Raw genomic sequence first — 57671 nt, 5'->3', positions numbered from 1 at the left:
ACGCAGATACCGGACGCCGCAGGTGAACTCCCCGCCCTTGGCGTACGGCCTGCCCGTCGGACCGCATTCCTCCTTGACCTCGGCGCGGTCCTCTTTCGTCCCCGGGTCGATCTCTATGTTCTTCAGGTCGGCGGTCACGGTCGCGCTCATGACGCCGGGCAGCGTCGCGGTCACCGACCGGGTGGTCTCGCCGACACCGTCCAGCCAGACCCAGGTCGGCAGGTTGACGTAGCTCCTGGCGTCGGGGTTGAGCATGACCTTCGGCTCGGGCACGGTGAGCGCGGCGCGGGCGATGTCGATGAGTTCCTGGAGGGTGATCCCGCCGGGCGGGGTCGTGTTGGGCGGCACGAACACGTAGCTGTCCGTCGCCAGCTGGCAGCTCAGACCATTGGGATCGGATGAGTTGTGGGCGATCGTCCACCAGCGCCCCTCCTCGCCGAGTTTCTCCTGGAACTTCTTGAGGTTCTCCGCGCGGGTCTTCGGGTCATACAGGTCGACGCGCGTCACCCACCGCTGGAAGTCCAGCATTTCCTCGGCGTTCTGGGCCGGTTCGTACCAGCAGGGACGCTTGAGGCGGTAGCCGTCGCTCTTACCCCCGCGACCGTTCCCGCTGAGGACGATCCGGGAGTTCTTCAGGGTGACCCCGACGCTGTTCTTCTCCTGGCTGGTCCGGACTTCGACGTCCCCGCCACCGCCGCCCGGATCCGCCGAGGAGAACAGCATCAGCCCCGCAACAACCACATTCATGATCATCGAAGACATCCCTTCGCGGCCTCACTGGGAAGTTCGGCGTGCCGGAGCACCTTGATCCGCCAGACCCCGTCGTCGCCCCGCCGTAGCCCGGCGACCTGGAGGAAGGGCTTTCTGGTCCAGCCGGGCTGCCTGCGGACCGCCTTCCCGGTCTCCGAGTCCAGCAGCCGCATCCCCGTCTCGTCGATGCATCCGTTGAGCTGTGCCCCGCGCCCGGTGACCGAGACGACGTTCAACGCGTACAGCCGGGAGGTCCCGCGCACCGACCGGCGCTGCTCCAGGAACTCCCTGACCCACCGGTAGGCGTCCGAACTCGCGACGTCCTGGACCGTCTTCAGATAGGCGGTGTCCTGGCCCCCGGTGACGACCGCCTTGAACGACCCGGCGCGGTAGTCGCGGAGGGCATCGATCATCCCGGTGGTGTCCTGGTCGGCCACGGCGGGCCACTCGACCACCACCCGGACGCCGGGCGCGACCTCGACCGTCTCCACCCTCGGGCCTTCCGGCTCCGCCGGAGCGATCGCGGCCCGCCTCGACGCGCTCGGATCGCCGGCCGGGAGGTCGGAGGGGACGAACGGCCGGGGCGCCGGCGCGGAGCAGCCCACCGGCACCAGCAGGGTCAGCGCGATCGCCACACGCCCGCCCGCCGTACGGAACCACCGGTATGCACGGACCTGCACGGCTTCATGCCTCCCTCTCTCCCGCCACGGCACCGGCCACGGGCGCCGGACCTCCGGCCCGGTCATGCCGACGGCGCCGAACGCATCCGCCACGAGGGCAGCAGCTCGTCGATGAGCGCCTCCGTCTCCGGCGCCATCCCGCCGCCGTCGGGGTGGGAGCCGGCCCGCCGGTTCAGGGCGTCGGCCACGGCTCGCAGGCGGCCCGGGTCCCCGGTCAGATGGGTGGCCCGCAGCAGGTCCCGCCAGAGCGCCTCGTCGTCGGCGGCCAGCAGCAGCCCGGCCCGCGCCGCCGCGACGGCCTGGGCGGCCTCGCCGTTCGCCAGCCGCATCTCGCAGAGCCGGTGGGCGGCGTCCGCGACACCGGCGGTCACGTCGTACTCCAGGTCGTCGGCGGCCAGCCAGGAGTACCGGCCGCGCGGACGTCCGTTCAACAGCGGGCCGCGCACCAGGTTCAGGGCCCTCTCCAGGAGTACGGTGCGCACGGCGGGGTCCGCGTGCGACCGGCGGACGAACTCGCGGAAGAGCATCCAGTCGGTCCGCACCTCGGGCCCGAGACGGAGCCGCCCCGACTCGTCGGCGTAGAGGTTGGGCCGCCCGGCGCTGTCGACGCCCAGCCAGTCGACGACCCGGGCGATCGTGGCGTCCCGGACCACCGACTGCACGCCCCTCGGCCAGAGGATTCCGCCGAGCACGACCGGGTGGACGCCTCCCGGGTGGGTCGCCAGGTAGACGACGAGCTCGACGGCGAGCACGGCCCGGCCCTCCTCCATCGGCGGCGGGCCGGTGATCTCGACCGGGCCGAGGACCCGCACCTCGATCGAGGGCGTCTGCGGGACCGGCTCCCGCTCGTCGGGCAGAAGCTCCCCGTCGAGCCGCCCGGCCGTGTGGAACAGGTCGATCAGGGCCCGGTAGTGGCGGCGGGGCAGGAGCTGCGCGGCCACCTCGAACCCGAGCGCGTCCACCGTGGCCCGGCCGTCCTCGGTGATCTCCCAGTTCCAGGTGGCGTGCGGGACGTCACCCGCCACGACGTAGCCGGCGGCCGTACGGACGCCCTTCCTGGCGAGCACCGCCAGACGGCGGCCCTCCTCCGCGCTCGGGACCACCGCGGACAGCACGTAGTGCGGCGGCCAGATCGGGTCGGCGGCGCGGCCGTGGATCCGGCCGGTGAGCACCTCGCCGCCGGCGCCGCGCTCCTCGGCCGTGGCCTCCAGCTCGGGCAGGATCTCGGCGAGGCCGCCCACGCAGCGGATGCGGTCGGGGGCGATCACGGCGAGCTCCTCCCCGAAACCGACGAGCGTGACGAGCATCCGGTCCGACCAGCGGTTGGTGGCCAGCTCCACCGCGAGCGCGGCGAGGGCGGCGGTGCTCTGGGGGCCCTTGAGGCTGATCAGCCCGTGGGCCGCCTCCAGGTCGACGAGCACCCGGCCCTCACCGTTGGACCCCAGCGAGACCAGGCCCGGGTACGGCGCGGGCGCGCCGGCGAGCGCCTGCTCGTCGAGCATCCGGCCCTCGTGGGCCGGCAGCCGCCACACCTGGCCGCCGTCGTGGGCGGCCCAGGGCGCGGGGGCGTCGAGGTCGGGCGGGTGGATCCACAGGTCGAGGGTGTGCGGGGACAGGTGCGCGGCGTAGATCGTGGGCGGGACGCGGTCCCGGGCCGCGAGGGACCTGCCCAGGAGCCGCAGCCCGATGTCCAGCATCCGGCTTCCCGGCGCGTCGGCGCCCAGCCGGAGCGCGAGCTCGGCCTGGGCCGCGTCGCCCCTCGGCCGGGCGATCCGGTGCCCGAACGCCCGGTACCACAGCTGCCGCCTGCGCCGGCGGCCGAGCGCCGCCAGCAGCCCGGCCGCCGCCAGCGAGGCCACCGCCAGGTAGTCGAGCATCTCCAGCCCGGAGTCCTGCCCGGCCTGGCCGGCCCTGCCGCCGGGGTCGGCGGCCACGGACGGGTCGCGCCCGGTGCCGCCCTCCGAGGTCTGCCGCCCGGTGCGGCCGGAGTCGTCGGCCGCGCGGGGCTCCCGCGCGGTGGCGGTCTCCTGCGGGGACCGCCGGGAGGTGTCCGAGGGGGCCCTGCGCGTCTCGGCGGGGCCGGTCCTCCCGTCGCCGGGGACGACGGAGGTGTCCGAGGGCCGGGAGACCTCCGGGCGGGACTCCACCGGGAGATCCGCGCGGCCCGGGGTGAAGGTCCGGGTGCGGCCGTCGAGCTCCGCCGGCCTGTCGGGGTGCTCCTTGAGGGTCGCGTCGCGGGGCTGGGCGGCCGGGACGAGGTGGATGTTCCTGGCGTCGGCCGGCATGTCCAGCACCCAGCCGGGCCTGATCAGGTCGGCCATGTGGAGACGGCTGCCGTCGGGCTGCTCCTTGTGCTGGTTGAGCCGGTAGATCTCCGGATAGCGCCGCCCGTCGCCGAGGCACTTCTCCGCGATCTCCCACAGGCTCTCGTGGTGCCGCCCGTGCGGCGGCTGCACCACGTAGACCTTCTTGGCCTTCTCCACCGGCACCAGTGGCGCCCGCTCCTCGGCGACCGGCGCGGACAGCGCGACGGAGGCGACGGCGGGACCGGCGGCCGGCGTGCCCCCCGCCTTCGCGATCGGCACGACCACCGCCGACATGGTGAACAGCACCAGCACGGCCGAGACCAGCCGGTTGGCCAGGACCTGGGTGCCCCCGGAGAGCGGGACCCTGGCCGGCATGCCGACCCGCCGCAGCCCGGCGTAGACCTCGACGATCACGCAGACGGTCAGCTGCAGCCACGCCAGCCAGACCAGCAGCACGAGGATCGCCACGATCGTGCCCGTGCCGACCGGGCTGGTCAGCAGATCGATGTCGAGCAGCTCGGGCGGGAGCGGCGGCCCGGCCAGCCTGAGCAGGGCGTAGGGGACCCCGCCGAGGAGCGCGGCCAGCACGACCAGCGCGCCGAGTCCGGCGAACAGGTCACCCGCGGTGCGCCTGGGCCTGATGCGCATGGGCTGTCGCGTGGGCATGCGTCTCCCTCCTCGTTCAGATTCGTCGTCCGTCACCCGCTCAGCCAGTGGTTCGCGGCAATTGGTCTAGGACATTCGGCGCGGCCCCTCCCGCCTGCCGGGACCGCCCGGCCGTACCGGGCCATCAGACGTCCTCCCCCGTGTCAGGACCGGCGGTGGCCTCGGCCTCCATCTCGGAGCCGGGGAAGCCGAAGGCGGCCAGGAAGAAGGCCTCCCACGACACCGAGACCCGCACGGTGACCTCGGCCTGTCCGCCGCCGGCCGTGCACTCGGCGAGCTGGACGTCGTCGGTGGCGTGGGCGGAGACGACCTCCTCGGCCTTGGCGCAGATCGTGCCCTCCTCCATCAGGCGGGCCTGGCCGGTGGAGCGGAGGTGTTCGACGTCGATCTGGTCGGCGGCCGCCCGGGCCGCCTGCTCGGCGATGTCGGCGGCCCGCAGGCGGGAGTTGATGGCGGCCCCGCCGTCGACCAGGAGCCCGGCCAGCAGGAAGACCGCCACCGAGAAGATCACCGTGAAGACCGACATCGACCCCCGCTCCCGGGCCGCGGAGCCACGGCGGACCCGCGAGGTCGCCTCCCCGCCGGAAGGGCTCATTCGACCCTCCGGAACTGCTCCAGCGGGACCACCGAGTCGCCCTTCATCTCCTTGGCGGCGCCGAAACCGAGGAAGTCCAGGTCCAGCGAGCAGGTCACCTCGACCCTGACCAGCGCGCCCTCCTTCCATTCGGTGCCGGCCAGGCTCACCTCGGGCTCGCACTCACCCGACAGCGACTCCTTGGCGGCCTTGTCGGCGGCGTCCTCGGCGTCGGACAGGGTGCGCTCGACCGAGGCCGCCCTGGCCGCGTCCCTGGCCGCGCCGTTGACCTCGCCCTGGGCCTCCACCACCCTTCCCGCGCCGACCAGGAAGAGCATGAACAGCAGGAAGACCGGGGCCAGCAGCACCGTCTCGGCCGTCAGCGACCCGCGCTCGCCGCCGCTCCTCCCACCGCCGCGCCCGGGTGCACCGCCATGCCGCGCGCACCCGCCACCGGGCTCGCGCTCGCCGCCGCACCGCGCGCACCCGCGACCGCGTCGACGGTCATGCCGAAGTTCGCGTCCGCGTCCCGGGCGGGACGGGGCCGGGAAGATCACGGGCATCCCTCACTCCCGTCGTCGGGGCGGAAGCACTCGACAGGGCCGCCGAAGCGCGAGGTGATGGTGAACGTCATGGACGGCAGCAGCGGGACGACCTGGACCGCCGTGGCGGTGATCTCGACGCCTCGCTGGTCGCCCTCCTGCCATGCCGTGACGGTGGCGCCGTCGAGAAGCTTCGGGCCGACGGCCTTGAGCACCTCGTCGGCCCGCTCCTTGGCGTCGCTCTCCCACGAGTCGGTGTCGACCCGGGCGAGGCGGGCCCCTTCCCGGGCGGCGGCGTCGGCCACCTGGCGACCGTGGAACCACAGGGCGAACTGCACGACGAGCAGGATGACGGCCAGCACCACCGGCATGATCATCGCGAGTTCGATGACGGCGGCGCCCCGCTCCCGGTCACGGCTCCCCGCCACCCTGGTCCCCTCCGCCGCCCCCGCCCCCGCCGCCGCTGTTGCCGAACTGGGTGGAGATGTCGTCCTGCTTCTGCGTGACCAGGGTCTGGATGAGCGTGGCGAGCCCCAGGGCGACCCCGGCGATGATGGCGGTGATGATGACCCACTCGACGGCCGAGGCCCCCCGGGTCGGGGCGTTGCGCGCCCTGTCGATCCGCACGCTCAGGAAGGCGGTCGTGTAGACGATCCACGGATGGTTCAGCATGGTCAGGACCCCAACATCTTCATAGCGGCCGGAAAACTCAGGAAGATCACGAAGCCCGCGCAGAGCAGGAGCTGGGCGACGAGCATCGACTGGGACCGCTCACCCGCCTGCCCCTCCACCTCGGCGAGCTCACGACGCCGCAGGGTCGCGGCGCGGGCGGTCAGGGACGCGCGGACCTTGGCGCCGTCGTCGGCGACCAGCCCGAGCGCGGCGGACAGGTCGCGCAGCTCGTCGACGTTGATCTCGTCGCCGAGCTGCCCGAGGGCCTGCCAGGGGGTGATGCCGACGATCCTGGCGTTGCCGAGCGCCTCGCGGATCCGGTTCATCGCCCAGTTGGCCCCCTCGTCGTCGGCGCCCGGACTGCCCACCGAGACCGCCATCATCAGCGCCTCGGGCACGCCGCGCCCGCCCGCCAGGTTCATCGCGACCAGGTCCAGGAAGGCCCCGACGACGTGCCGGAAGTCACGGCGCATCCGGGCCGCGTCCCGTTTGATCTGCAGGTCGGGCAGGATGAAGAAGACTCCGGCGGCGGCGAGGGCGACCCACAGCGGGATGGTGGGCGAGACGCCCCACCCCATCACCACCAGCCAGCCGAGCAGCAGCGGGAACGCCAGCAGCCCGGACACCGCCAGCAGCATCTTGGTGGCCAGGAACCCCTCGAACGACTTGCCGAGCAGCGCCAGGTCCGCCTTGGCCGAGCGGGCCTCCCACCCACGGGCCGCGTAGAAGCGCGCCAGCCGTACGCCCAGGTTCCGCCGGAAGGCGCTGACCTCCTCGTCCGGCAGGACGAGCTGCATGCGCGGGACGGTCGTGCCCTCCCGGGCGGCGTCCAGCGCCAGCAGCCGCGTCACCAGACCCGGCCGGGCGGGGAACAGCGCCCGTATGAGCAGGAAGAGGCCCAGTCCGAGCACCGATCCCACGAGCAGCGGCTCAGTCATCGCGCACCTCTCCTCCCGAGGGCAGCCCGAGCAGACGGGCGGGCTTGTCGAAGTGGGCCAGGCGGCGCATCCAGGCGAAGCCGGCGCCGAAGAACCCGGCGACCACCACGAGCACGGCCTGGCCGAGGGTGTTGTCGTACTCCTCGACGTAGGAGGGGTTGAACACCACCAGCGCGACGGCGAAGGCGACGGCCGTACCGACCACGATCTGCACGCTGCGCCGGGTGGAGCGGCGCTCGGCCTCGACCCGGCGGCGCATGTCGAGCTCCTCCCGGGCCGAGACGGCGAGCGCGCCGAGCACGTCGCGCAGGCCGGGGCCGCGCAGCTTGGAGTTGAGGATCAGCGCGGCCACGACCAGGTCGGCCGAGGGGTCGTCGAGCTCGTCGGCGAACAGCCGGAGCGCGTCGGGCAGCGGCATCCGGGTGTGCAGGCGGTCCACCAGGGCGCGCAGGTGCGGGCGGAGCATGGGGGCCGCGGCCCGGATCGAGGAGGGGATGGCCTGCTCCAGGCCGGCGGCTCCGGCGATGGTGTCGCGGAGCGACTCGGTCCAGGCGGCCAGCCCCTCCAGCCTCCGCATCGCGGTGCGCTCCTCGGCCGCGCCGCCGGACAGCCCCCGCCAGCCCAGCGCGAGGAGCACCGCTCCCACGGCCATGACCGGCCAGCCGGTCACCACGAGCACGAGCACGCCGGCGATGGCGCCCACGGCGGAGCGGGTGGACAGGGCCCTGATGAGCTCGCGCCTGCCGGCCTTCTTCCCCGGCGTGGACGGCCGCGGGCGCGTGCCGTACAGGGCGAGGCCGAACAGGAACAGCCCCGCGCCGACCGCCGCCCCGGCCAGCAGCGCCAGCGGGTCGAGCAGCCCGGGGGGCACCGGGATCACTGCCGGCCTCCCCGGTGGCGGGCGGGCTGCCCCGCCGGGACGGAGATCATGCCCAGCCTCCCGGGTCGTAGCCGTAGTGGGCGAGCTCCTCCAGGCAGGACAGGGGGGCGTGCGGCAGCACCCGGCCGTCGGGGGACAGGGCGAACACCTCCGAGGACAGCACCCTGCCGTCCACCCCGGCCACCTCGCGCACGCTCGACACGAAGCGGCGCAGCCTCCCACCGGAGGCGTAGTCGTTGCGCTTCTCGATGAAGACCACGAAGTCGATCGCGCCCGCGATGAGCATGTGGGTCGCCTCGATCGGCAGGCGTTCGGCGGCCTGGAGCGCGTAGGTGGCGATGCGGTTGAAGACCTCCATCGAGGAGTTGGCGTGGATGGTGGACAGCGAGCCGTCGTTGCCCTGGGTCATCGCATTGAGCATCGTGACGATCTCGTCGCCGAGCACCTCTCCGACGATCACCCGGGACGGGTTCATCCGCAGCGAGCGGCGGACCAGCTCCGCCATGGTGATCTCACCCTGGCCCTCGGAGTTGGGCAGCCGCTGCTCGAAGGCCACCACGTTGGGGTGGAGCTCGGAGAACTGGTCGAGGCCGAGCTCCAGCGCGCGTTCCACGGTGATCAGCCGCTCGGCCGCCGGGATCTCGTTGGCCAGCGCGCGCAGCAGGGTCGTCTTCCCGGCGTTGGTGGAGCCGGAGATCATGATGTTCTTCCTGGCCGCCACGGCGGCCGAGAGGAAACGGCCCAGTTCCGGGGTGAGCGTGCCGTTTCCCACGAGGTCGCTCAGGAAGACCTTGCCCAGCCGGGAGCGGCGGATGGAGATCGACGGGCGGACCGTCACGTCCATCACCGCCGAGAGCCGGGAGCCGTCCGGCAGGCGCAGGTCGAGCTGGGGGTTGGCGGTGTCGAACGCCCTGCTGGACAGGCCGCTGTAGGCGGCGAGGATCTGGATCAGCTCGACCAGCTCGTCGTCCGACTCGGCCACCGGCTCGCGCATGATCTCCTGGCCGTCGGCGTAGCCGACGAAGACCCGGTCGCAGCCGTTGATGTCGATGTTCTCGACCTCGGGGTCGTCCAGCAGCGGCTGCAGGCGGCCGACGCCGAACAGCGCGGCGTGGATCCCGGCGGCGAGCGCCTCCTCCTCCTCGGCCGTGGGCGGGGTCCTGCCGACACCGATCTCGCCGCGCGCGAACTCCTCCAGGACCTGGGCGATCAGCGCGCGGGCGAACTGGCGCTCGTCCTCGCCGGTCATCGGCACCAGGCCGCTGGCCTGGTCCAGGCGGCGCTGGTGGGCCAGCCGGTCGCCGACCTCCTGCCGGAAACGCTTCACCAGCGTGTGGTCGACGGTCATGCGGCCGGCTCCGGGGCACGGACCTGGGAGGCCAGGCGCCCGGCGAGCTCCCGGGCGGTGCGGATCAGCAGGGAGCGGTCCAGGCGCCCGCCCCACTGGCCGCGCAGCAGCTCCGCGCCCTTGGGGTCGTGGGCGAGCCCGCTGACGAAGGCGACCTCCCTGCCGGTGGCGGTGACGATCCGGCGGACCTCGTCGATCGTCGTGCGGTATTGCCGGGGGTCGGCGATCACCACCACTCCGATCTGCGGGTCACGGGGCATCACCTGGAGGCGTTCGCGCAGGTGGGCGACGTGGTCCAGGCTCGCCCTGGTGAACAGCACCACCATCGCGGCCTCGGCCGCCAGCTCGGCCGTCTCGGGGTGGCCGCCGAGGCGCCCGCAGTCGGCCAGCACGTCGGCGTGGGGCATCGCGGCCAGCGCCCGGCCGAGCGGGCCCCAGAGCCAGGTCAGCCCGGCGGCCTGCTCGCCGTGGGTCAGCCCGGCCAGGACGTCCAGGCCGCCGACGATCTTCTGGGTGTGCTCGTGGATCTGGTCGGGCTGCAGGCCGCGGCGGGCCATGGCGCCCAGGGTGAGCAGGCCCCGGCCGGGGTTGAGCACGCCGCCGTCGGCGGCGGGGAGGCGGTAGGCGAGGTCCCCTCCGGCGGGGTCGCACTCGGCGAGCAGCACCGGGCGCGGCCAGACCGCGCCGAGGGCGGTGGCCGCCGTGGTCACGCCCGGTGCTCCCTTGTCCGCGGCCAGCACGATGAGGGCCACGTCAGCGCGCTCCCGGCAGCTCGGCCAGGGCGATCTCGCCGTTGGAGGCGTAGGCGGCGATCGTCGGGGACACCGTGGCGTCCACGATGATCGTCACCTGGCCGGACACGCCGTTCCTGCCGGCGGCGCCGACGCTGTGGACGAGCGCCGCCTGCGCGAGGACGCGGCTCTGGGTGCCGGCTCCCTCGCCGCGGCCCGACACATGGATGACCTGGACCCGGTCGCCCTGCAGCAGGGTCGAGGGGAGCTGGCCAGGTTTGAGGGCCAGGCCCACCTGCGCCTTGCCCGGTCCCAGCTCCGCGCTCGACGAGACGACCATCTTCCCGGTCAGCAGGGTGCCGGGCAGCAGGGTGACGCGGGCGTAGTTCTCGGAGACGCGGACCCGGTCGGCGTAGGCCACGTAGTCGATGCCGGTGTCGGCGATCTGGACCTCCCGCATCGCGGTCTGGGGGATGCGCTGGCCGGTGCCGACCTGCTGGACGATCTGGATCGCGGTGACCCGGTCTCCGCTGCGCAGGACCAGCAGGGTGGTGGCGAGCGCGCCGCCCAGGATGAGCAGCAGGGCGAGGGCCGCGAGCGCGGGTCTGCGCTCGCGCGGGGGAACGGGGAGCTTGCGCGACGCCGGTCCGGAAAGGGCGCCCGCCGGGCTCTGCCGCTCGGCGTTCACCCCGGGACGGTTCGTTGGCTTCTCACTGGTCCTCATGGGCAGGGGGACTCCCAGAGTGATCACAAATAGGGGGACTACTGGTCGAATTTACGCCATTATGCGCACCATGCCGATGAACTGCCGGACAAAAGCCAGGACCCATGCTCGTTTGATAGGAACGGGTCTGTCAACGCCGATCTGGAAGAAACTGACGGTTTGGCTAGGTGACAGATGACTTATCTGGGTGATAAGGATCTGGATTAACCCTCGCAACAACCACCCCAGTATTTACACCGGCATTCCGGCGAAAGCTCCGCCCCTTCACTCCGCGGCCGGATGACCGTGCGCTTCCCGTCACCCTGAACCCGTTCAAAATGTGCCATCCTTACGCCATGGCCAACTGGTTCAGGCGCGGCACACCGGGCTCGGGACGTATCCGGCTTCTCCGGGCGGCGATCGGGCGGCTGCGCCACCGCGGAGTCGAACGCGTCGCGGGCGCCCCGGCGACGGGAAGGGTCGTCGAAGGCCTGCACCGCGCGGCGACCGGGCTGGCCGAGGTCACCTCCGAGGTCAGCGCGTACGCCGGGCTGCTGGAGGAGAAGACCGGCGAGCTCCACGCCAGGACCCGGGCCCGGCGGGATCCCACAGGTTCCGGCTGAGTTTTCCACAGCTCCGTACGGAGAATCCCCAGCCTCTCCCCACTGCAAAATCCACAAAAGCCCATTAAGAACGGCATAGCCGGTCAACACCGCCCGACAGTTGTCCACAGGCCAGCACGTTTTCCACATACCGGGCCGTGCCCCACGGCATTGCCGCAAACAGCTCCTCCCGGGCCGTCGCCACTCTGTACCTTGGACCGGGGGCCGACCCGAGGAGAGCGGCGATGCGGATCATGCTCACCGTGCTCAGCGAGCACGCCGACCGCGATGTCGTGGTCGAGGGCGACGAGACGACCACGGTGGCCCGGCTCGCCGAGTCGCTGGCCGGGCAGGGCGGCGAGCGTCCGACCAACGTGGTGCGGCTGACACGCAGCAAGGCCCCCTACGGGCTGGACCACGACTCCCCCGGCGCCGAGCCCCCGACGCTCTGGCGGGACGGCCGGCCCCTCGACCCCGGCGCCCCCGCGCTCGGCCTGCTCCGCGACGGCGACCTCGTGACCCTCGACCGCGATCTGGCCGGGGCGACGGTGGCCGAGGAGCCCGGCGGCATCGTGGAGGTCCGGGTGATCGGCGGGCCCGCCGCCGGGTCCGTGCACCGTCTCGGCCTGGGCGTCCACATCGTCGGGTCCGCCCCCGCCTGCGCGGTGGCCGTCGCCGACCCCGGGCTGTCCGCCGAGGCCGCCGTGGTCAGGCTCACCCCCGACGCCATCACCGTGGAGCCCGGGGCCGGAGCCGTCGCGCTGCTGGACCACGAGCCCCTCGACGGCGCGGCGCCGTGGCCCGAGCACGCCCTGCTGATCTGCGGCTCGACCGTGCTGACCCTCAAGGCGGTGGAGCCTCCCGACGCGCACCTGGACGCCCAGCCCGACGGGGGCCTCGCCTACAACCGTCCGCCCCGGCTCCGTCCCCGGACCGGCGAGCGGCGGTTCGAGGTCCCGGCGGAGCCGAAACGCGCCGAGACCATGCGGCTGCAGCTGCTGACCGCCTTCCTGCCCGCCGGGCTGGGACTGGCCATGGCCTGGGCGTTCAAGACGTGGTATTTCCTGCTGTTCGCGCTGATGACCCCGCTGATCATGATCGGTCAGTGGTGGAGCGACCGGCGGCACGGCCGCAAGAAGTACCGCCAGCAGGTCAAGCAGTACAAGGAGCGGATGAAGGCCTTCGAGGCCGCCGTGGAGGAGGCCCGCGCCGCCGACGAGGCCGAGCGCCGGGCCGCCGCGCCCGACCCCGCCGAGGTGCTGCTCACCGCGACCGGCCCCCGGCGGCGGCTCTGGGAGCGCCGCGACCACGACCCCGACGCGCTCCGCCTCCGGGTCGGCCTCGCCGACCTCCCCGCCGCTCTGGAATTCGCCGCCGAGCGCTCCGCCCCGCTCGACTCCCCGCTGCCCGCCCCTCCCACCTGCCACGCGGTGCCGGTGGCGCTGGTCATGCGCCGCCTGGGCGTCGCCGGTCTGACCGGGCCGCGGCGGCCCGCGGCCGGGCTGGCCCGCTGGCTGGTCGGTCAGGCCGCCGCCCTGCACAGCCCGCGTGACCTGGCGATCGTGGTGCTCTCCGCGCACGGCGACGGGGGCGAGCGATGGAACTGGGTCCGCTGGCTGCCGCACTGCGCCCCGCACGGCGGCGAGGACTGCGTGGCGCTGGTCGGCGCCGACCCGGAGGCCGCGGCCCGCCGGGTGAGCGAGCTGACCACGCTGATCGACGAGCGTCTCGGCGAGGAGGAGAGCCCGTCGGTCAAGCTCGGCCGCGTCCCGGCCGGCTGGGGCGACCTCGGCGGCGGCCCGGGGACGCCGGAGGCCGCCCCGGTCTACGACGAGCGCCCCTACGACGTGCTGGTCGTCCTGGACGGCGCCCAGGTCCTGCGCGCGCTGCCCGGCATGCCGCAGGTGCTCCGCCAGGGCCCCCGGGCCGGTGTCTACACCCTGGCCATCGACGACGACCAGCGGCTGCTGCCCGAGGAGTGCGCCACCGTCGCCGCCGTGACGGCGGACGGCCTGGTACGGCTGCGCGGCGGCGGCCTGGACGACCTCGGCGACATCCTGGCCGACCAGGTCTCGGCCTCCTGGTGCGACCGGCTCGCCCGTTCCCTGGCCCCGATCCGCGACGTCAGCCGCGACGACGCGAGCCTGGCGCTGCCCGGCTCCGCGCGGCTGCTGGACCTGCTGGCACTGCCCTCGGTGTCGGGCACGGCTCTGGCCGGCCGCTGGGGCCGGAGCACCGAGGCCGTGATCGGGGTCGGCCCCGACGGGCCGTTCTCCGTCGACCTGCGCGTGGACGGCCCGCACGCGCTCATCGCGGGCACCACGGGCGCGGGCAAGTCCGAGCTGCTGCAGACCCTGATCTGCTCGCTCGCGGTGGCCAACCGGCCCGACGAGATGACGTTCGTGCTGATCGACTACAAGGGCGGGGCCGCCTTCAAGGAGTGCGTACGGCTCCCGCACACGGTCGGCATGGTCAGCGACCTGGACGGCCACCTGACCCAGCGGGCCCTGGCGTCCCTGGCCGCCGAGATCCGCCGCCGGGAACGGCTGCTGCTGGCCGCCGGGGCGAAGGACATCGAGGACTACCACGAGCTCCGCGACGCGCAGACGGCCCGCGCCTCCCGCGACCTGCTCGTCGCCGGCGGCAGGACGCCGGCCAGGCCGCTGCGCGGGCGCACCGGCCCGCCGGCCGCGCTGCCCCGGCTCGTGCTGGTCATCGACGAGTTCGCGGCCATGGTCAGCGAGCTGCCCGACTTCATGACCGGGCTGGTCGACATCGCCAGGCGGGGCCGGTCGCTCGGCATCCACCTCATCCTGGCCACCCAGCGGCCCGGCGGCGTGGTCACCGCCGACATCCAGGCGAACACCTCGCTGCGGATCGCGCTACGGGTCACGGAGGCCTCCGAGTCCGCCGACGTCATCGACCGGGCGGACGCCGCGCACATCCCCAAGTCCGTCCCGGGCCGCTGCTACGTCAAGTCGGGCGCGGGCGCGGCGACGGCCGTGCAGACGGCCAGGATCGGCGGCCGGAGCCCCGGCGGCTCCGCCGAGGTGAGGGCACGGGTGACGGAGGTCGGCTGGCAGGCCCTGGGGCAGCCCCTGTCCGCGCCCGAGGCGGCCGTCGAGGGCTCACCGGTCACCGACCTGTCCATACTCGCCGACGCCCTGGTCGACGCCGCCCGCGTCGCGGGAGTGCCGCAGCAGCCCAGCCCCTGGCTCGCACCGCTCGGCGACCTCGTGGTCGCCCCCGGGCTGTCCGACCTCCCCGGCGGCGCGGCGCCGTACCGGGCCGGGATCGAGGAGGTGCCGCCGCTGGTGTTCGGGGTGACGGACCTGCCGTGGGCGCAGGACCGACGGGCGCTGGCGCTGGACCTCGCGCACGGGGGGCACCTGCTGCTGGCGGGCGCCTCGCGGAGCGGGCGCTCCACCGCGCTGCGCACCCTGGCGGGGGCGATCGCGGCGGGGGCCTCCCCGCAGGACGTGCACGTGCACGCGATCGACTGCGGTTCGGGGGCGCTGCTGCCGCTGATGGCGATGCCGCACTGCGGGGCGGTGGTGACCCGCGACCAGCTCGACCGGGTGGAGCGGCTGCTCACCCGCCTGCGCGCGGAGGTCGGGCGGCGCCAGCAGCTTCTCGCCGAGGCCGGATACGCGTCGCTGGCCGAGCTGCGCGCCGTCGCCGGAACGGAGCGGCTGCCCTGGCTGGTGCTGATGCTCGACCGCTGGGAGGGGTTCGTCGCCGCGTTCGAGGGCTACGACTACGGGCGGCTGGTCGAGTCGGTGATGCAGCTGCTCCGGGAGGGCCCGGCGGTCGGGCTGCGCGTCGTGGTGACCGGCGACCGGTCGGCGCTGATCGGGCAGATCTCCACGGTCTTCGACGACCGGCTGATCCTGCGGCTGGCCGACCCGGCCGACTACGGCCTGGCCGGGCTGCCCGTCAAGGACCTGCCGGCCACGCTCGTCCCCGGCCGCGCCCTGGCCACCGGCGAGCACGGCATCGCGGAGAGCCAGATCGCCCTGCTCTGCGACGACCCCTCCGGACCGGCCCAGGTCGGCGCGTTGCAGGCGCTGGCCCGCGCGGTGCCCGCCCGCTTCGCCGGCACCGCGGCGCAGCCGGAGCCCGGCGGGTGGCGCTGGGACTGCGAGCCGCCCCTGCGGGTGGACGCGCTGCCCATGCGGATCACCGCGGCGCAGGTCCTGGATCTGGCGCCGTCCTTCGATCCCCCCTCACCCCTGTGGGCGCTGCTCGGCGCCGGAGGCGACTCGCTGGCCCCGCTCGGCGTCGACCTGCTCGCCCACGGGCCCGGCGCGGTCGTCGCGGGCCCGTCCAGGTCCGGCCGCTCCTCGGCCCTGCTGACCGCCGCCCGGTCCCTGCTGGCGCGGGGCACGCCGGTGGCCCTGGTCACCCCCCGGCGCAGCCCGCTCAGCACTCTGGTGGACGCTCCGGGGGTGCTGGGCGTGCTCGGCGCGGACGGCGATCTGACCGAGGCCGTGGCGGGGCAGGAGCGCTATGTGGTGATCGTCGACGACGCCGAGCTGATCTCCGCCGACAGCCCGCTCGGCGCCGCCCTGGAGCAGGTCCTGCGGACCGGCCGCGACGGCGAGCACGGCCTGATCGCCGGCGGCACCACCGGCGACCTGACGACCGCCTACCGCGGCTTCGTCGCCGAGGCCCGCAAGTCCCGCACGGGACTGCTGCTGTCGGTCCAGAGCCCCGCCGACGGCGACCTCTTCACCATCCGGCTCCCCCGCGGCGCGGTCGGCGGCCCGCCCGGCCGGGGCCTGCTGGTCACCCTGGGGTCGGTGACCCCCGTCCAGGCCGCCGTCACCTGAGGAATCTCCCCATGAAGAAACGCCCCGGCCCGTGGTGGGCGGGGGCGTTCCGGCGGTCCGGCTAACGCGTGGCGGACTCGATGTTGCCGCGGTAGGTGTTGATGACCCGGGAAGCCTCCGCGAGTTCCTCGGACATACGCTGGAAGGCCGCGCGGTAGTTCTGCCAGGCCTCGGTGAAACGCTGGGCTCCGGGGCCGGTCCAGGCGGTGCCGACCTTGCCGGCCTCCCGGTCGAGGGCTGCCATCGTGGCCCTCACCTGGTCCGCCTGCTGGGTGAACTGGGTGGCCATCTGCTGCATTTCCGCGGGATTGCCGCCGAGCAAGTTCTGGCTCATGCCAGTCTCCTTCGGGATCGGTGTCGGGGGGCTCACCAAACGAAATCACGATAGGCGAGTGGATCACAGTGATACCGGCATTATGCCGAGCGGCTATGGACCTTCCCGGGCACTCGGACGAGCTAACGTTCCTTTCCATCTTGATTTTTCGCCGGGTAAGGAGTTAAGGGCGATGCGTGAGATTGTGGTGACGGGCGGGGGCACCGGGATCGGGGCCGCCGTCGCGGCGGCGTTCGCCGCTCACGGGGACCGGGTTACCATCACCGGGCGGCGGGAGCAGGTGCTCAAGGAGACCGCCGACAGGCTGGGCGTGTCCCACGTGGCGTTCAACGCGGCCAACCCGGTCGCGGTGGGCGAGGCCCTGGAGCGGCTGCCGGACCGGGTGGACGTGCTGGTCAACAACGCGGGCGGCAACACCAACCTGGACCGCGCACCGGACGGCGACGACCTGATGGACGTGGCCGAGAGCTGGTGGGCCAACCTCAACGCCAACCTGATGTCGGCCGTGCTGGTCACGAGCGCGCTGACCCCCCGGCTGGCCGACGGCGGCCGGATCGTCACGATCGGCTCGATCGCGGCCCGGGGCACCGGCTCCGGCTCGTACGGCGCCGCCAAGGCCGCGGTGGAGGCGTGGACCGCCGACCTGGCCGCCGAGCTCGGCCCGCGCGGCGTCACCGCCAACGTGGTCTCCCCCGGACTGGTCGTGGACACCGAGTTCTTCCGCGGCCGCCTCACCGAGGAGGGGGTGCGGCGCCGGGTGGAGAGCACCAGGAACGGGCGTCCCGGCACGCCCGACGACGTCGCGGCCACGGTGAGGTTCCTCGCCTCCCCCGAGGCCCGGCACATCACCGGTCAGGTCGTCCATGTGAACGGCGGCGCGTACCTCGGCAGGTAGGACCCACCGGGGCCTTCCGATCAGGAGGCGCTTACACTCCCTTGAAGGCCCGCCAGCCCCCTGTTCGTATTTGTTCTGTACAGAAGGGAACGACGTCGGTGCAGAAGGTCTTGATCGCCAATCGTGGTGAGATCGCCGTGCGGATCGCCCGCGCATGCAAGGACGCCGGGCTGGCCAGCGTCGCCGTCTACGCCGACCAGGACCTCGACGCCCTGCACGTCCGCCTGGCCGACGAAGCCCACGCCCTGACCGGCACCACCCCCGCCGACACCTACCTCGCCATCGACAAACTCCTCACCATCGCCCACACCAGCGGCGCCGACGCCATCCACCCCGGCTACGGCTTCCTCGCCGAAAACGCCACCTTCGCCCAAGCCGTCATCGACGCCGGCCTCACCTGGATCGGCCCACCCCCAGCCGCGATCACCGCCCTCGGCGACAAAGTCGCCGCCCGCCACATCGCCCACCGCGTCGGCGCCCCCCTCGTCGCCGGAACCCCCGACCCCGTCACCAACGCCGACCAAGCCATCGCCTTCGCCCACCAACACGGCCTGCCCATCGCGATCAAAGCCGCCTACGGCGGCGGCGGCCGCGGCCTCAAAGTCGCCCGCACCATCGCCGACATCCCCCACGCCTACGACAGCGCCGTCCGCGAAGCCACCGCCGCCTTCGGCCGCGGCGAATGCTTCGTCGAACGCTACCTCGACCGCCCCCGCCACGTGGAAACCCAATGCCTGGCCGACACCCACGGCCACGTCGTCGTCGTCTCCACCCGCGACTGCTCCCTGCAACGCCGCCACCAAAAACTCGTCGAAGAAGCCCCCGCCCCCTTCCTGACCGCCGAGCAGGAAACGCTGCTGCGTAACAGCTCCAAAGCCATCCTGCGCGAAGCCGGCTACACCGGCGCCGGCACCTGCGAATTCCTCATCGGCCAAGACGGCACCGTCTCCTTCCTCGAAGTCAACACCCGCCTACAGGTCGAACACCCCGTCACCGAAGAAGTCACCGGCATCGACCTGGTCGCCGAGATGCTCCGCATCGCCGACGGCCACCCCCTCGGCTACGACGACCCCCCACTACGCGGCCACGCCATCGAATTCCGCATCAACGCCGAAGACGCCGGCCGCGACTTCCTGCCCGCCCCCGGCACCATCACCGCGATGCGCACCCCCGCCGGCCCCGGCATCCGCCTGGACGCCGGCTACGAAGCCGGCATGACCGTCCCCGGCGCCTTCGACTCCCTCATCGCCAAACTCATCGTCACCGGCGCCACCCGCCACCAAGCCCTGCGCCGCGCCCGCCGCGCCCTGGCCGAGTTCACCATCGACGGCATGCCCACCGTGCTGGACTTCCACCGCGCCATCGTCGAAGAGCAAGCCTTCACCGCCGAACCCTTCACCATCCACACCCGATGGATCGAAACCGAGTTCACCACCCCCATCGCCCCCTACGACGGCCCCACCGAAACCACCGAACCGACCGGCCGCGAACGCCTCACCGTCGAAGTCGGCGGCAAACGCCTGGAAGTGGTCCTGCCCGCCGGCTTCGCCACCCCCACCCCCACCACCGGCGGGCGGAGCCCACGCCGAACCGCACCGGGTAAGAAGACCGCCACCGGCGGCGACAGCCTGATCAGCCCGATGCAGGGCACGATCGTGAAAGTCGTGGCCGCCGACGGCGACACCGTCACCGCGGGCGATGTGATCGTGGTGCTGGAGGCGATGAAGATGGAACAACCCCTGACCGCCCACCAGAGCGGCACCGTGACGAACCTGACCGCCTCGGCCGGGCAGAGCGTCACCGCCGGCGCGCTCATCTGCGACATCAAAAACACCTGACCAGCCCGGAGGGAACCTCCCCACCCGGCAGCCCCGGGGCGGACAGCCATGCCCCGGGCAGGCCGGACTCGGCAGCCGCCCCCGAACCTCCCGGAGCCGACGGCCGCCCCCGGACAGGCCGGCGCCGGACCGCCCCGGCGCGACGCCACCGGCCTGCCCGCCCGCGCGGAGCCGGCCGGATGCCGGAACGGCACGATCGACCCGATGGCGATCTCGCTGCGACACCTCGCCCGGGAGGGGATACGGTCAAGAGGTAGGGAACTCTGACGTCCACTCATTCGTCTTTCAGGACGAAGGAGGCTTTCTGCCGTGATCACCACAAAATCCGCGCCAGGTCGTTTCGGTGCCGCGATCGTCGCGCTACTCGCCGGGCTGCTGGCCATCTTCATGATCGCGCCGGCGGCGAACGCCGCGGCGCCCGATCCCAGCACGATCTCCGCCGGATTGAAGGACGGAGATCACTTCTACGTCGACCCTGCGGCGGGGATGCCCGCCAACGCCGTCGACGCCATCCGCAGCGCCGTCGAGCAGACCTCCTCGGTCTACGTGGGCCTGCTGCCCGAGGGCTCGGTCACCAGCCAGTCGCAGGCGCGGACCCTGCTGACCTCGATCCGCAAGGACGTCGGCGGCAAGTCCACCGTCCTGCTGATGAGCGGCAAGACCCCGTTCGGCACCAGCACCATCAAGGGTGTCGACGTGGACGAGCTCCTGGGCCGCGCCAAGACCGCCACCAGCCCGACGGACAACGTGATCAACTTCGTCAAGCTGGCGGATGACGCGGCGACCGGTGCCGGTGTCGGCGCCAGCCCCAAGTCCAGCTCCTCCGGCGGTTCCAGCCTGGGCGTGCTGGTCGGCATCCTGGTGCTGGCCCTGGCCGGTGGCGCGGGCATCTTCTTCTACTCCCGCAAGAAGAAGCAGCAACGCGAGGCCCGCGAGGCCGCCGAGCTGGCCGCGGTCAAGCAGACCGTGGACGAGGACGTCACCAAGTTCGGCGAGGAGATCACCGACCTCGACACCGACGTCAAGCTGCTCGGCGACGGCGCCGACCACCAGCAGGACTGGCAGCGCGCCCTCGACTCCTACGAGCGGGCCAAGCTGGAGCTCGCGGCGGTCAGCCGTCCCGACGAGCTCCGCGGCGTGACCACCGCGCTGGAGGAGGGCCGCTACGCCCTCGCCTGCGTGAAGGCGCGTGTGAACAACCAGCCGGTCCCCGAGCGGCGCTCGCCCTGCTTCTTCAACCCGCAGCACGGCCCTTCGTTCCGTGACGTCCGCTGGGCGCCGCCCGGTGGCGCGGTGCGCGAGGTGCCCGCCTGCGCGGCCGACGCCGAGGCGATCGAGCGCGGCTTCGAGCCGCAGACCCGTGAGGTCATGGTCAACGGCCAGCGCCGCCCCTACTACGACGCGGGCCCGGCCTACCAGCCCTACGCCTACGGCTACTACGGGGGCTTCGGCGACGTCATGACCGGAATGCTCGTCGGCACGATGCTCGGCAGCATGATGGGCGGCGGCTTCGGCATGGGCGGCTACGGCGCCGGCTACGCGGACGGCGCGGCCGAGAGCGGTGGTGACTTCGGCGGCGGCGGCGACTTCGGCGGCGGAGGCTGGGGTGACTTCGGTGGCGGAGGCGACTTCGGCGGTGGTGACTTCGGCGGCGGCGACTGGTAGTCACCGCTGACAGCCGAGACGGGCGCGTTCCCCCAGGAGGGGAGCGCGCCCGTCGTCATGTGAGGCCCCACCCGGGTGCCTTCCCGTACGGCCGGGCGGAGGCCAGGCACGGCGCGGGGGCCGGGTCCCCGGTCGGGCGGCGTCTCGGCACAGCCGGGAGACCGGACTCCGCCCGGGTACCTTCCCGTACGGCCGGGCGGAGGCCCGGCGCGGGGGCCGGTTCCCCGGTCAGGTGCTGTCGCGGACGGTCAGCCGGGGCTCCAGCAGGGTGCCGTCCGGTACGGCGCGGCCCGCGAGCTTGTCCATGAGCAGCCGCACCGCCTGGCGGCCGACCTCCTCGGCCGGGATCAGCACCGAGGTGAGCGGCGGGCTGGAGCGTTCCGCGATGTCGTCGGGGCAGATCGCCACCACCGCGACCTCGCCGGGCACCCGCCTGCCGTACTGGCGCAGCGCCCCGAGCACGTGGTTGACCGCGGCCTCGTTGTGCACGACCAGCCCGGACAGGCCGGGCCGCGTCTCCAGCAGTTCCCCCACCGCGGCGGACACCTGGTCGAAGGTGTCCTCGCACGGCAGGGCCACCCCGGTCAGGCCGTGCTCGGCCACCGCCTCGGTGAATCCCTCCCGGGTGCGGCGGGCGAAGCCCGTGCCCCGCTCGTAGACCACCGCGGGGGCGCCCAGCAGGGCGATCTCCCGGTGCCCGCGATCGGCCAGGTGCTCCACGCAGAGCGCGCCCGCCCGGCCGAAGTCCAGGTCCACGCAGGTCAGGCCGGCCGTGTCGGCGGGGAAGCCGATCAGCACGCTCGGCTCGGCGAGCTGCCTGAGCAGCGGCACCCTGCTGTCGTTCAGTTCCACGTCCATCAGCACCAGGCCGTCCACCAGCGCGCTCCCCGCCGCCCTGCGGAGCCCGTCGGCCCCCTCGTCGGCGGTCAGCAGCAGCACGTCGTGGTCGTACTGCCGCGCGGCGGTGACCACCGACGTGGCGAACTGCATCAGCACCGGGACGTGCATCCCGGCCCGCAGCGGCAGCACCAGCGCGATGACGTTGGACCGCTTGCTGGCCAGCGCCCTCGCCCCGGCATTGGGGTGGTATCCCAGGACGCGCACGCTGTCGAGCACCCGCCGCCGGGTGTCGGCCGAGATCGCCCGCTTCCCGCTGAGCACGTAGGAGACCGTGCTCACCGCCACCCCCGCGTGCCTGGCGACCTCGGTGATCGTCACTGCCCGGCCGGTCACGCGATCCCCCCGCCCGGCGGTCCGGAGCCCGCGGACACCCCGCACCCGTCGGCCCACCCGTTCACGCGACGCCCTCGAAGGCGAGGGTGGCCAGGGTGATTCCCGCATTCTCGAACACCACATAAAGATCGTGGACTCCACCGGCCTCCGCAAGCCCGGCACGGACCTCGGCGAGGTCGTGGCGGCCGGCCCGGGGGACGGGAAGGGCGCCGACGACCGGGCCGTAGAGGGGGTCGTCCAGCCGCAAGGTGATCACGCCGCCTTCCGTGCCGGCCGCACGGACCGCGCAGGAGGCCGCTCCGGTCCCGAGGTCGACCGAGCGGAACAGGATCCACCCGCCCTCGGCGGTGGACCGTACGGCGTCGCCGGAGACCTTGGCCGCGTCCACGAACGTCACCGCGTCGTACTCGTCGTGGTCCACCGCGGAGATCGGACCCGCCAGGGCGGCGCGGGGCGGGATGTGCTCGCCGTCGACGTGGAAGGCGGCGCACAGGCGGATGTCGCCGGCGGAGCGGCCGATCATGATCTTGTGGGGCGCGTCCTCGACGACGGGCCGGCCCCTCGTCACGTCCCAGAAGGCCAGGTCGCGGATGTCGAGGACCGAGGTGATCGTGCCGCTCTCCCCCGGCGCGAGCCGTACCTTGGCGAAGCCGCGCAGGCGGCGCAGCGGCTGCTTGACCCGTGAGCGCTGCTGGTGGGTGTAGATCTGGGCGACCTCGACCCCGGGGCGGGACCCGGTGTTGGTGACGGTGGCCGAGACGGTGACCGTGCCGTCCGCCACCGCGACGGTCAGGCCGGTGTAGTCGAAGCCGGTGTAGCTGAGACCGTGGCCGAAGGGGTAGAGCGGGGTGCCCCGGTAGTACTGGTAGGTCGCGTCGGCGGCGATGATGTCGTAGTCGAGCAGGTCGGGCAGCTCGGACGCCGAGCGGTACCACGTCTGGGTGAGGCGCCCCTCGGGGTCGGCGTCGCCGAACAGCACCTCGGCCAGCGCGTGGCCGTACTCCTGGCCGCCGTGCGAGGACCACAGCACCGCGGGCAGGTCCTCGTCGGCCCAGGTCACCGGGTAGCCGCTGCTGATCACCATGACGGTCCGCGGGTTGGCCGCGCGCACGGCCCGGACCACGGCCTCCTGGGCGGCGGGCAGCGCCAGGTCGAGCCGGTCCTCGGTCTCCCTGCCGTTGACCAGCGGATGGTCGCCGACCACCACCACGGCCACGTCCGCCGTCGCGGCGAGGGCGGCGGCCGCCTCCGCTCCGCTGACGACGAGCTCCATGGTCAGCCAGACCGCCGCGTCGGCGTCGTCGACCAGCCGGAACACCTCGCCGTCCAGCGCGACGTAGCGGCCGGTGGAGATGTGCCTGAGGGCCAGCGCCCCGCGCGGCCGGTCCTCCATCCTGAAGGTCTGGCGCACCTCCCAGCCGTTGGGTCCCGGCTGGTCGTTGACCAGCAGGCCGTCGTCGTCCACCGACAGGTGGCGCCCGGTCGCCACGGCCCGCAGCGCGTACGACCCGCCGCCCCAGTCGAAGAGGTCGAAGCGGTCGGCCTCCGTCCCCAGCCGGAGCGCCCCGCCGTCCAGGCCGGCGACGACGGGGGCGCCGTCGACCGCCAGCGTGACCCGGTCCACGGCCTCGCAGAACACGGTCTCGCACCGCTCGGCCAGCCCGGCGCGGGCCGTGACGGCGTACGGGAGCGTCCCGGAGTACCAGTCCTCCATCAGCGTGTCGCCGAGCTGACCGATGACCGCGATCCTGCCGGCCGAGGTCAGCGGGAGGATGCCGTCGTTGCGCAGGAGCACGATCGAGCGCCGGGCGGCCTCGCGGGCCAGCGCCTGGTGCTCGGGGCAGTTGACGACCTCCTCGGTGATGTCGTCGTACGGCGTGGCGGGGTCGAACTCGCCGAGCCGGAAGCGGATCGACAGCGCGTGCCGTACCGCCACGTCGACGTCCGCCTCGGTGAGCAGGCCGCGCTCCAGCGCCTCCCGGATGTGCCCGAGGGTGGCCTCGGCCCGGTCGTCGTCCTGGGTGAAGCTGTCGAGCCCGGCCTTGATCGCGTGGGCGTAGGCCTCGGGGAGATCGTCGTGGTAGGCCTGCAGGCCGGTGAGGTTGCCGGGCGCGTAGGCGTCGCTGACCACCAGGAGGTCGTCGGAGGCCCAGACGCGCAGCACCTCGTTGATCAGCGGGCTGAGGTGCGCGGGACGGCCGTTGACCAGGTTGTAGGAGGGCATCACGGCGACCGCGGCGCCGTGCTCCAGGGCGGGCCGGTAGGCGGGCAGTTCGTACTCGTGCAGCACCCGGGGCGGCAGGTTGCTGGAGGTGACGCAGCGGTCGGTCTCGTTGTTGTAGCCGAGGAAGTGCTTGAGGGTGGGGGCGGTCTTGAGCAGTGTGGGATCGCTCCCACGAAGGCCGGAGGCGTACGCCGTGGCCATGACCCCGGTCAGCCACGGATCCTCGGAGTAGCCCTCCTCGTTGCGGCCCCAGCGCGGGTCCCTGAGGGGGTTGACCACCGGGGCCCACACGTTGCGCCCGGCCCCGGCCGGATCCTTGTGGTGGAAGGCCAGGACCTCGTCGCTCGTCGCCTCGCCGACCCGCCTGACCAGCTCGGGGTCCCAGGTGCTGGCCAGCCCGACCGCCTGCGGGAAGACCGTCGCCGGCCCCAGCCAGGCCAGGCCGTGCAGGGCCTCGGTGCCGGTGCGGAAGGCGCCCAGGCCGAGCCGCTCGACCGGAGCGTGGTACTGGTGCAGCAGGCCGAGCTTCTCCGGCAAGGTCAGTCTGCTTTGAAGGTCGGCGATGCGCCGGGCGAGTGGGAGCTCCGGGTCACGGAACGGCTGGTTCATGGGGGGACCATCCCTCTGAGAGCGTCGAAGCGCTTCGATATGGGGCCAGGGGAACGCGCCCCTGTCGAAGCGCTTCGATATTCGGTCCGGGAAAACTCCGTTCGTTACACGCGTGTTTCGAACGGAGCTTCCCTGAAGGGTGCACGCCTGTGCGGCTCAGGTCAAGAGATGCGCGGCAAACGGCCCGAATCCACCGAGTCGAGCACCCGCGCGGCGCCGCCCAGCGCCGCCGCGCCGTACCCCAGCGTGGAGGCCACGACCTGGCATCCTCCGGCGTCCGGCGCGATCGTGCGCCCCCGCAGCTCGGCCTCCACCGCGGGGAGCAGCCAGGGTGCGAGCGGCACGTAGTAGCCGCCCAGGATGACCACCTCGGGGTTGAGCAGGTTGGCGATCACCGCCACCCCCTTGCCCAGGTTGTGCCCCACGGTGGCGAGGACGGCGAGGATGCGGGGGTCGGCCGCGCGGGCCAGCCGCACCACCTCGTCCAGCTCGATCTCCACCTCCGCCGGCGAGAGGGCGGCGTGCTCCAGGACGGCGCCGATCCCCGCGACGGCCTCCAGGCAGCCCAGGCGGCCGCAGCGGCACTCGGCGCCGAGCGGATCGAGCTGGATGTGCCCGATCTCGCCGCCGTACCCCTGGCCGCCGCGGCGCAGGCGCCCGTCGAGGACGACCCCGGCGCCCACGCCGATCTCACCGGTGAGGTAGACCAGGTTGGCCGTCCCCGCCCGGGGGCCGAAGCGGTGCTCGGCCAGGGCCGCGAGGTTGGCGTCGTTGTCCACCTGCACGGGGAAGCCCGGGTCGCGGAGGGCCTTGGTGAGGTCGCCGCACAGGTCGGCGTCGCGCCAGCCGAGGTTGGGCGCGATGCGCACGGTGCCGTCGGTGCCGACCAGGCCGGGCACGCCCACGGCCAGGCCGAGGACCTGACGCTCCTCCTTGGCCATCCGGTTCACCACGCGGCGGACGATCGCCGCGACGGTGGCCACGGCCTGGGCGGCCGTGATGGTCGCGCCGGAGAAGGACCGCCGCCACGACAGCAGCCTCTCCCCCGACAGGTCCACCGCGACGGCGGTGACGTAGTCGACGTTCACCTCGACGCCGATCGCGGCGTACGGCGAGCCGTCGAGCACGAGCATCGTCGCCGGACGGCCGACCCGGTTCTCGGTCAGCCCCGTCTCCCTGACCAGGCGGCGGTCGATCAGGTCGGCGACCAGGCTCGACACCGTCGCCTTGTTGAGGCCGGTGGAGGCCGCGATGTCCGCCCGCGAGCAGGGTGCGTGCTCGCGCACGAACCTCAGCACGACGGCGAGGTTGGTGGCCCGGACGTCGGCGAAGTCCGCCGGCTGCGGGTCCGTCGTAGATGTGATCAAGGTCAGTCCCGTTCCCGCGCGGCCAGGCTGGCCCCATCATGCCCCATCGTTCACCAATCTGTGACCACTGCTCGCCGGTCCGCGATCGGCGGTCCCTTGTGGCGAAGGTCACCCTGGTCTAATTTGTTTGGCTAACAGACTAACTAATTCTACCTCGGGCCACCCTCCACCGACACCCCCGATCCGACCAGAACCAACGAAGGGAGCGCGCCGTGACACCTCTCCCCCAAGGCGCGATGACCAGCCGCCGCGGATTCCTCGGCCTGGTGGGGCTCAGCGCCGCGGCGGTCGCCGGCGGCGGCCTGCTCGGCGGGTGCTCCGCCCCGAGCAGCCCCAGACCCGGCAGTGGAGGCGCCACCGCCGCCGCCGCGGACAAGCTGACGTCCCTCACCCCCACCTACGCCGCCTTCCCGGGCGTCAAGCCGGACCTGCCGGGCACCGTCTCCACACTGCCCGGGGTGCCCGACGTCAGCGGCGGCTTCACCTCCTACCCCGCCGCACCGGCCGCCGCCCTGCCCCGGAAGGCGGGCAGGGGCGGCACCTACAAGGCCATGACGCCGCTGTGGGGCCCGCCTCCGCCCGGCCTGGCGGACAACTCCTACTTCCAGGCCGTCAACGCCGACATCGGCGCGACCGTGGAGTTCCAGATCACCGACGGCACCGTCTACGGCGACAAGACGATCGCCCGGCTGGCCGCCGGGGACGTCCCGGACATCATGGTCATCCCGAGCTGGGAGATCGACAAGATGGCGGACTTCAACACCGCCGTCGACAAGGCCTTCGAGGACCTCACCCCCTACCTGCAAGGCGACAAGGTCAAGCCGTACCCGCTGCTGGCCAACCTGCCGACCGCCGCCTGGCAGTGGTCGGTCTGGAACGACAAGCTGATGGCGGTGCCGTTCCCCACCGAGCCCTACCCCTTCGGGCTGCTCTACCGCAAGGACCTGTTCGACAAGAACGGCTGGAACGCCAACCCCAAGAGCGCCGACGAGCTCTACCAGCTCGGCAAGGAGATCACCGACCCGAAGGCGAAGCGCTGGGCGTTCGGCAGCATCCACGAGATGATGTGGCCGACCTTCCGCGTCCCGCAGGACTGGCGCTACGAGAGCGGCAAGCTCGTCCACAAGTACGAGACGCCCGAGTTCGAGCAGATGCTCGCGTTCATGCAGAAGGTCTTCAAAGAGGGGCTCGTCCACCCGAACGTCACCAGCAGCAAGGGCGCCAACGAGAAGGACCTGATCGGGGCCGGGCAGATCCTCGTCTACCGGGACGGGCTCGGCGGCTGGAAGGAGCTCCTGCAGCAGCACCGGGGCAAGAACCCCGACTTCGCCATCGGCGTCTTCCCGGTCTTCGCCCACGACGGCGGCAAGCCACTGATGTACCACGGCACCGCGGCGGGCATCTTCACCTTCGTCAAGAAGGGGCTGCCCAAGGAGAAGGTCGAGGAGATCCTCTCCATCCTCAACTGGACCGCGGCGCCGTTCGGGACCAAGGAGTACGAGCTCGCCACCTTCGGCGTGGAGGGCAAGCACTTCACCCGGGGCGGAAACGGCATCCCGGAGCCGACCGACCTCGGCCGCAAGGAGGTCGCCTACACCTACGGCTTCCTCGGCGGGCGCCCGCTCTACGTGGACTGGTCCTATCCGGACGCGGTCAAGCTCAACCTGGAGTGGCAGAACGCCACCTTCCCCTTCATCGAGAAGGCCCCGTTCGACGGGATCCGGATCCAGCGGCCGTCGAAGTACTCCGGCCTGCAGATCCCCACCGAGGACAAGTTCACCGACATCATGCGCGGCCGGCGCCCCATCGGCGACGTCAAGCAGATCGTCACCGAGTGGCGGCGGGACGGCGGCGACGAGGCCCGGGACTTCTACATGAAGGTCCTGCGGGACAACGGCCGTGCTTAGGGACTCCGTGAACACCGGACCGGCGGGTGACCTGACCTCACCCGCCGGCGCCGGCACCACCAAGGATGGCGGCAAGGCGGCGGTGCGGACAAGCAGAGCCCGCCGCGGTCCTCTCCGGACCCGGCTGAGGCGTGACTGGCAACTGCTGCTGATGGCGCTGCCCGCCGTCGGCCTGCTGATCGTGTTCCACTACGTTCCGCTGCTCGGCAACGTCATCGCCTTCCAGGACTACTCGCCCTACGTGGGCATCGCCGACAGCCCCTGGGCCGGTCTGTCCAACTTCCACTGGCTGCTGTTCGACGAGAGCATGTGGGACGCGACGCTCAACACCCTGTCGATCACCACCTTCCAGCTGATCTTCTACTTCCCCGTGCCGATCATGCTGGCCGTCCTCCTCGACAGCGTGGTACGGCCCCGCCTGCGCCTGTTCATCCAGGGCATCGTCTACCTGCCGCACTTCTTCTCGTGGGTGCTGGTCGTCACGCTGTTCCAGCAGATGTTCGGCGGCGCCGGCCTGCTCTCACAGACGCTGCGGGAGCACGGGTACGACGGCTTCGACCTGATGACCAATCCGGACACCTTCATCGCGCTGGTGACCGCCGAGACGATCTGGAAGGACGCCGGCTGGGGGACGATCATCTTCCTGGCCGCGCTGGCGGCCATCAACCAGAACCTCTACGAGGCGGCGGCGGTGGACGGCGCCTCGCGCTGGCGGCGGCTGTGGCACATCACGCTGCCCGGCCTGCGCCCGGTGATCATCCTGCTGCTGATCCTGCGCCTGGGCGAGGCGCTGAACGTCGGCTTCGAGCAGTTCTTCCTGCAGCGCGACGCGGTCGGCAGGGACGCCGCCGAGGTGCTGGACACCTTCATCTACTGGCGCACGCTGCTGACCGGCGAGTGGAGCTACGGCGCGGCCGCCGGCCTGGTCAAGGGCCTGGTGGGACTGGTCCTGATCCTCATAGCCAACAAGGTCGCCCACAGATTCGGCGAGCAGGGAATCTACAAACGATCATGACGACTTCACCCGCCTGGGCCGAGCGGCCGAGCCGCGTCGGCGGGCTCATCAAAGGCGCCGTCCTCACACTCATCGTGGCGTGCGTCCTGTTTCCGATCTACATGGTCGTGCTGACCAGCCTCTCCACCCAGGAGGCCGTGTCGGAGGCGGGCGGCCTGGTCACCGTGCCCGGCGAACTCTCCCTCGCCGCGTACGCGGAGCTCTTCTCCGGCGGCGTGGTGACCAGGTCGGTCCTGGTCAGCCTCGGCGTGACCGTCGTCGGCACGGCGCTCAGCCTGAGCGTCACGGTGCTGGCCGCCTACGGCCTGTCCCGGCCGGGCTCCCTGATGCACAAGCCGATGCTGTTCCTCATCCTGCTGACGTTCCTGTTCGGCCCGGGGATCATCCCGAACTACCTGCTCGTCAGCTCGCTGGGACTCATCGACACCTACTGGTCGCTGATCCTGCCCGGCGTGGTCACCGCGTTCAACCTGGTGGTCATGCGGGCGTTCTTCATGAACATCCCCGAGGAGATCGGCGACAGCGCGCGGATCGACGGCGCGAGCGAGTTCGGCATCCTGATGAAGATCGTGCTTCCCATGTCGAAGGGCGTCACGGCGGTCATCGGCCTGTTCTACGCGGTCGGCTACTGGAACTCGTTCTTCAACGCCGTCCTCTACCTCAACGACAACGCCAAGTGGCCCCTGCAGGTCGTGCTCCGGCAGTACGTGCTCCAGGGCCAGTCCCTGTTCGTCGGCCAGACCGGCGACTCCACGATCGCCGGCCAGGCCCTGCCCCCCAGCCTCGCCATCCAGATGGCGATCGTGGTCGTCGCGCTGCTCCCGGTGCTGTTCGTCTACCCGTTCGTCCAGCGCCACTTCACCAAGGGCGTCATCATCGGCGCCGTCAAGGGCTGAGCGCTCCGACGGCGGGTCCCCTAGTCCTCCCGGCGGGTGGCCCGCTCCCTGGCCAGCTCTTCCTGGAGCTCTCTGACCTGGTGCTGCAGCTCGAAGATGCGACGGACGGCGGCGAGGGTCATGCCCTCACCGACGAGCTGGATGGCGTTCTGGAGGTCCCCGATCTCGTGGCGGGTGTAGCGGCGCTGGCCGCCGCTGGAACGGGCGGGCCGTACCACGTCGTGCTCGTCGAGACGGCGCAGGAAGGCCTGTTCGACATGGAGCATGCCGGCCACCTGGCCGACCGAGTAGAGCGGGGCGTGTTCGTCGTCGAAAGGGAGCCTGACCATCATCACTCTTTCCGCGGTGGCGTGAACGCCGCAGGGTGGGCGCCGGACCCGGCACCCACCCTGTCGAGGCTCGCTGTTCAGATCACGGGCATTCAGGCCTTGATCGACTTGACCTCGTCGGCCTTGTGGATCTCGACCTTGCGAGGCTTCGCCTTCTCGATCACCGGGATGCGCACGGCCAGGACGCCGTTGGAGTAGGCGGCGTCGATCTTCTCGCTGTCGAGGTGCTCGGAGAGGTAGACCCGGCGGGTGAAGGCACCCATCGGGCGCTCGCGCACGAACAGGCGGTCGTCCTGTCCGTACTCCTCCTCGCGGCGGGCGCTCACGGAGAGCACCCCGCGGTCGACGGTCACCTCGACGGAGTCGGGGTCGGCACCGGGAAGGTCGAATTTGAGAAGAACGTCATCCTTGCGGCGGACGCCGTCCAGTGGCATGGCCCCGCGCGTGTCGTTCTGGCCCCATCCGAGAGCCTGCCGCGTGAGCCGGTCGAACTGACGGTCGAACTCCTGGACGAACGGGTCGATCGACGTCAGCAGCATCGGTAACCACCTCCATTGGACCAGGCAGGTATCCTCAAGCCTGCCTTCTCGAAAAGCTCTTAGTGAATTTATAGGTTATCGGCAGGTGCGAGTGCAAGTATCTCTCGCGGAAATCTGCGTCCAGCCTTCTGCCGCAGCCCGGTACGGCCCGCGGCCACAGGGCCGGGACTGCGATCCCGAACCGGAGCCTGACGACCTTCGACCCGCCCGGGATGCACCCGCTGGAAGCCCCGCAGCCACCCGGCCGGCCGCTTCACCCGCTACGTCTCCCGGACGGTCGTGACCACGACCGGGACGCCGACCCCCACCAGCTCGACGCCCGCGATCCGCGCGCTCCCCGAAACGGTCACCCGCAGCCCGTCCCCGTCCGGGACGGCGGTGATCGTGGTGTCTCCGTCGAGGTCGGAGACGGTGGTACGGCTCTCGCCCACGCCGTAGCCGATCAGCGTGATCTCTCCGAACGGCCCGTCTCCGACGGCCTCGCCCGGCTCGGCCAGGACCGGGATGAGCGCGCCGTGCCGGACGAACAGCGGGATCCGGTCCAGCGGCATGGAGACCGTGACGTACCGGCCGCCCGCCAGCACCTCGCCGGTCCAGTGGTCCACCCACCCGCCCGCGGGCAGGTAGACCTTCCGGACACCGTCCGGGGAGGTCATCGGGGCCACCAGCAGGTCGCGGCCGAGGAGGTACTCCAGGTCGGCCTGCCAGGCCACCGGGTCGTCGGGGTGGTCCACGCACAGGGCCCGCATCATCGGCGCCCCGGTCCGCGCGGCCTCCACCGCCGCCGTGTAGAGGTAGGGCATGAGCCGGTAGCGCAGCCTCAGCGCCTCGACGGCCTCGGCCTCGACCTCGGGAAACTCCCACGGCTCGCGGCTGGTGGTGCCGTGCAGGCGCAGCAGCGGGGAGAGGGCGCCGAACTGGGTCCAGCGGACGTACAGGTCGTCGGTGGGGCGGCCGGTGAACCCGCCCGCGTCGTGGCTCCAGAACGGGATGCCGGACAGGCCGTGCGCCAGCCCGCCGCGCAGCGTGCTGCCCATCGCCGGGTAGCTGGTGTAGGTGTCGCCGCTCCACTGCGCCGAGTGCCGCTGCCCGCCGAGGAAGGACGAGCGCGCCCAGACCATCCCGTGCCCGGCGACCTCCCTGGTCACCTCGGAGACGGCGTCGTTGAACAGCAGCGTGTAGACATTGTGCAGGTCGGCGCCGGTCATCCCGTTGGCCGCGACCGCGTCGTGCGGCACGGCCTCGGCGAAGTCGGTCTTGAACACCTGCACGCCCTGCTCCAGCAGCGGCCGCAGCAGCCTCTGGAACCACTCCACGGCGGCGGGGTTGGTGAAGTCGACGATGCCGCAGGGCGGGTAGGAGCCGTGCCAGCAGTCGGCCACGTAGACCTCACCGTCAGCCTTTTTCAGGAAATATCCGTCCTGGGCGGCCTGCGGGAACGCCGGGCTCAGATGGGAGATGTACGGGTTCATCCACAGGCAGACCTTGAAGCCCATCCCGTCCAGCTCCGCCAGCATGCCCTCGGGGTCGGGGAAGTTGGCCGCGTCCCACCGCAGGTCGGACCAGTGCCCGTCGGTCTGCCAGTAGGTGTCCAGATGGAGCACGTCGCACGGGATCCCCCGCTCCCGGATCCTGCGCGCCCGCGCCATCACCCGCTCCTGGGTGTCGACGAAGAACCCCGAGGAGATCCAGGTGCCGAACGCCCACTTGGGCGGCAGCGCCGGACGGCAGGTCAGCAGGTCGAACCGGTCGAGCACCTCCGGCGGGGTGGGTCCGGCGATCACGTAGTAGTCGATCAGGTCGTCCGGGACCACGATCTGCACGGTGCTGTGCGTGGACTGGCAGACGTCGAACTCCACCGGCGTGCCGCTGTCCACCAGCACGCCGTAGCCCCGGCTGGACAGGTAGAACGGCACGTTCTTGTAGGCCCGCTGCGACTCGGCGCCGAAGGCGTCGAAGTTCCACATGACCGGCCGCTGGCCGCGCTTGTCCAGCGGGGTGAACGACTCGCCGAACCCGGTGAACGCCTCGTCGGCGGGGGCGGCGAAGCTCTCGTGGTAGCCCGCCACGGCGCCGTCCCGGCTGGAGCGGCCGAACGGGAGGGTGCGCAGGCGGCCGCTGATGTCGGTATGACCCGGGTCCTGCTCCAGCAGGGTCGCCCCGGCCGCGTCGGTGAACCTCAGGTGCCACGGAGCCAAGGTGATCTCCGCGCGGAGCGGGCCCGCGTCGAGCAGGATCGTCCCGTCGCCCGCCTCCACCCGCGCCCCGGCGAACACGCCCGGCGTGACCATGGAGATCGCGGCGGCCGAGCGGGTCCGCGCGTCCACGTCCTGGCCGAGCCGGACCCGGATCACGCCCTCGCCCACCACGCCCACCTGGACCACGAGGGTCTCCCCTGCCGAGGTCACGGCCTTCAGCGTCACTCCGGCGGCCTCGGCCGCCACCAGCTCGGCCGAGGTCAGCGCCGACAGGCCCGTCTCGCCGTGGGAGCGGACGGGCAGCTCCGGCGGATCGGCGACGAAGTACTCATGCGCGATCAAGGGGGGACGGTAGGGCATGGGGGCTCCAGCGCTTCAGGCTTCGGGTTCGCGAGTTAGTTTTGCGTCCAAACCAACAAACGTCAACGCCTCAGGGGCTCCGGACCGCACTCCTCCCTCCAGGAGGCCGCCCTCGACTCCCCCGCTCCCGGGCTGCCGGCCGCCGCCCCGGGGACGGATCCGTTTACCATGTGTAATTAGTTTAGTTATCATCCGAACAAAGGAATCAGAGTGGACTGGCCGAGAGGGCTCGAAGGGCTGTGCTACGGCGGGGACTACAACCCCGAGCAGTGGCCGGAGGAGGTCTGGAGGGAGGACGTCGGGCTGATGCGGCGGGCCGGGGTCAACCTGGTCACCGTCGGGGTGTTCTCCTGGGCCCGGCTGGAGCCGTCACCCGGCGTCCACGACTTCGGCTGGCTGGACCGGGCCCTCGACCTGCTCCACAAGGGCGGGATCAGGGTCAGCCTGGCCACCCCCACCGCCTCCCCGCCGCCCTGGTTCGGCCTGGCCCACCCGGACGCGCTCACCGTCGCCGCCGACGGGACCCGGCTCACCCACGGCAGCCGCGACACCTACTGCGTGAGCGCCCCGGCCTACCGTGACGCCGCCGTCCGGATCGCCACCGGACTCGCCGAGCGCTACCGCGAGCACCCGGCCCTGGCCATGTGGCACGTCCACAACGAGTACGGCACCTGGTGCCACTGCGACCACGTCGCCGCCGCCTTCAGGACCTGGCTCGAAGCCCGTCACGGCACGCTGGAGGCGCTGAACGACGCCTGGACCACCTCGTTCTGGGGCCAGCACTACTCGGCCTGGGAGCAGGTCCTGCCGCCCCGCGCCACCCAGTACCTCCCCAACCCGTCCCAGACCCTCGACTTCCGGCGGTTCCTGTCCGACGCCATGCTCGACTGCTTCCGCGAGCAGAAGGCGGTGCTGCGCGCGCTCACCCCGGACGTCCCGGTCACCACGAACTTCGTCTTCGGCGGCTGGGTGCCGGTGGACCAGCGGCGCTGGGCCGGGGAGGTGGACCTGGTCGCGATCGACCACTACCCGGCGGCCGACCCCCCGGCGGAGACCGCGTTCGGCGCGGACCTCGCGCGGCACTGGGCCGGCGGGGCGCCGTGGCTGCTGACGGAGCAGGCGGTGGTGACCTACACCGGGCCCCGGATGGTCGCCAAGCGGCCCGGGGAGATCGCCAGGCTGAGCCTGTCGCACATCGCGCGGGGCTCGCGGGGCGCGATGTTCTTCCAGTGGCGCGCCTCGCGGGGCGGGGCCGAGCTCTGGCACTCGGGCATGGTGCCGCACGCCGGCCCGGACTCGCGGATCTTCCGCGAGGTCTGCGAGCTGGGCGCGCTCCTGCCCGCCCTCGAAGAGGCCACCCGGGCGCCGGTCGAGGCGGAGGCGGCGGTCCTGTGGAACGTCGAGGCGGGGTGGGCGCTGCAGTCGCCGGGCCTGCCGTCCACGGAGCTGAGCTACCTGGACGCGGTACGGCAGGCGCACCGGGTGCTCTACCGGCACGGCGTCACCGCCGACTTCGCCCATCCGTCCGACGATCTCTCGGCATACAGGTTCGTGCTCGTCCCCAGCCTCTACCTGATCTCCGACGCCGACGCGGAGAACCTGCGCCGCTACGTCGAGGGCGGCGGCACGCTCGTGGCCTCCTTCCTCAGTGGGGTCGCCGACGAGCACGCCCGCGTCCGGACGGGCGGCTACCCCGGGGCCCTGCGCGACCTGCTCGGCATCCGGGTCGAGGAGTTCCACCCGCTGCCCCCGGACGCCGCGATCCCGCTGTCCACCCCCGGCGGCGGCCCCCTCGGCGCCGGCATCCTCCCGCTCGCCCGGGAGGGCGCCGACCCGCCGCCGGGCGAGCGGGCTCCGCACGACACCGGGACCTTCTGGAGCGAGCACGTCCACCTGGAGGGCGCCGAGGCGCTGGCCCTCTACGCCGTGCCGGAAGCCCCCGCCCTGGACACCCCCGCCCTGGACTCCCCCGCCCCGGACACCCCCACCCCGCACGCGCCCGGCCCGCACGCGCCCGGCCCGCACGCGCTCAGGACGGACGCTCCCGGGACGGGTGCGCCGGGCGCCGCGCTCGCCGGCCTGCCGGCGATCACCCGCCACCGGCACGGCCGGGGGACGGCCCTCTACCTGTCCACCCGGCTCACCGACGGCGCCTACGCCCGCCTGCTGGGCCTGCGGCCCGCTCCCGTGGAGCGCGTGCGGCGGGGCGGGTGGCTGTTCACGATCAACCACGGCGACGAGGAGCAGGAGGGAACCGGCGGCCTGCGGTTATCCCCCGGCGGTTACGCTGTACAAAAGGTGCAAGCAGGCGTCTAGCGAGGTGCAATGATCCACTGACACGATCGGGGCTGCTTTTCGAGGAGGCTCTCGTGCGTCGTTCCGTTCCTCTGGCACTCACCGTTGCGATCTTCGCGCTGTCAGGGACCATGCTCTCCCCCGCCCAGGCCGGCGCCGGGCCCTGCAGACCCGGCCAGGGCCCCGACCTGCGAGGCAGGGACTTCACCAGGGGCGCCTCGCTCCCCGCCGACCTGCGCTGCGCCAACCTGACCAAGGCCAAGCTGAGGGGCGTGGAGCTCGTCCAGAAGGACCTGACCGGGGCGGTTCTGCGCGGCGCCGACCTCAGGCAGGCCAACCTGACCCAGGCCGTGCTGAAATACGCCGACCTGCGCGGCGCCAACCTCGGCGAGGCCGACCTGGGCCAGATGCACGCCGACCACGCCGACGCGCGCGGGGCGAACCTGATCGACGCCGAGGCCGGGCAGGCGCAGTTCCCGCACGCCGACCTGACAGGGGCGACCCTGACCCGGGCCGAGCTGACCCAGGTCAACTTCACCAACGCCAAGCTGATCGACGCCGACCTCAACGAGAGCACCCCGGGCCAGATCAAGGCGCGCAAGGCCGACTTCACCCGGGCCAAGCTCCGCGAGGCCAAGCTGGGCCAGGCCAACCTGCGCAACGCGACGTTCAAGGACGCCGACCTGAGCGAGGCCGAGCTGACCCAGGCCGAGCTGGACGGCGCCGTCTTCACCGGCGCGCTGGTCGAGGGGGCGTCCTTCGTGCAGGCCGACGACGCGGACCTGGCCGGCGCCAAGGGCACCCCGAAGGGCCTCAGCCTGCCGACCACCGACCTGCTCATCCCCGATGGGATATTCACCCCGGAGAAGGAGACCGACCAGCTCGCCGAGCCGGCCGGGACCGCCGGCGCCCCGTCCGTGGGGCTCGTCATGGTGGTGGTCAGCGCGATCGGCCTGGCCGTCACCGTGGTGGCCTGGGGGATCAGCACCCAGCGGCGGAACCGGCGGAACTCCCGCTTCGCGCTCATGCGGCACGGCGCCGAGGAGGACATCACCCGGCTGGGCGAGGAGATCGACCAGCTCGACTACGAGTTCCAGGTCGGCGGGCACGGCGACATCACCGGCGACCAGGACTGGCGGCACGCGATCGACGCCTACGAGGCGGCCAAGAACGCGCTGGCCCTGGCCAGGCGGGAGGAGGAGCTGCACTTCGTGGCTGATGCCGTACAGGCCGGCAGGAACGCGCTGGGGCGGCTGCGGGTCAGATCCCGCTGGGGGTCATCGGCTGCATCAGACGGCGGGCCGCCTCGGTGATGGAGCCGGACATCGAGGGGTAGACCGCGAAGGTGTGGGCGAGCTGGTCCACCGTGAGCCGCTGCTGGACGGCCACCGAGACCGCCAGGATCAGCTCGGACGCCCGGGGGGCCACCACGACGCCGCCGAGGATGATGCCGGTGTGCGGGCGGCAGAACAGCTTCACGAAGCCGTCGTTGAAGCCCTGCATCTTGGCGCGGGCGTTGGTGGCCAGCGGCAGCTTGACCACGTTGGCCTCGATCTCACCGGCCTCGATCGCCTTCTGCGCGACGCCCACGGCGGCGATCTCGGGGTCGGTGAAGATGTTGGAGGCGACGGTGGCCAGGCGGAGCGGCTGGACGGCCTCGCCGAGCGCGTGCCAGACCGCGATCCGGCCCTGCATGGCGGCGACCGAGGCCAGCATCAGCACGCCGGTGCAGTCGCCGGCCGCGTAGACGCCGGGCGCGGAGGTGCGGGAGACCTTGTCCACCTGGATGAAGCCGCCCCGGTCGAGGGTGACCCCGGCCTCCTCCAGGCCGAGCCCGGCGGTGTTGGGGATCATGCCGACCGTCATCAGGCAGTGGCTGCCCTCGGCGGTCCTGCCGTCCTCCAGCGTGACGACCACGCCGTCGGCGGTGCGCTTGACGGACTCGGCCCGGGAACGGCCCATGACGTTCATCCCGCGGCGCCGGTAGACCTCTTCGAGGACCTCGGCGGCGTCGGCGTCCTCGTTGGGCATCATCCGGTCGCGCGAGGACACGAGCGTGACCTCGGAACCCAGGGAGCGGTAGGCGCCCGCGAACTCCGCGCCGGTGACGCCGGAGCCCACCACGATGAGGTGCTCGGGCAGCTCCTCCAGGTCGTAGATCTGGCGCCAGGTGAGGATGCGCTCGCCGTCCGGCTCGGCGCTGGGCAGGATGCGCGGGGTCGCGCCGGTCGCCACGATGACGACGTCGGCGCGGATCGTCCGGTCACCGGCCCTGACCACCTGCGGGTCGACCAGCCGCCCGGCTGCCCGGACCACCTCGACCCCCTCGGCCGCCAGCCGCACGGCGATGTCGGCGGACTGCGCCTGGGCCAGCTCCTTCACCCGCTTGTTGACCAGCGGCATGTCGGCGATGACGCCACCGGCGTCGCCGTCGGGACCGCCGGTGTAGTGCACGCCCAGCATGCTGGCGTCGAGCAGCGCCTGCTTGCGCACGGAGGTGGCGATCAGCGTCTTGGACGGCACGCAGTCCGTCAGCACGCAGGCCCCGCCGGGACCGTCCTGTTCGACCACGGTGACCTGCGCCCCGAGTTGCGCGGCCACCAGCGCCGCCTCGTAGCCGCCGGGCCCGCCACCGATGATCACGATCCTTGTCACGTACCCTATTCTCCCGCATCCCTGGACCAACCGTCTCTCCGGTCCCCCTTGGAAACCGCGAAAGCCGTTGCGGGGACAGAGGAAATCAACGGGACGCCGAGGCGGAGTGAGCGTCTGGCAGATCTTGGATTAGTGTTGGACACCGTGCCTGTCTACGCCGCCTACGGCAGCAACATGGACCCGAAGCAGATGGCCCAGCGGGCCCCGCACTCGCCGATGCGGGGGTCGGGCTGGCTTCAGGGCTGGCGCCTGACGTTCGGCGGAAACGACCTCGGCTGGGAGGGCGCGCTCGCCTCCATCGTCGAGGACCCCGACGAGCACGTCTTCGTCGTCCTCTACGACGTGCCCGAATGGGACGAGACCTCTCTCGACCAGTGGGAGGGCGCGGCGCGCGGCCTCTACCACAAGGTCAGGCTCCGGGTGCAGACCCTGGAGGGCGAGGTCGTGGCCTGGTTCTACGTGCTCGACGGCTATGAGGGCGGGCTGCCCTCCGCCCGCTATCTCGGCATCCTCGCCGAAGCGGCCGAGCACGCCGGCGCCCCCGACGACTACGTCAAGGACCTGCGCAGCCGTCCCTGCAAGTCCCTGGGAAGCTGACCGGGCGCCTGGCGGCCACACCACGGCACAGGCCTCCGCGCCGTGCCCGGCTCCCTCACGCCCTCCGCGCCGGTTCACCGCGTCTCCGCGTCTCCGGCTCCGCATCACCGCGTCTCCGCATCACCACGCCCTCGGCTCCGCGTCTCCGGCTCCGCCGCGCCGTACCGGGGCCGGAGAGGCCGGGCGGGCTCCCCGCCGGGCGGTCGGGAACGCCGTTCCGGGCCCGTCCCGGCCGGGCGAAAACCGCGATCACGCCGGGACGCCGTCCGGCCCGATCCGGGAAGAACGGCGAGTACGCTCTGCAACGTGAGCAATGACCCTTATGCACTCGCCACGGAAGCCGCGACCGCGCTGAAGAGCGCCACGGGAGTCGACGCGTTCGACGTCGCGCTGGTGATGGGTTCGGGCTGGGTGCCGGCCGCCGACGCGATCGGCGAGACGATCTCCGAGATCCCGGTGACCGACCTGCCCGGTTTCGCGCCGCCCGCCGTGGCCGGCCACGCGGGCAGGGTCCGCGCGGTCCGGACCGAGTCGGGCAAGGTCGCACTGATCTTCCTGGGCCGCACCCACCTCTACGAGGGCCGGGGCGTGGACCCGGTCGTGCACGGGGTGCGGACCGCCATCAGGGCCGGGGCCGGCACGATCGTGCTGACCAACGCCGCCGGCGGCCTGCGGCCGGAGACCCAGGAGGTCGGCGAGGCGGTGCTGATCAGTGACCACATCAACCTGACCGGCGCCAACCCGATCACCGGGGCCACCTTCGTCGACCTCACCGACGTCTACACCCCGCGCCTGCGCGACCTGGTCCGCGAGATCGAGCCGTCGATGGCCGAGGGCGTCTACGTGGCCTTCCGCGGCCCGACCTACGAGACCCCGGCCGAGGTCCGCATGTGCAGGATCCTCGGCGGCGACATGGTCGGCATGTCCACCGTGCTGGAGGCCGTCGCGGCCCGCGAGGGCGGCGCCGACGTGCTCGGCATCTCGCTGGTCACCAACCCGGGCGCCGGACTGGTGGGCGAGCCGCTGAACCACGAGGAAGTGCTGGAGGTCGGCCGCGCCACCGCCGCGCGCATGGGCGGCCTGCTGGCAAAGGTCGTCGGCAAGCTGTAGCCGAGGACGTGAACGCCCGCTTCACGCGCTGGGCCATGGCGCACATCATCGCGCGGCGCGCAGCGCGGCCGGTGCCGTACACGTGTTCGAGAAAGTCTCGCACGGCGCTGTGCCGTGCTTCCTCCCCGGGGCTGAAGCCCGGGGTCTCCACGCTCAAGGGGATTCGATGAGCAGCGATCTCGTACGGCTCGCACGGTCCTGGCTGGCCCAGGACCCCGACCCGGAGACCCGCGCCGAGCTCACGGCGCTGCTGGACGGCGGCGACGCGGACGCGCTGCGCGAGCGGTTCGGGGCCAAGCTGGAGTTCGGCACCGCCGGTCTCCGAGGCGAGCTGGGCGCCGGGCCCAACCGGATGAACCGGGTCACCGTCATGCGCGCCGCCGCCGGACTCGCCCGGGTCCTCGGCCCGGGGCGGCACGTCGTGATCGGCTACGACGCCCGGCACAAGTCCGACGTCTTCGCCCACGACACCGCCGCCGTGCTCACCGGCGCCGGGCTGCGCGCCTCCGTCCTCCCCCGGCCGCTGCCCACCCCGGTACTGGCATTCGCCGTCCGCCACCTCGGCGCCGACGCGGGCGTGACCGTCACCGCCAGCCACAACCCGCCCCGGGACAACGGCTACAAGGTCTACTGGAACGACGGCTCCCAGATCGTGCCGCCGGTCGACTCGGAGATCTCCGCCGCCATCGACGCCGTCGGCCAGGTCTCCGGCCTGCCCCTGGGCTCCCCCGACGACCCCGCCTGGGCCACGCTGGGCGACGACGTCGTGGCCGCCTACCTGGAGGCGGTGACCGCGCTCCCGCTCGGCGGCGCCCGCGGCCTGCGGGTGGCCTACACCCCGCTGCACGGGGTGGGCGGCGCCACGCTGGCCGGCGCCTTCCGGGCCGCGGGCTTCGAGGTCCCCGCGACCGTCGAGGCCCAGGCCGCCCCGGACCCGGACTTCCCCACCGTCGCCTTCCCCAACCCGGAGGAGCCGGGCGCGATGGACCTGGCGCTGGAGCTCGCCCGGAGCGTCGGCGCGGACATCGTGCTGGCCAACGACCCCGACGCGGACCGCTGCGCGGTGGGCGTTCCCCTGCCGGAGGGCGGCTACCGGATGCTGACCGGCGACGAGGTGGGCGCCCTCCTGGGTGAGCACGTGATCAGGCAGACTTCCGGCGACGGGCGTCTCGTGGCCACCACGATCGTCTCCTCCTCCCTGCTCGGCAAGATCGCCTCCGGGCACGGCGTGCGGTACGCCGAGACCCTCACCGGCTTCAAGTGGATCATGAAGGCCGGGGACGGGCTGGTCTTCGGCTACGAGGAGGCCCTGGGATACAGCGTCGGCGCGGACTCGGGCCTGCCCGTCCACGACAAGGACGGCATCGGCGCGGCGCTGACCGTCGCCGGCCTGGCCGCCCAGGCCAAGCTCGACGGCCGCAACCTGCTCGACCTCCTCGACGACCAGGCGCGCCGCTACGGCCTGCACGCCACGTCCCAGCTCTCGGTCCGGGTGGACGACCTGTCCCTGATCACCGGTGCGATGGCCCGCCTGCGCGCCACCCCTCCGGTGAAGCTGGGGGGCCGCGAGGTCGAGTCCGCCGACGACCTGAGCGAGGGCTCGGCCGGCCTGCCGCCCACCGACGGCCTGCGCTACCGCCTGTCCGGCGGCGCCCGCGTCGTCGTCCGCCCCTCGGGCACCGAGCCCAAGCTCAAGTGCTACCTGGAGGTCGTCGTCCCCGTCACGGGCGAGGTCTCCGACGCCCGGGCGCAGGCCGTACAGGACCTCGACGCCCTGAAGGCCGACCTCTCCGCCGCCCTCGGCCTGTGACACCGGGAGGGGCTCTCCTTTCCGCGCTTCCGCGGAAAACAGGGCCGACGCCGAGGCCCTCACACGCAAGAAGCTTCGATGAGACTCTCACGCCTGATGGTCTCATCTGTGAGAGTCTCAAATTTGAGACTCTCACAGATGAGACCATTGGAGAGCGATGGACGGCTTCATCGGAAGAGCCCATGAACTGGGCAAACTTCGGCGGCTGCTGAACAAGGTCGAGGCTGGGGGACGCGTCGGAAGGCCGGGGCGAGCGATCCTGGTGCGAGGCCGCCGCCGGGTCGGCAAGTCACGCCTGGCGGAAGAGTTCATCCGGTGTTCGGGCGTCCCCCATCTCTTCTATTCCGCCGCCAGAGGACCGGAGGGCCAGCAGCTTCAGAGATTCCTCAGCGCCGGCGCCGCATCCGACCTCCCTGGAGCTCAGCTCATGGCCGGGCAGTCACCGGACTCCTGGGATGCCGCGTTACGCCTCCTGGTGGCCGCTCTTCCCCAGGACTCGCCGAGCATCGTGGTTCTCGACGAGCTTCCCTACCTGATCGCAAGCAGCCCTGACCTCGAGAGTGTCCTGCAGGTGCTGTTCGACCGGGAGTTCTCCCACCGTCCGGTGCTGCTCATCCTCATCGGCTCGGACCTGTCGATGATGGAGGCGATCAACCGGTACGACAGACCCTTCTACATGCGAGCCACCGAGATGGTGGTCAGGCCGCTCACGCCGGCGGACGTGGCCGAAAAGCTGGAGTTGCCCCCGGCGGACGCCTTCGACGCCCATCTGGTGTCCGGCGGCCTGCCGATGATCTGCGAGGAATGGCAGCCGGGACTCTCCGTTCAGGAGTATCTACAGGAGGCCCTGACGGATTCCACCTCATCTCTGGTGATCAGCGGTGAACGTGCTCTTGCCGCCGAACTGCCGCCCGACGCCCAGGCCCGGACCGTGTTGAGTGCCATCGGCTCGGGGCAGCGCACCCACGCTTCGATAGACCGCGCGACCCCGGGCATCCCCAGAGCCTCGCTCAATCGCGCGTTGCAGTTCTTGGTCGAAAAACGACTGGTCGTCCCCGAACTCCCACTGTCCACTCGGCCCTCGCGTGAGACCAGATATCACATCGCGGACACGCATCTGCGTTTCTGGCTCACTTTCGTCGGCCCCTGGCTCCCTGAGATCGAACGGGACCGGGGCGACCTGGTCCTCGACCGATTTCACCGATCATGGACATCATGGCGTGGAACGGCCGTCGAACCGGTGATCCGGGAATCGCTCCGGCGCATGGACGGGCTGCCGGAGGAGACCTGCGCCATCGGCGGCTACTGGACCCGCACGAATGATCCGGAGATCGACATCGTAGGGGCGGACCGTGAGCCGATCGCCAAGAAGATCACTATGGTCGGCTCGATCAAATGGCTGGAGAACCGGCCGTTCGACCGGCACGACCTGAGCGAGCTGATCGTCCACCGTTCCAGACTGCCGGGCGCCGACACCTCGAGCCCGCTGTTCGCCGTTTCGCGGAGCGGTGTCACGGCTGAGGGCGTCGAGGAGATCACTCCGGAGCGGTTGCTCGACGCCTGGCGCCCTCCGCCGGGCGCGTGAGGACCGGCCCCGTCCGGCGGGGCCGGTCCCGGACACCGTGATCAGGCGAGGATCGCGGCGATCACCAGGACGGCCGCGGCCAGCAGCGCCGCCAGGGCGCTCGGCGCCCAGGTGACCTTCATGGCGGCGGGGCCGGCGGACTCGGCGGCCCGCGTTCCCGTGCCGTCGGCGGACTCGGCGGTCACGCGCCCGGCGTTCCGGACGGCCGCCCGCTTCGCCGCCTCGGCCCGCTCGGTGATCTGCTCGGCCACCCAGTCGGCGTGGGTCTTGCCCGCCAGCGCCTCGGCCGCCGCCTGCTCCCCCTTCGAGCGCGTCGGCTCGGTCTTGTGACGGCTACCGGTGTTCGCGGAGGTCCCCCGCCGTACGGCCGCCGCCCGCTCGCGGGCCGAGGTCTGCGGCGTCCAGCAGCGGACGCTCTCTCCGCCGGATGTGATCTTGATCGAGTGGGAGACCACGACCTCGTCCACCCCGGCCAACGGCACGGAGGCGTTCCTGAGCGGATTGCGGACCAGCACGCCGTCCTCGGTCAGGATGACCGCCGGACGCAGGCAGGCGATGAAGACCAGCGCGGTCAGCACCCCCAGCACCGCGGCGGCGACCAGCGAGGACGGCCCGCTGTAGCGGACGATCAGATCCACCGCGTTGAACGCGGCGAACGCCATCCAGATCCAGCCGAGGACCAGGGCGGTCCTCGACCGGAACACCTGCTTCATCAACTACCTCCAGCGTGCGGACCCGGTCACGCCTGCCACTTGAGGCGCGCGAATCCGGGCTTGATGACACCGTTGATGAGCGCCAGGCGCTCGTCGAACGGCAGGAACGCCGACTTCATGGCATTGATCGTGAACCACTGCATGTCGTCCCAGCCGTAGCCGAAGGCCTCCGACAGCTTGGCGAACTCCTCCGAGACGGAGGTCCCGCTCATCAGCCGGTTGTCGGTGTTGACCGTGACCCGGAAGTTCAGCCGGCGGAGCAGGCCGATCGGGTGCTCGGCGATGGAGGTCGCGGCGCCGGTCTGCAGGTTGGAGGTCGGGCACATCTCCAGCGGGATGCGCTTGTCGCGGACGTAGGCCGCGAGGCGGCCGAGCTTGGCCTCCCCCTCGCCGGACACCGTGATGTCGTCGATGATCCGGACGCCGTGGCCGAGACGGTCGGCGCCGCACCACTGGATCGCCTGCCAGATCGACGGCAGGCCGAAGGCCTCGCCGGCGTGGATGGTGAAGTGGGCGTTCTCGCGCTGGAGGTATTCGAAGGCGTCGAGGTGGCGCGTGGGAGGGTAGCCCGCCTCGGCCCCGGCGATGTCGAAGCCCGCCACGCCGACGTCGCGGTAGCGGACCGCGAGCTCGGCGATCTCCCTGGACCTGGCCTGGTGGCGCATCGCGGTGAGCAGCGTGCCCACCCGGATCCCGCGGCCCTCGGATCCGGCCCTGAACCCCTCCTGCACGGCCTCGATGACCTCTTCGAGGCTGAGGCCGGCGGAGGTGTGCTGCTCGGGCGCGTAGCGCACCTCCGCGTAGACGACGCCGTCGGCGGCCAGGTCCTCGGCGCACTCGGCGGCGACCCGGACCAGCGACTCTCGGGTCTGCATGACGCCGACCGTGTGGTCGAAGGTCTCGAGATAGCGCTCCAGCGAACCGGAGTCGGAGGCCTCCCGGAACCAGGTCCGCAGGCCGTCCACGTCGGTCGTGGGCAGCCGGTCGTAGCCCGATCCGGCGGCCAGCTCGACGATGGTCTCGGGTCGCAGGCCACCGTCAAGGTGATCGTGGAGCAACACCTTCGGAGCCCGGCGTATCTCCTCAAGGGTGGGTAGCTGACTCATTTCATCACCTTACCGTCGGGTACCTAATCACCGATCTTGCGAGCATGCATGGCCGTGTCCCGGCCGTGCGATGTTCGGCGCGGCTTCACCCGGTGCCGATGAGGGCCTCGGCGGAGGCGGGAGGCCCCCGCGTCCACGGCGGTGCGGGGACCGCGCGGCCGTGGACGCGGTTGACGGACGGCGGTGCGGGGGCCGCGCGGCCGCCCGTCGCGGTCGACGGAACCGGCGGTCATCCGTCGTCGCGGTTGACGGAGTCGGGGGAGAAGGCGGGAAGGCAGACGGCGACGTACTCGGCGCCCTCGGGGCCGCAGCTGTAGCGGATCTTCTCCCCCGGCTCGCTCACGAACGCCTGCCCGGCGTTGACCTCGGTCGTGCCTCCCTCGTGCTCCACGACGACCGTCCCCTTGAGCACCAGCGTGTATTCGCCGAACTCCGGCCTCTGGGCCGGCTCGTCCCACCCGGCCGGAGCCTTCATGTGCGCGATCGAGATCCGGCTGTCGTCGCTGTTGACCCTGCCGACGTACTCGTCGATCATCTTGCCGCCCGGGACCGGGATCCGCGTCGCGCTGTCGATTTTGCGTACCATCAGGCCAGTCTGTCATCGCTCTCAGTGCGCGACATCGATGACCAGCCGGTCCGGTTTCTTCTGTTCGATCACCCGGAAGGCCGCCTTGTGGTCGAGGACGATGCCCACGCCGACCACGGCCTCGAAGTCACCCGTCTTGACCACGTTCCGCACGTTGCCCAGCGCGGCCTGGAAGATCGGCCCGCCCGTCCAGGTCGGGCTGCCCGACTGGGTGTGCGCGCCGGCCGGGTGCATCGACACCTGGAGGTAGGCCCCGCCCCGGACGTCGATCGGCTCGCCCGACCCGTCCTGGACGAGCTCGGGCACCCATCGCACGCTGTATCCCGGCAGGCCGCCCTTCAGGTCGATCACCACCCGGTCGAATCCTCCGTGCTCGGCGAAGCGCACCCCGGTGACGGTCGGCGGCTCGTCGACGGCGTGTTCGACCTCGATCTCCTTGGTGCTCGTCGGCGGCTTGAGCCCGGCCTTCGAGGAGACGGAGGGCGAGGAGACGGGGGGTGAGGAGATCGGCGCGCTCGCCGTGACCGCGGCCCCCGGCGTGGCGGAGGACGGGGTCGCGGACTGCGTGACGGAGCCGCAGCCGGCCAGCAGGGCGAGGGGGACGAGCGCGAGAGGGACGAGGGTGCGGGGCACGACGATGCGGTTCATGGTGATCCTCCTACCGCATTAGATGCCCAGCACTTCGGAGAGGTTCACTCCGGCGGTCACATCCGCCATGGCCGGATCGTGACGTCGTGTCACGGTGCGAGTCAGGAGTCATGGCGGCAGGCGGACGCCGGGACGGGCGGTGCCGCGGCGCCCCTGCCGTCCGGCCTGGCCGGCGGCGACCCGCCTCCGGACACGGAGGCGCCGCCGCTGGAACCCCGGTGCCCAGCGGCGGCATGACTCGCGCCTCCCCCGGAGCCCAGGGCCCCGCAGGCGGCGCGAGTGCTGTCAGACGGTCTCCAGCACCTTCTCGTCCTCGATGGCGACGGCCGTACGGGGACGGCGGAGACCGGTGAGGGCGATCACCAGGCCGACCAGGCCGAGGATGCCGGAGACCGTGATCGCGGCGCGGAAGCCGTCGATCGGGTCGGCGCTCGTGGTCGAGGTGAGCACCGCCGTCACGACGGCCAGCACGACCGCGCCGCCGACCTGCCCGGAGGTGTTGAGCAGGCCGGAGGCCAGCCCCTGCTCGTCGTCCGCGACGCCGTTGGTGGCCTGGATGTTCAGTGACGGGAAGGACAGGGCGAAGGCGATGCCCAGCAGGACCATGCCGGGGATGATGAGGGTGGCCAGGCTGGGGGCGCCGTCCAGCCGCAGGAAGAAGGCGTATCCGGCGGCCAGCGCGGCCGAGCCGATCACGATCAGCCTGGCGGTGCCGAACCGGTCGGCCAGGCTGCCCATCTTGGTGGACGTCACGGCCACCAGCAGCCCGGCGGGCAGGAACGCCAGGGCGGTCTCCAGCGCCGACCAGTGCAGGAAGTTCTGGAAGTACTGCATGGCCACGAACTGGAAGCCGACGTAGGAGCCGAACAGGATCACCAGGCCGAGGTTGGCCCGGACGATCGGCCCCGAGCGCAGGATGCCGAGCCGTACCAGCGGGTGCTTGACCCTCTGCTCGGCCAGCACGAACACGACCAGCAGGGCCACGGCGGCGGCCAGGGTGGCGATCGTGCGGACCGACCCCCAGCCCACCTCGGGGGCCTCCACCACGGCGAACACCAGCAGCAGCATCGAGCCGGTGATGGTCGTCGCGCCGATGAGGTCGTAGCCGCCCTCGGCCCTCTCCTCGCGGCGCTTGGGCAGGAACTTCAGGGCCGCGACCAGGGCGATGATCGCGACGGGGACCGGCATGAGGAACGTCCAGCGCCAGCCGAGCTCGGTCAGGAATCCCGAGATGACCAGGCCCAGGGAGAAGCCGCTGGCGCCGGAGGCGGTGAAGATGCTGAGGGCCCTGTTGCGGGCCGGGCCCTCGGCGAAGGTCGTGGTGATGATGGACAGCGCGGCGGGGGCGGTGAAGGCGGCGCTGATTCCCTTGACGAAGCGGGCGGCGATCAGCAGCGTGCCGTCGCTGACCAGGCCGCCGAGCAGAGAGGCCACGGCGAAGACCGCCAGCGCGACCAGGAATACCCTGCGTCGCCCGAGCAGGTCGGCGGTGCGGCCCCCGAGCAGGAGCAGTCCGCCGTATCCGAGCACGTAGCCGCTGACCACCCACTGCAGCGAGGAGGTGGACAGCCCGAGGTCCGCCTGGATGGACGGCAGGGCGACACCCACCATCGAGACGTCGAGAGCGTCGAGGAACACGACAGCGCAGAGCACCGTGAGCGCGGCCCAGAGGCGCGCGTCCCAGCGCCCGTCGTTGGAGGAGGGGATCATGTCGGCCAACACTACATGCAGATGCATTTAATGCAACCGAATTTAATTCCCATGCATTTAATGTTCACGCATGGTAAGATCCGCGGCATGAGCGAGGAGTACGCCGTCCGCGCGTGGCGAGATGTGCTGGCCAAACATGCCGCGGCCGCCTGCGCGCTGGAGCGTGAGCTCTCCGAGAGACACCAGCTCGGGATGAGCGAGTTCGAGGTCCTGGAGCGGATGGTCGAGGGCGGCCGGGAGAGATACCGGGTCCAGGAGGTGGCCGACGCGGTCCACCTGAGCCAGAGTGCCTGCTCGCGGCTGATCGCCCGCCTGGAGAAGTCGGGACTGGTCTGCCGGGGAATGTGCGAGGACGACCGGCGGGGCGTCTTCGTGCTCATCACCGATGAGGGCCGCGAGCGTCACGCGGCGGCGCTGTCCACCCACCGCACCGTGCTGGCGGACATCTTCGAGCCCGGACAGCCCACACGCTCCGGGCAGCCCACACGGTGCGAGCAGTCCACACGGTCCGGGCGCGCCGCCGCCCAAGCCTGAACGCCCCGCCGCCCAAGCCTGAACGCCCCGCCGGCCGAGCGCGCCGCCCCCGGGCGGGCGCCAGGACGCCCCGGGATAACCCCGTGAGGCCGTCTCCCCCGTCCGGACAGGCTCAGCCGCCCCAGACTGCGCCACCGGCACCCGGACCCGTCTGCGGACCGTTCAGCCCCGCGGACAGCGCCGCCTCCCGGCCCTGCCGGGCGGGGAGGCGGTCCGTCGGGTGACGCTCAGGCGGTGATGCGGTCGATCACCAGCGGGAGCAGGCCGGGGTCGGCGGTCTCGCCGATCACGTAGGCGCCCTCCAGTGCGGCGAGCGCCCGCTCGAAGCGGGACGTCTCGTCGGCGTGCAGGGTCATCAGCGGCTGCCCCTCGCGGACCAGGTCGCCCGGCCTGGCGTGCAGCATGATGCCCGCGCCGAAGGACACCGGGTCCTCCTTGCGCTCCCGGCCCGCGCCGAGCCGCCAGGCGGCCAGGCCCACGCCGTACGCGTCGAGTCCGGCCAGCACCCCGGACGAGGGCGCGGTGATCTCCAGGGTCTCGGCGGCCTTCGGCAGCAGGGCATCCGGGTCGCCGCCCTGCGCGCTGATCATCCGGCGCCAGACGTCCATCGCCGAACCGTCCTTCAGCGCCTGCTCCGGGTCCTTGCCCCCGGACAGGCCCGCGGCCTGCAGCATCTCGCGCGCCAGCCGTACGGTCAGCTCGACCACGTCGTCGGGCCCGCCGCCGGCGAGCACCTCGACGGACTCGGCGACCTCCAGGGCGTTGCCCACGGCGCGGCCCAGCGGCCGGTCCATGGCGGTGAGCAGCGCGACGGTCTCGACACCGGCGTCGGTGCCCAGCTCGACCATGGTCGTGGCCAGCTCGCGGGCCCGCTCCACGGTCTTCATGAAGGCCCCGGAGCCGACCTTGACGTCCAGCACCAGCGCCCCGGTGCCCTCCGCGATCTTCTTCGACATGATCGAGGAGGCGATCAGCGGGATCGACTCGACGGTGCCGGTGACGTCGCGCAGCGCGTAGAGCTTCTTGTCGGCCGGGGCCAGCCCGTCACCCGCCGCGCAGATGACCGCGCCGGCCTCGCCGAGCACGTCGAGCATCTCCTGGTTGGACAGGGACGCCCGCCAGCCCGGAATGGACTCCAGTTTGTCCAGGGTGCCGCCGGTGTGGCCGAGTCCCCGGCCGGAGAGCTGGGGCACGTAGCCGCCGCACGCGGCGACCAGCGGGGCCAGCGGCAGCGTGATCTTGTCGCCGACACCGCCGGTGGAGTGCTTGTCGGTGGTACGGCCGGGCAGCGCCGACCAGTCCATCCGGGCCCCGGACCGGATCATGGCCTGGGTCCACTCGCCGATCTCCCGCCGGGTCATGCCGTTGAGCAGGATCGCCATCGCAAGGGAGGACATCTGCTCGTCGGCGACGACACCCTTGGTGTAGGCGTCGATCACCCAGTCGATCTGCTCGACGGACAGCTCCCGGCCGTCCCGCTTGGTGACGATGACGTCGATCGCGTCCATGCTCAAGCCCCCCGGCTCAGATCTTCGGGCCCGAAGGCGTACGGCAGGATCTCCGCCATCGGCTTGGGACCGTCCACGGTCTCCACGAGCAGCCCGGCACCGCCGAACTCGTACAGGAGCTGGCGGCACCGCCCGCACGGCATGAGCAGCTCCTCGTGCCCGTCCACGCAGGTGAAGGCGACCAGCCGGCCGCCGCCGGTGGCCTGCAGCGCGGACACCAGCCCGCACTCCGCGCACAGCCCGACGCCGTAGGAGGCGTTCTCCACGTTGCAGCCGGACACGATCCGGCCGTCGTCCACCAGCGCGGCGGCGCCGACGGGGAACTTGGAGTAGGGGGCGTAGGCGTTCGCCATGGCCCGTACGGCCTCCGCCTTGAGGGCTGCCCAGTCGATGTTCATCCGGTCCGTTCCGCTCGCGGACGCGCCGCGGACGACGTGTCCCTCGTCTTGCTCGATGTGATCACTTCGCCTGCCCCCTGCGGTACGACACACCGTTGGCGGCGGGCGGGCGGAGCCGCTGAGCCGCCAAGGACAGCACCAGCAGCGTGGTGATGTGCGGGGTGACGGAGGTGAACTGGGGTGGGATGGTGTCGGTCATGGCGAACATGACGAACACCGCGATCGCCGCGACACCGGTGATCAGGGCCGCCCTGGCGCGGTTCTGCCTGACGAGCTGGTAGACCGCCACGCCGGCGATCAGAACAGCCACCACCAGCAGCAGCGCGTGCACCGACTCACCGCCCCGGCGGAGCTGGAGCGCGTCGGTGTAGCCGAACAGCGTCGCACCGGCCGCCAGTCCGCCCGGCCGCCAGTTACCGAAGATCATGGCGGCGAGGCCGATGAAGCCGCGACCACCGGTCTGCCCCTCGCGGTAGGCGCTGGCGGCCACCAGGGACAGGAACGCGCCGCCGAGGCCGGCGAAGGCGCCGGAGACGATCACCGCGACGTACTTGTAGTAGTACACGTTGACGCCCAGCGACTCCGCCGCCACCGGGCGCTCGCCGCAGGAGCGCAGCCGCAGGCCGAACGCCGTGCGCCAGAGCACGTAGAACGTCAGCGGGATCAGCAGGATCGCCAGAATGGTGAAGAGCGAGACGTTCGTCGTCAGGCCCCGCAGGATGCCCGCCACGTCGGACAGCAGGAACCACTGCTTGGCCTCCAGCGTGGCCAGCGGATCTCCGATCCCCGGCAGGCTCACGGTGCCCGGCTTGGGCACGGGAGGTGACTGGGAGTCGCCGCCGCCCGGCATCTCGGCGAAGGTGACCTTGGACAGGAACTGGGTGACGCCCAGGCCCAGGATGTTGATCGCGACGCCGGAGATGATGTGGTCCACCCCGAACGTCACCGTGGCGATCGCGTGCAGCAGGCCACCGAGGGCCCCACCGATCGCACCTGCGATGACGCCCGCCCAGGGGTTGGCGAAGTGGATCGCCCCCCAGGCGCCGAACCAGGTGCCCAGGATCATCATGCCTTCAAGGCCGATGTTGACCACGCCGGCCCGTTCGGCCCACAGTCCGCCGAGCCCGGCCAGGCCGATCGGTACGGCCAGCGCGACGGCCGCGTTGATCGCACCCGCCGAGGTGAGGTCGACGGCGCCGGTGACGGCCCGGGCGAAGGACAGCAGGACGACGAGCCCGCCCAGGGCGAGCAGGAGGACCTGCCAGGTGAGCTTGAACTTGACGGGCTTCGTAGGCTCCTCCAGCGGAGCCTCCGCCAGGGTCACAGCGCTCACTGGTCGCTCACCGCTTCTTGCTCCTCACACGGCACGTTCGTACCTCGCGACCCGCTCCACTTGCTCCGGCGGGCTCGCTGCGCGCCTTCGCTCATGCTGACGCTCCTTCAGCCTGGGCCGGGGTCCCGCTCGCCAGTTCCTTGCTCGCCCGGCGTTGCCCGGCTGCGACGCGGTAACGGTGAACCAGTTCGTAGGCGATGATGACCGAGAGCACGATCGTGCCCTGCATGATGATGACGATCTCCGGGGAGATCTCGTGCAGCTGCAGGATGCCCGACGAGGTGTCGAGGAAGGCCCACAGCAGGGCGCCGAAGGCGATGCCGACGGGATGGTTACGGCCGAGCAGCGCGATCGCGATGCCGGTGAAGCCCAGCCCCGTGGGGAAGTCCAGGCTGTAGCTGTAGGAGGCGCCGAGCAACTGGGGCATGCCGACCAGGCCCGCCATCGCGCCGGACAGGATCATCGCGAGGAGGATCATCTTCTTGACGTTGACACCGCTGGCCACCGCGGCCGACTCGGAGCGGCCGGTGGCGCGCAGCTCGAAGCCGAAGCGGGTCCGGTTGAGCAGCACGTAGTACAGGATCCCCATGACGATCGCCAGGACGATGAGACCGAACACCTTGGCTTCGGTGCCGGGGATGATCGCCATGCCGGGCACCCTGCCGGACTCGGCGATCGGCTTGGTGCCGATGTTGTTGCTGCCCGAGACCTCGACCGCGAAACGATCCTTGTGGAGCAGCCAGGCACCGAGTGCGGTGGCGATGGCGTTCAGCATGATCGTGGAGATGACCTCGCTGACGCCGCGCTTGACCCTGAGCAGGCCCGCGATGGACGCCCATCCCGCGCCGACCACCATGGCGACGAAGATGACGAGGGCGATGTGCAGCGGGGCGGGCAGGACGACCGCACCGCCCACGGCCGCCGCGACGAGCGCCGCCAGGCGGTACTGGCCGTCGACGCCGATGTTGAACAGGTTCATCCGGAACCCGATCGCCACCGCCAGCGCGGACAGGTAGTAGGTCGTCGCGGAGTTCAGGGTCAACACGATCGAGCGCGGCTGCACGCCGTAGTCGACCATGGTGCCCAGCGTCTCCAGGGGCGGGTCACCCGTGACCAGCAGGACGATCGAGGTGACCAGCCCGGCGAACACGATGGCGAGGAGCGGCGCGGCGAGCGAGAGCAGGCCGCCGAGCCGGACCCGGCCGAGCAGCCGGTCGGCGAAGCTCGACTCCGCGGGGCTCATGCGATCACCCGGGCCGTCGTTGCCGCGTACGCGGGCAACGCGCTCGCTCCATGAGCTGCGTGGATGTTCATGCCGCCTCTCCAGCACCGGTCATGGCCGACCCGAGCTGCTCGGGCGTCACCGTCCGCGGGTCCACGTCCGCGACGATGCGACCGCGCAGAATCACCTTCAGTGTGTCCGACAGGCCGATGAGCTCGTCCAGATCCGCCGAGATCAGCAGTACGGCCAGGCCCGCGGCGCGGGCGGCCCGCAGGTGGTCCCAGATCGCGGCCTGGGCACCGACGTCCACACCGCGCGTCGGGTGGGAGGCGATCAGGAAGGCGGGCTCCCCGCTCATCTCGCGGCCGACGATCAGCTTCTGCTGGTTGCCGCCGGACAGGGCCGCGGCGTCCACGTCGATGCCGGGCGTCCGGACGTCGTACTCCTCGACGATGCGCTGAGTGTCCTTGCGGGCGCCCGCGCGGTCGATCCAGGGGCCCTTGACGTTGGGCCGCCGCGTCTGGTGGCCGAGGATCCGGTTCTCCCAGAGCGGGGCCTCAAGCAGCAGGCCGTGCCGGTGGCGGTCCTCGGGGATGTAGCCGATGCCGGCCTCGCGGCGGCGCAGCGTCGACCACGCGGAGATGTCGTGCTCGCTGAGGCGGATCTCACCCTCGGCGGCGCGCATGCCCATGATGGCCTCGACCAGCTCGGCCTGGCCGTTGCCCTCGACACCGGCGATGCCGAGCACCTCGCCCCTGCGGATCTCGAAACTGACGTCGTCCACGATGCAGCGGTCCTCCGCCGAGTGGACGGCCAGGCCGCGCACCGACAGCGCCACCACGTCGGTGACCGTGGACTCGCGGGTCTCCGGGCTGGGCAGCTCGCTGCCGACCATGAGCTCGGCCAGTTGCCTGGCGGTCACGCCCCGGGGGGACACGCTGGCCACGGTCGTGCCGCGCCGGATGACGGTGATGGCGTCTGCGACCGCGAGCACCTCGTCCAGCTTGTGCGAGATGAAGATGATCGTGAGGCCCTCGCGGACCAGCTCGCGCAGGTTGTCGAAGAGCTCGTCGACCTCCTGCGGCACGAGCACGGCGGTCGGCTCGTCGAGGATGAGGATCCGGGCGCCGCGGTAGAGGACCTTCAGGATCTCCACCCGCTGCCGGGCGCCGACGCCCAGGTCCTCGACCGTGGCGTCGGGGTCGACGCCGAGACCGTAGGAGTCGGAGATCTGCCTGATCTTCTTGCGGGCGGCACCGAAGTTGATCGCGACCCCGCCGCTGCGAGGCTCGCTGCCGAGAATCACGTTCTCCAGCACGGTGAGGTTGTCGGCCAGCATGAAGTGCTGGTGGACCATGCCGACGCCTGCCGCGATCGCGTCCGCCGGGGTTCGAAAGCTTGTGACCGTTCCGTTGACGCGGATCTCGCCCTCGTCGGGACGCTGCATGCCGTACAAGATCTTCATGAGGGTGGACTTGCCCGCGCCGTTCTCGCCGACGACGGCATGCACGTGCCCCTGCTGCACAGATAGGGAGATGTCGCGGTTGGCCACGACGCCGGGGAATCGTTTCGTGATCCCCTCGAGTTCGACGGCCGGGGTCGAGGTGCTGATGACGGCCTCCTCCGCACAGGTGGCCCTGATTACGGAACGTGATGGGGAAAGTTGACCGAAGGGCCCGGGGAATTGTCCGCCGGGCCCTTCATTAGTACCAGCTCAGGAGGTCTTGTCCGGCACGGTGATCTCGCCGGAAATGATCTTCTGCTTGTACTCGTCGAGCTTGGCCTTGATGTCGTCGACCTGGCCACCGGTGGTGGAGTAGTCGACGCCTCCGGCCTTGAGGTCGTAGACCTGGGGGCCGGCCTTCACCGCACCGGTGCTGAAGCTCTTCAGGAAGTCGAAGACGGCGACGTCGACCTTCTTGATCATGGAGGTCACGATCACGCTCTGCACGTCGGCGGCCGCGGTCTTGGCCTGGTCGGAGTCGACACCGATGGCCAGGCCCTTGGCGGCCTTCGCGGCCTCGAACACGCCGCCGCCGGAGCCGCCGGCGGCGTGGTAGACCACGTCGGCGCCCGCGTCGAACATGCCCGTGGCCGCCGTCTTGCCCTTGGCCGGGTCGTTGAAGCCGCTGAACTCCGGCGGCTGGCTCAGGTAGTTCACGTCGATCTTGACGTCGGCCTTGACGGCCTTGGCCCCGGCGACGAACCCCGCCTCGAACTTCTTGATCAGGGGGACCTCGACGCCGCCGACGAAGCCCACGTGGTTCTTCTTCGACTTCAGCGCCGCGGCGGCGCCGATGAGGAAGGAGCCCTCGTGCTCGGCGAAGAGCAGATTGGAGATGTTGGCGCCCGTCGCGGCGGCGTCGTCGACGATCGCGAACTTGACGTCCGGGAACTCGGCGGCGACCTTCTTCACCGGCCCGGAGTAGGCGAAGCCGATGGCGACGATCGGGTTGTAGCCGCCGGAGGCGAGCAGGCGCAGCCGCTCCTCCTTGGCCGCCTCGGTCTCGCCGTTGCTGGCCTCGATCTCCTTGGCCTCGGCCAGGCCGAGCTCGGGCTTGGCCTTGTCCAGGCCGGCGGCGGCGGCGTCGTTGAACGACTGGTCGCCACGGCCGCCGATGTCATAGGCGAGACCGACCTTCGCGCCCGCCGCGGCGGGGGCGGCACTGCTGGCGCCCTCGCTCGGCTTGGCCGTCGTGGCCGGCTCGCTTCCACCACACGCCGCGGCTCCCATGAGCATGCTGCCCGTCAGTGCCGTCGCCGCCAGCTTGCCGAATCGGTTCTGAAGCAAGATGGACCCCCTTCGCGTTTCAGTGCACGCGCGAAGAGACGCACGGCAACCCTGCACGGAAGATAGTTGGTCGACCAGAGTTGACCAAACCAGCACATGGGTCTGAAACAGGTCTGTTATGCAGCTCAGGCCACCTTGTGACACACGAGGGCGACCGATCCTACCCGTCGGTAGCGTCGACCGCTGTCACAGTACGGCGATCGATCACAAACGATCTTCTCTTGGGACCGTCGGCGCGCACGGGCCGACACGGTGCGTGAGGCGGATGAACGGACCGGCCGATCACCGATGGCGCCCCGGCGGGAGAAACCGGAGCGGCGTCTTTACGCTCCAAGGACTTGCAAATCCCATCCGAGCCGGCAGCCGACCACCGCGACCGCCGCCGCCGAAAGCGCCCGATTAACCACTGAGAACATTTGACATCTCCCGTTTCTCGCGGCACCCCGCGGAGCAACACGGCCCTTCCGGACCGACCACGCCGCACATTCGCGATCCATTCCGGGAGCGGAGCAAGACCCCGGCGAATTGTCGTTCCGCCCGACTCTCCGAGGTGGCCCCCGCGTGGCGCCGCGGCCGGATCCCCCGATCGCCTCGGCTCGGCCTCCGCGCCCGCTCACACGTTTGACGTGCGGACCGGGATGGATCCCTGACGTGCCGGGGCCCTGCGGACGGAGAGTGCGACTCCCGTCCCCTCGTCATCGGACCGGAGCCCGGCCCATCGCATACCGAAGGTGCCGCGGAGGCCGCGGCGTGACACGGAACAGCGCGAAAGATCGGGCTGAACCCTGCATTCCATTAAGGCTGCGGTTATGCCAAACGATCTCATGCTTGGTATTGACGACGTCCGCCCGGCCGTTGAAGGAGCAACGCGCACTCGCCGTCTGCCCCTTGCTTATCCAATTACCATAATGACTCTGGTATTGCCGGTGCTTGAGCACAGAGCCGAAACTCGAACCGCCGCGACGCCTGGCGTCCGTCCTCGGGTCGGAGCCGTCCGGGCTCCGACCCTTCAGAGCATCGCGATGCCCGCGACCGGTTCGGGCGAGCTGAGACGCCGCCCCTCCCAGAGAGCGGTCAGCGCGGTCGCCGCCAGGAACCGCACGCCGGTGCCGATGCAGGTCTCGTCCACGTCGAAGGTGCCCTGGTGGATGTCGGCCAGGTGGACCGAGCCCGGCTTGCGGGTGCCCAGCCGGGCATAGGCCCCGGGGATGGACTCCAGGTACCAGCCGAAGTCCTCGCCGCCGAGGCTCTGCTGCGTCGGCACGGGAGCACCCTCACCGAGCACGCCCACCGCGGCCTCGGTCAGCATCTGCACGCTGACCTCGTCGTTGACCACCGGCGGCACGCCGCGGGCGTAGTCCATCCGGGCCTCGACGCCGTAGGCACCCGCGACCGAGTCGAGCAGCTCCTTGATCAGGTCGGGGGCCGCGTGCCAGG

Annotated in this window: 47 protein-coding genes (2 of these 47 running past the window's edge); 15 read left to right on the top strand and 32 right to left on the bottom strand. The window is 71.7% G+C overall.

Features of this window, described 5'->3' with window-relative positions; translation table 11 throughout:
* From SROS_RS06320 to SROS_RS06265, 12 genes are all read right to left on the bottom strand, one after another.
* Window positions 1-747 carry the 5' portion of a hypothetical protein gene (locus tag SROS_RS06320; RefSeq protein ID WP_245564572.1) on the bottom strand. 168 nt of this gene lie to the left of the window's left edge, so 747 of the gene's 915 nt are visible here — the first part of the coding sequence; it begins with the start codon at window positions 745-747; the stop codon falls past the left edge of the window.
* Window positions 748-749: 2 nt separating this feature from the next.
* Window positions 750-1430: a hypothetical protein gene (locus tag SROS_RS06315; protein WP_012888057.1), complete on the bottom strand. Its 681-nt coding sequence runs from the start codon at window positions 1428-1430 to the stop codon at window positions 750-752.
* 62 nt (window positions 1431-1492) lie between these two features.
* On the bottom strand, window positions 1493-4402 hold the full coding sequence (locus tag SROS_RS06310; protein WP_012888056.1) for an AfsR/SARP family transcriptional regulator: 2910 nt from the start codon (window positions 4400-4402) through the stop codon (window positions 1493-1495).
* 124 nt (window positions 4403-4526) lie between these two features.
* Window positions 4527-4997: a pilus assembly protein TadG-related protein gene (locus tag SROS_RS06305; protein WP_012888055.1), complete on the bottom strand. Its 471-nt coding sequence runs from the start codon at window positions 4995-4997 to the stop codon at window positions 4527-4529.
* Window positions 4994-5539, bottom strand: a complete 546-nt coding sequence (locus SROS_RS53750; RefSeq protein ID WP_081453043.1) for a TadE/TadG family type IV pilus assembly protein — start codon at window positions 5537-5539, stop codon at window positions 4994-4996. Before SROS_RS53750 ends, SROS_RS06305 begins: the two co-directional genes overlap by 4 nt.
* Window positions 5530-5946, bottom strand: a complete 417-nt coding sequence (locus SROS_RS06295; RefSeq protein ID WP_012888053.1) for a TadE/TadG family type IV pilus assembly protein — start codon at window positions 5944-5946, stop codon at window positions 5530-5532. The genes SROS_RS53750 and SROS_RS06295 overlap by 10 nt, the downstream gene beginning before the upstream one ends.
* Window positions 5930-6190 (bottom strand): Flp family type IVb pilin, encoded by a 261-nt coding sequence (locus SROS_RS06290; RefSeq protein WP_012888052.1) that lies wholly within the window; start codon window positions 6188-6190, stop codon window positions 5930-5932. The genes SROS_RS06295 and SROS_RS06290 overlap by 17 nt, the downstream gene beginning before the upstream one ends.
* A gap of 2 nt (window positions 6191-6192) precedes the next feature.
* Entirely contained in the window at window positions 6193-7128 is a 936-nt protein-coding gene (locus SROS_RS06285) for a type II secretion system F family protein (protein ID WP_012888051.1), read from the bottom strand.
* The gene (locus SROS_RS06280) at window positions 7121-8008 is read right to left on the bottom strand and encodes a type II secretion system F family protein (protein ID WP_012888050.1); all 888 of its coding nucleotides are present in this window, start codon (window positions 8006-8008) and stop codon (window positions 7121-7123) included. The genes SROS_RS06285 and SROS_RS06280 overlap by 8 nt, the downstream gene beginning before the upstream one ends.
* 46 nt (window positions 8009-8054) lie before the next feature.
* Window positions 8055-9356 (bottom strand): TadA family conjugal transfer-associated ATPase, encoded by a 1302-nt coding sequence (locus SROS_RS06275; protein WP_012888049.1) that lies wholly within the window; start codon window positions 9354-9356, stop codon window positions 8055-8057.
* Window positions 9353-10108: a hypothetical protein gene (locus SROS_RS06270; RefSeq protein WP_012888048.1), complete on the bottom strand. Its 756-nt coding sequence runs from the start codon at window positions 10106-10108 to the stop codon at window positions 9353-9355. The genes SROS_RS06275 and SROS_RS06270 overlap by 4 nt, the downstream gene beginning before the upstream one ends.
* A gap of 1 nt (window position 10109) precedes the next feature.
* The gene (locus tag SROS_RS06265; protein ID WP_242676477.1) at window positions 10110-10775 is read right to left on the bottom strand and encodes a hypothetical protein; all 666 of its coding nucleotides are present in this window, start codon (window positions 10773-10775) and stop codon (window positions 10110-10112) included.
* A gap of 371 nt (window positions 10776-11146) precedes the next feature.
* Here SROS_RS06265 and SROS_RS06260 point away from each other — a divergent pair, with 371 nt between their 5' ends.
* The gene (locus SROS_RS06260) at window positions 11147-11413 is read left to right on the top strand and encodes a hypothetical protein (protein WP_043651469.1); all 267 of its coding nucleotides are present in this window, start codon (window positions 11147-11149) and stop codon (window positions 11411-11413) included.
* Between the two features lie 224 nt (window positions 11414-11637).
* The gene (locus tag SROS_RS06255) at window positions 11638-16224 is read left to right on the top strand and encodes a type VII secretion EssC family protein (RefSeq protein ID WP_012888045.1); all 4587 of its coding nucleotides are present in this window, start codon (window positions 11638-11640) and stop codon (window positions 16222-16224) included.
* Between the two features lie 61 nt (window positions 16225-16285).
* Here the strand turns inward: SROS_RS06255 and SROS_RS06250 are convergent, their stop codons facing one another.
* The gene (locus SROS_RS06250) at window positions 16286-16558 is read right to left on the bottom strand and encodes a WXG100 family type VII secretion target (RefSeq protein ID WP_012888044.1); all 273 of its coding nucleotides are present in this window, start codon (window positions 16556-16558) and stop codon (window positions 16286-16288) included.
* Window positions 16559-16730: 172 nt separating this feature from the next.
* On the opposite strand from SROS_RS06250, the gene SROS_RS06245 reads away from it, so the two are divergent.
* The 3 genes from SROS_RS06245 (at window position 16731) to SROS_RS06235 (ending at window position 20956) form a co-directional block, all read left to right on the top strand.
* A complete protein-coding gene (locus SROS_RS06245; protein ID WP_012888043.1) occupies window positions 16731-17453 on the top strand; it encodes an SDR family NAD(P)-dependent oxidoreductase in 723 nt (240 codons plus the stop codon).
* Between the two features lie 98 nt (window positions 17454-17551).
* Window positions 17552-19291 carry an acetyl/propionyl/methylcrotonyl-CoA carboxylase subunit alpha gene (locus SROS_RS06240; protein WP_012888042.1) on the top strand — a complete coding sequence of 580 codons (1740 nt, stop codon included), beginning with the start codon at window positions 17552-17554 and terminating at the stop codon, window positions 19289-19291.
* 309 nt (window positions 19292-19600) lie between these two features.
* Window positions 19601-20956: a hypothetical protein gene (locus SROS_RS06235; RefSeq protein WP_012888040.1), complete on the top strand. Its 1356-nt coding sequence runs from the start codon at window positions 19601-19603 to the stop codon at window positions 20954-20956.
* Window positions 20957-21184: 228 nt separating this feature from the next.
* On the opposite strand, the gene SROS_RS06230 is transcribed toward SROS_RS06235, so the two are convergent.
* The 3 genes from SROS_RS06230 to SROS_RS06220 all read right to left on the bottom strand — a co-directional run bounded on the left by SROS_RS06230 (window position 21185) and on the right by SROS_RS06220 (window position 26389).
* On the bottom strand, window positions 21185-22189 hold the full coding sequence (locus SROS_RS06230) for a LacI family DNA-binding transcriptional regulator (protein WP_012888039.1): 1005 nt from the start codon (window positions 22187-22189) through the stop codon (window positions 21185-21187).
* Window positions 22190-22250: 61 nt separating this feature from the next.
* Window positions 22251-25022 (bottom strand): glycoside hydrolase family 3 protein, encoded by a 2772-nt coding sequence (locus tag SROS_RS06225; protein WP_012888038.1) that lies wholly within the window; start codon window positions 25020-25022, stop codon window positions 22251-22253.
* Window positions 25023-25183: 161 nt separating this feature from the next.
* Window positions 25184-26389: an ROK family transcriptional regulator gene (locus tag SROS_RS06220; RefSeq protein WP_012888037.1), complete on the bottom strand. Its 1206-nt coding sequence runs from the start codon at window positions 26387-26389 to the stop codon at window positions 25184-25186.
* 212 nt (window positions 26390-26601) lie between these two features.
* On the opposite strand from SROS_RS06220, the gene SROS_RS06215 reads away from it, so the two are divergent.
* The 3 genes from SROS_RS06215 to SROS_RS06205 are packed head-to-tail and all read left to right on the top strand — an operon-like array spanning window position 26602 to window position 30207.
* Window positions 26602-28296, top strand: a complete 1695-nt coding sequence (locus SROS_RS06215) for an extracellular solute-binding protein (protein WP_012888036.1) — start codon at window positions 26602-26604, stop codon at window positions 28294-28296.
* 7 nt (window positions 28297-28303) lie between these two features.
* Window positions 28304-29311: an ABC transporter permease gene (locus SROS_RS06210; protein ID WP_148268968.1), complete on the top strand. Its 1008-nt coding sequence runs from the start codon at window positions 28304-28306 to the stop codon at window positions 29309-29311.
* The gene (locus SROS_RS06205; protein ID WP_012888034.1) at window positions 29308-30207 is read left to right on the top strand and encodes a carbohydrate ABC transporter permease; all 900 of its coding nucleotides are present in this window, start codon (window positions 29308-29310) and stop codon (window positions 30205-30207) included. The genes SROS_RS06210 and SROS_RS06205 overlap by 4 nt, the downstream gene beginning before the upstream one ends.
* A gap of 20 nt (window positions 30208-30227) precedes the next feature.
* On the opposite strand, the gene SROS_RS06200 is transcribed toward SROS_RS06205, so the two are convergent.
* From SROS_RS06200 to SROS_RS06190, 3 genes are all read right to left on the bottom strand, one after another.
* Complete coding sequence (locus tag SROS_RS06200; RefSeq protein WP_043654867.1) at window positions 30228-30536, bottom strand: MerR family transcriptional regulator; 309 nt, start codon at window positions 30534-30536, stop codon at window positions 30228-30230.
* Window positions 30537-30628: 92 nt separating this feature from the next.
* The gene (locus SROS_RS06195) at window positions 30629-31075 is read right to left on the bottom strand and encodes an Hsp20/alpha crystallin family protein (RefSeq protein WP_012888032.1); all 447 of its coding nucleotides are present in this window, start codon (window positions 31073-31075) and stop codon (window positions 30629-30631) included.
* A 260-nt stretch (window positions 31076-31335) separates the two neighbouring features.
* On the bottom strand, window positions 31336-33615 hold the full coding sequence (locus SROS_RS06190) for a TIM-barrel domain-containing protein (protein ID WP_245564571.1): 2280 nt from the start codon (window positions 33613-33615) through the stop codon (window positions 31336-31338).
* A gap of 228 nt (window positions 33616-33843) precedes the next feature.
* Here SROS_RS06190 and SROS_RS06185 point away from each other — a divergent pair, with 228 nt between their 5' ends.
* Complete coding sequence (locus SROS_RS06185; protein WP_012888030.1) at window positions 33844-35949, top strand: beta-galactosidase; 2106 nt, start codon at window positions 33844-33846, stop codon at window positions 35947-35949.
* 53 nt (window positions 35950-36002) lie between these two features.
* Window positions 36003-37241 carry a pentapeptide repeat-containing protein gene (locus tag SROS_RS45725; RefSeq protein ID WP_012888029.1) on the top strand — a complete coding sequence of 413 codons (1239 nt, stop codon included), beginning with the start codon at window positions 36003-36005 and terminating at the stop codon, window positions 37239-37241.
* Here SROS_RS45725 and SROS_RS06175 read toward each other — a convergent pair.
* Entirely contained in the window at window positions 37189-38583 is a 1395-nt protein-coding gene (locus SROS_RS06175; RefSeq protein ID WP_012888028.1) for an NAD(P)H-quinone dehydrogenase, read from the bottom strand. The two genes, SROS_RS45725 and SROS_RS06175, sit on opposite strands and share 53 nt — an antisense overlap.
* Before the next feature lie 144 nt (window positions 38584-38727).
* Between SROS_RS06175 and SROS_RS06170 the strand changes: the two genes are divergently transcribed.
* The 4 genes from SROS_RS06170 to SROS_RS06155 all read left to right on the top strand — a co-directional run bounded on the left by SROS_RS06170 (window position 38728) and on the right by SROS_RS06155 (window position 43685).
* On the top strand, window positions 38728-39180 hold the full coding sequence (locus SROS_RS06170) for a gamma-glutamylcyclotransferase family protein (RefSeq protein ID WP_043654861.1): 453 nt from the start codon (window positions 38728-38730) through the stop codon (window positions 39178-39180).
* A 306-nt stretch (window positions 39181-39486) separates the two neighbouring features.
* Window positions 39487-40290, top strand: coding sequence for a purine-nucleoside phosphorylase (locus SROS_RS06165; RefSeq protein ID WP_012888026.1), 804 nt, complete (start codon window positions 39487-39489; stop codon window positions 40288-40290).
* A gap of 166 nt (window positions 40291-40456) precedes the next feature.
* Window positions 40457-42100 (top strand): phospho-sugar mutase, encoded by a 1644-nt coding sequence (locus tag SROS_RS06160; protein ID WP_012888025.1) that lies wholly within the window; start codon window positions 40457-40459, stop codon window positions 42098-42100.
* Between the two features lie 427 nt (window positions 42101-42527).
* On the top strand, window positions 42528-43685 hold the full coding sequence (locus SROS_RS06155) for an ATP-binding protein (RefSeq protein ID WP_245564570.1): 1158 nt from the start codon (window positions 42528-42530) through the stop codon (window positions 43683-43685).
* Window positions 43686-43726: 41 nt separating this feature from the next.
* On the opposite strand, the gene SROS_RS06150 is transcribed toward SROS_RS06155, so the two are convergent.
* The 5 genes from SROS_RS06150 to SROS_RS06130 form a co-directional block, all read right to left on the bottom strand.
* Window positions 43727-44398, bottom strand: coding sequence for a hypothetical protein (locus SROS_RS06150; protein WP_012888023.1), 672 nt, complete (start codon window positions 44396-44398; stop codon window positions 43727-43729).
* Window positions 44399-44424: 26 nt separating this feature from the next.
* Window positions 44425-45504, bottom strand: a complete 1080-nt coding sequence (locus SROS_RS06145; protein ID WP_012888022.1) for an adenosine deaminase — start codon at window positions 45502-45504, stop codon at window positions 44425-44427.
* 229 nt (window positions 45505-45733) lie between these two features.
* Window positions 45734-46090, bottom strand: a complete 357-nt coding sequence (locus SROS_RS06140; protein ID WP_012888021.1) for a cupin domain-containing protein — start codon at window positions 46088-46090, stop codon at window positions 45734-45736.
* A 21-nt stretch (window positions 46091-46111) separates the two neighbouring features.
* The gene (locus SROS_RS06135) at window positions 46112-46738 is read right to left on the bottom strand and encodes an AMIN-like domain-containing (lipo)protein (protein WP_012888020.1); all 627 of its coding nucleotides are present in this window, start codon (window positions 46736-46738) and stop codon (window positions 46112-46114) included.
* A 285-nt stretch (window positions 46739-47023) separates the two neighbouring features.
* Window positions 47024-48475, bottom strand: coding sequence for an MFS transporter (locus tag SROS_RS06130; protein WP_012888019.1), 1452 nt, complete (start codon window positions 48473-48475; stop codon window positions 47024-47026).
* A 60-nt stretch (window positions 48476-48535) separates the two neighbouring features.
* Between SROS_RS06130 and SROS_RS06125 the strand changes: the two genes are divergently transcribed.
* Window positions 48536-48982 (top strand): transcriptional regulator, SarA/Rot family, encoded by a 447-nt coding sequence (locus SROS_RS06125; protein ID WP_148268967.1) that lies wholly within the window; start codon window positions 48536-48538, stop codon window positions 48980-48982.
* Between the two features lie 227 nt (window positions 48983-49209).
* Here SROS_RS06125 and SROS_RS06120 read toward each other — a convergent pair whose 3' ends face one another.
* The 7 genes from SROS_RS06120 to SROS_RS06090 form a co-directional block, all read right to left on the bottom strand.
* Window positions 49210-50490 (bottom strand): thymidine phosphorylase, encoded by a 1281-nt coding sequence (locus SROS_RS06120; RefSeq protein WP_012888017.1) that lies wholly within the window; start codon window positions 50488-50490, stop codon window positions 49210-49212.
* Window positions 50491-50492: 2 nt separating this feature from the next.
* Window positions 50493-50888 (bottom strand): cytidine deaminase, encoded by a 396-nt coding sequence (locus SROS_RS06115; protein ID WP_012888016.1) that lies wholly within the window; start codon window positions 50886-50888, stop codon window positions 50493-50495.
* Window positions 50889-50949: 61 nt separating this feature from the next.
* Complete coding sequence (locus SROS_RS06110; RefSeq protein ID WP_012888015.1) at window positions 50950-52221, bottom strand: ABC transporter permease; 1272 nt, start codon at window positions 52219-52221, stop codon at window positions 50950-50952.
* A gap of 91 nt (window positions 52222-52312) precedes the next feature.
* Window positions 52313-53464, bottom strand: a complete 1152-nt coding sequence (locus SROS_RS06105; protein ID WP_012888014.1) for an ABC transporter permease — start codon at window positions 53462-53464, stop codon at window positions 52313-52315.
* A 67-nt stretch (window positions 53465-53531) separates the two neighbouring features.
* A complete protein-coding gene (locus SROS_RS06100; RefSeq protein WP_012888013.1) occupies window positions 53532-55055 on the bottom strand; it encodes an ABC transporter ATP-binding protein in 1524 nt (507 codons plus the stop codon).
* 102 nt (window positions 55056-55157) lie between these two features.
* Window positions 55158-56234 carry a BMP family lipoprotein gene (locus SROS_RS06095; RefSeq protein ID WP_012888012.1) on the bottom strand — a complete coding sequence of 359 codons (1077 nt, stop codon included), beginning with the start codon at window positions 56232-56234 and terminating at the stop codon, window positions 55158-55160.
* Window positions 56235-57243: 1009 nt separating this feature from the next.
* Window positions 57244-57671, bottom strand: the end of a protein-coding gene (locus tag SROS_RS06090) for an amidohydrolase (RefSeq protein WP_012888011.1). It continues 811 nt past the right edge of the window; 428 of the gene's 1239 nt are visible here — the last part of the coding sequence; the start codon falls outside the window, past its right edge; its stop codon occupies window positions 57244-57246.

It is taken from the genome of Streptosporangium roseum DSM 43021, from assembly GCF_000024865.1.
GTDB classification, from domain to species: Bacteria; Actinomycetota; Actinomycetes; order Streptosporangiales; family Streptosporangiaceae; genus Streptosporangium; species Streptosporangium roseum.
This window is presented reverse-complemented; position numbering and strand designations above follow the sequence as displayed.

Coding starts and splice junctions, on each gene's coding strand:
- SROS_RS06155 (WP_245564570.1), top strand. CDS start 42,528: ATGGCCGGGCAGTCACCGGACTCCTGGGATGCCGCGTTACGCCTCCTG.
- SROS_RS06160 (WP_012888025.1), top strand. CDS start 40,457: ATGAGCAGCGATCTCGTACGGCTCGCACGGTCCTGGCTGGCCCAGGAC.
- SROS_RS06205 (WP_012888034.1), top strand. CDS start 29,308: ATGACGACTTCACCCGCCTGGGCCGAGCGGCCGAGCCGCGTCGGCGGG.
- SROS_RS06130 (WP_012888019.1), bottom strand. CDS start 48,475: ATGCATCTGCATGTAGTGTTGGCCGACATGATCCCCTCCTCCAACGAC.
- SROS_RS06115 (WP_012888016.1), bottom strand. CDS start 50,888: ATGAACATCGACTGGGCAGCCCTCAAGGCGGAGGCCGTACGGGCCATG.
- SROS_RS06120 (WP_012888017.1), bottom strand. CDS start 50,490: ATGGACGCGATCGACGTCATCGTCACCAAGCGGGACGGCCGGGAGCTG.
- SROS_RS06125 (WP_148268967.1), top strand. CDS start 48,536: ATGAGCGAGGAGTACGCCGTCCGCGCGTGGCGAGATGTGCTGGCCAAA.
- SROS_RS06105 (WP_012888014.1), bottom strand. CDS start 53,464: ATGAGCCCCGCGGAGTCGAGCTTCGCCGACCGGCTGCTCGGCCGGGTC.
- SROS_RS06135 (WP_012888020.1), bottom strand. CDS start 46,738: ATGAACCGCATCGTCGTGCCCCGCACCCTCGTCCCTCTCGCGCTCGTC.
- SROS_RS53750 (WP_081453043.1), bottom strand. CDS start 5,539: ATGCCCGTGATCTTCCCGGCCCCGTCCCGCCCGGGACGCGGACGCGAA.
- SROS_RS06150 (WP_012888023.1), bottom strand. CDS start 44,398: ATGAAGCAGGTGTTCCGGTCGAGGACCGCCCTGGTCCTCGGCTGGATC.
- SROS_RS06145 (WP_012888022.1), bottom strand. CDS start 45,504: ATGAGTCAGCTACCCACCCTTGAGGAGATACGCCGGGCTCCGAAGGTG.
- SROS_RS06195 (WP_012888032.1), bottom strand. CDS start 31,075: ATGCTGCTGACGTCGATCGACCCGTTCGTCCAGGAGTTCGACCGTCAG.
- SROS_RS06245 (WP_012888043.1), top strand. CDS start 16,731: ATGCGTGAGATTGTGGTGACGGGCGGGGGCACCGGGATCGGGGCCGCC.
- SROS_RS06290 (WP_012888052.1), bottom strand. CDS start 6,190: ATGCTGAACCATCCGTGGATCGTCTACACGACCGCCTTCCTGAGCGTG.
- SROS_RS06275 (WP_012888049.1), bottom strand. CDS start 9,356: ATGACCGTCGACCACACGCTGGTGAAGCGTTTCCGGCAGGAGGTCGGC.
- SROS_RS06310 (WP_012888056.1), bottom strand. CDS start 4,402: ATGCCCACGCGACAGCCCATGCGCATCAGGCCCAGGCGCACCGCGGGT.
- SROS_RS06225 (WP_012888038.1), bottom strand. CDS start 25,022: ATGAACCAGCCGTTCCGTGACCCGGAGCTCCCACTCGCCCGGCGCATC.
- SROS_RS06255 (WP_012888045.1), top strand. CDS start 11,638: ATGCGGATCATGCTCACCGTGCTCAGCGAGCACGCCGACCGCGATGTC.
- SROS_RS06260 (WP_043651469.1), top strand. CDS start 11,147: ATGGCCAACTGGTTCAGGCGCGGCACACCGGGCTCGGGACGTATCCGG.
- SROS_RS06285 (WP_012888051.1), bottom strand. CDS start 7,128: ATGACTGAGCCGCTGCTCGTGGGATCGGTGCTCGGACTGGGCCTCTTC.
- SROS_RS06140 (WP_012888021.1), bottom strand. CDS start 46,090: ATGGTACGCAAAATCGACAGCGCGACGCGGATCCCGGTCCCGGGCGGC.
- SROS_RS06305 (WP_012888055.1), bottom strand. CDS start 4,997: ATGAGCCCTTCCGGCGGGGAGGCGACCTCGCGGGTCCGCCGTGGCTCC.
- SROS_RS06250 (WP_012888044.1), bottom strand. CDS start 16,558: ATGAGCCAGAACTTGCTCGGCGGCAATCCCGCGGAAATGCAGCAGATG.
- SROS_RS06200 (WP_043654867.1), bottom strand. CDS start 30,536: ATGGTCAGGCTCCCTTTCGACGACGAACACGCCCCGCTCTACTCGGTC.